This window comes from Massilia sp. GCM10023247, from assembly GCF_042653325.1.
GTDB lineage: Bacteria > Pseudomonadota > Gammaproteobacteria > Burkholderiales > Burkholderiaceae_D > Telluria.
Map to the genome: position 1 here is coordinate 54,701 of NZ_JBHSIB010000009.1, position 57,671 is coordinate 112,371.

Consider the following 57,671-nt stretch of genomic DNA (forward strand, 5'->3'; position numbering starts at 1 on the left):
CACCGCCCCGGAATAGGGCAACAGGATCCAGCCGAAGGCCAGGCTGACGACCGCCAGCAGGAAGAGAAAGAACTTTTGTTCGAGCGTGTACTGGTTCATGAAGACCATTAATTTTTAGTCAGATTTTTAGAGCGTCCAAGCAAGCCCTCGGGCGAGCTGTGCAACGCAGCCACGAGGGCCTTGGCGGGCGCTCCGAGTTGCGATTTTGGTAATTGCGCGCCCTAATCATAGTCGATCCGGTAGCTTTGGCCTACGTTGCGACGGCGCGCGAGTGCAACGCCCGAAGCCCAACCACGCGGGAGACCCACATGTTCAGCCTCGACGATTTTGCTCAGCTAAAATTTTTGGAAGGACGCTGGAAAGGCGTGACTGCCGACGGCAAGGAATTTTATGAAGAATATGTCCGCCCCGAACCGACGGTGTTTCACTCGCGCCGTTATCCCGACGACAGCTTCGAGCGGCATACCGAGGGCAGCACCATCCGCTTCGAGGAAGGGGAAGTGGTGTCGCAATGGGGAGAGTTCACGTGGCGCGCTGCCAGCATCGGCCCCGACAGCGCCCGCTTCGCGCCGGAGCGCGCGCCCAGCGAATTCAACTGGCACCGGATCGACGCCGATACGCTCGAGGCCACCCAGCACTGGAGCGCCGACGGCCAACCGCGGCACTACACGATGCGGCTGACCCGGGTACCGGCGCACAGCCCCTCGTAAGGGGCGCCGGCGCCGGGTCGGGGCGGCATTGCAACGCTTTGTATCGAGGTGTTTTCCAGCAGTAGTTACATGCGACAATTGCGTTTGCTCAATTTTTTAAGTGCAACGCCAGTCCATGACCTCGACCCATCGCACCGACCTCCTTTCGTCCCTCCTGCAGCGTCATCGTTCCCTCGTCCTGTGCCCGGTCCTGGCCGGCGCCTTGATCGTTCCCGCCGCCGCCGGCGCACAGCAGGCCGCAGCAGTAGCGCCAGCGCAACAGGCCGCACCAGCGCAAACCGCCGCGCAACCGGCCGCGCAGCCAGCGCCGGCGGCGCCGGATGCCGCTCCTGCACCCGGCGTGGCGACGGTCTCCGTCAGCGGCGCGCGTTCCTCGAACCGGATCGACCGCCAGGTCTACGACGTGAAAAGCGATCCTGCCTCGTCCAACGATTCGGTGGGCGACGCCCTGAACAAGGTGCCCTCGGTGGCCGTCGATGCGGACGGCAACGTGACCCTGCGCGGCAAGAATAATGTCCAGATCCTGATCGACGGCAAGCCATCGGCGATGATGCAGGGCGAGAACCGGGCCGCGGCGATCAATGCCTTGCCGGCCGGCGACCTGGAATCGGTCGAAGTGCTGAATAATCCGGGCGCGCAGTTCGGCAACGAAGGCGGCGGCGGCCCGATCATCAACCTGGTGATGCGGCGCGAGCGCCGCCCCGGCGGTTTCGGCGCGGTCAATGCCAACCTCGGCACCGAAGGCCGCGGCAACGCGAGCAGTTTCGGCAGCTATACGACTGGACGCATGAGCCTGCAGGGCGGCATCTACATGCGGCGCCAGAAAAACGACACCGAGCGTGAGGTCACGCGCGAACGGATCGATGCCAACGGCGGCGTGGCGCCGAGCAGCCAGGTGTCGTCGGGCGAAAACCTCAACGAGTTCGTCGGCATGAACGGCAGCTTCAGCTACAACCTCGGCGACAAGGACGTGCTGGCGCTGACCGCCATGCTCAACGGCGTGTCGAGCGAGGCCGACTCGGTCGAGCGCTACCGCGGCGCGAACGCGGCCGGCGCGGTCGACAACGAATACCTGCGCAACAACGAGCGCGAGGCACGCAACCGCAACTACAGCCTCGGCGCCCGCTTCGACCACAAGGGCAACTTGCCCGGCGAGAACCTGAAATTCGACCTGCGCGTCTCGGGCACGGCCTTCGAGGCCGACTCGCGCGACACGCGGCGCTATACGGTACGGCCAGTCAACGCCAGTGCCGACCAGACCCGCCAGCGCAACGACAACGACACCCGCGTCGTCGATTTCACCGGCGACTACGACCGCCCCGGCGAAAGCGGCATCCTGCGGGTGGGCTACAAGGTGGCGCGCAACAGCAATGCCTTCGACAACGCCTTCTTCGACATCGCCAACGGCACACTGCGTGAAACGGTCAATACCGGGCGCACCAACCGCTTCGAGATCGACGAAACGACGGTCGCGCTGTACGGCACCTACCAGTTGCGCCTGTCCGGCAAGTGGGGCGTGCAGGGCGGCCTGCGCGGCGAGTACACGGACGTCGACATGCACCAGGTCACCTCCAGCATCCGTGTCGGCAATGACTATTTCGACGCCATCCCGAGCGCCTTCCTCAGCTACGACTGGTCGGACGACACCGCCGTGCGCTTGAGCTACGCGCGCCGCATCCGCCGTCCGGGCGCGGGCGACCTGAATCCCTTCGTCATCTACCGCGACGAATTCAACGTCTCGTCGGGCAATCCGAACCTGCGGCCGACCAATTCCGATTCGCTCGAACTCGGCGTCGAAACCAAACTCGGCAAGGTCGACACCAACGTCCGCCTGTATGCGCGGCGCGATACGGACCTGATCTCCGAACGCCGTTACTTCATCGGCGACAACGTGCTGCTGACCACCCGCGACAACGAGGGCAGCAGCCGCTCGGGCGGGCTCGAATTCACCTTCAGCGGCCGCGCTACCGAGAAACTGACCGTCCATGCCAGCGGCAACCTCGGCTATACCGAGCAGACCGTGCTCGGCAGCGCGAACGAGGACAAGCGCGATGCGACCTCGCTCTCCGGACGCGCCCGCATCAGCTACCAGATGAACCCGAGCAACCAGTTCCAGCTGGCCCTCAACGCACAAGGCAAGGTGCTGTTCGGCGAAGGCTACCGCCAGCCGGTGCGCACCGCCGATTTCACTTACCGCCGCAACCTGACCCCGGCACTGAGCATGGTGCTGAACGTGAACGACCTCTTCGATTCGCAAAAGATGGAGTCGATCACCGAGACGGCGCGCCTGCGCGAGTACAGCATCCAGCGTTCCAACGGCCGCATGGTGTCGCTCGGCTTGTCCTATCGCTTCGGCAGCATGGCGGCCGGCCGTCCGGGCGGCCCCGGCATGATGATGCGCGGCGGGCCGGGCGGCCCGGGCCACTGAAGGCCGCAGGGTGGACCGGGCGGCGAACCGCTCCCGGGTCCACCATGCCTTACCTTACAGGCTCAGCGCTTGATCCCCGTGCAGGGCCAGCGGCACCGCCCTGGCCCAGCGGTTCGAAGACAGAGAGAACGTCAAGGCGCGCACCTGGTGGTACCAGCCGGCCGGCACGTACAGCATCTCACCCGGCGCAACGGTGCACTCGACCAGCGCCGCCTGGCGCGCCAGCGGAAAACGGTCGAAATCGGGGGCTTCGGGATCGAAGGGGGAGCCGAACAGGATCGCGTTCGCTTCGCTCGGATACAGGAAGACGTCGTGGTGCGGCGGCGCCAGGAAAATCCGCTTGGTCCCCCAGACCTGGGCAAAGATATTGTCGTCGTAGTCGCAATGCAGGGGCGTCACCGTCCCCGCCGGGCCGATCCAGAAACGCGGCGGCCCCATCTTGTCGAAGTAGGCCGGCCAGTGGCACAGGCGGTTCAATTCGCGCAATTCCAGGTTGCCGAGATAGGGCGGCAGGCCCGCGCTGGCGGCACTCAAGTCCAGGTACTCGCGCATCGTCATGTCCTGCATCGCCCGGTCCGGCGCGAATGCCGTGTTGATGTAGTCGCCCACCCGCGCCCGCACCGGCAGGTGGCCGAAACGTTCTCCCAGCACCTGCGGCGACAAGCCAGCCAGCGGCCATTTATCGACCAGCCCGGTGATCAGGAAGGGCAGTCCTTGTTCGGCGCGTGCCCGGAATGCGGCGGCGTCGAGCAGGCGCACGCGCGGCACCTCATTCATCCTCGGCAGGTCGCGTGCGGCGCGCCGGATCGCTTCCCGCATCTCCTCGATCGAACGCACCCCGCGCACGCGCGCATCCTTCTCTTCGCGGGCGCGCTTGCGGGCGGCTGCTTGTTCCGGCGAGCTGTGAATGGCGGGCCTGGGCGGCAGGCGCGGCGCCTTGCGCGCCGGCGCCGGATTGTCTTCGTTTGACATCGTTGCTCGCCACCGTCGCGGTGGCGCGTCCTTTTTATGCTGACACATCCGCCAGTGTAGCAGCGCAGGGCGCCCCGGCCCGGAGGCGCCGGGCGCTCAGCGCCGCAGCGCCAGCATGTCCAGCGCAAAGGGCGGCGCCTTGCCCTGGATCAGGTCGGTCAGCAGGCGCGCGGTGCCGGCGGCAAAGGTAAAGCCGAGCGGACCGTGGCCGACGTTCAGCCACAGGTTCGGCAGCGGCGTGGCGCCGATGATTGGCGCGCTGTTCGGGGTTGCCGGACGCAGGCCGGCCCAGGCTTCGATCTGCCCGTAGTCGGCCGCGTGCGGCATGGTTTCCTGCACCTGGCGCGTCAGGCTGTTCACGCGTTTCGGATTCAGGCTCAGGTCTTCGCCGACCATGTCGACCATCGCCGCCACGCGCAGCTTGTCGCCGATGCGCGCGTACAGCACTTTTCTCTCGAAGTCGGTGACGCTGATCTCGGGGGCGGTATCGCCGGCGCGGATCGGCGCCGTCAGGCTGTAGCCCTTTAAAGGGTATAGCGGCAGCGCGACGCCCACTTGGGCGGCCAGGTTGCGGCTCTGGATGCCGGCGGCCAGCACGAAGGCGTCGGCGCCGAGCAGGCCCGCGCTCGTTTCCAGTCCCGTGACCTTGCCGCCCGCGGCGACCATGCGCCGCACGTCGGCCTGGACAAAACCCTCAAAACGCGGATGGGCGCGCACGCGCTCGGCCAGCGCGACGCAGAAGGCGTGGCAATCGGCCACCGCCTCGCCGCGGTTATAAATGCCGCCGGCGAGCAGGTGGCGCGCGGCGGCCAGCGCGGGCTCGCGCGCGGCGCATTCGGCGCCGCTCCAGATTTCGCCGGCGGTGGCCTTGCCGGCCGCCTGCTCGAAGATTTTCGAGGAGCGGTAGACCACCAGCTTGCCGGCGTCGCGCCAGGCGAAATCGCCGGGTGCGACGATCGGACCCAGTTCGGCCATGCCGGCGCGCGACAGTTCGCCCAGTTGCAGCAATTTCGCCGTGGTGCGGCGATTCGCCGCGGAGGTGCATTGGCCGAGGAAACTGGCGAGCCAGGTCCACTGGCGCAGGTCGAGTTCGGGTTTGAAGCGCAGCGGGCCGTGTTCCTGGAACAGCCAGCTGATCGCCTTGAGCGGCACGCCGGCATCGGCCAGCGGCGAGACGTAGCGGTAGCTCAGCTGGCCGCCGTTGCCGTAGCTGGCGCCGCTGGCGACATCGGCCGCACGCTCGACCAGGGTGACATGGAAGCCGGCTTCGAGCAGCCACCAGGCCGAGGTCAGCCCGACGACACCGCCGCCGATCACGCTGATGTGCTGCCCCTGTCGTTGCACCTTGTGCTGCATCCCTTGCTGCATGTTTTATTCTTGTTTGCTGACTAAGGAAAACAGCTTAGGGCTGGCAGGCCCGCAGTGCCAATGAAAGTGACAGGCCACGCCATAACCGGCAGTCATGCGCATGTTCGCGGGTGTTACCGTCCCGGGCCACCGATGGCATGTTGAAACATGCTGCTCAAAATCGCTTCCTCGAAACGGGCAAGCGCCGAATACCGCCCCTTGTGGATGGAAGGGTCGCTCGAAGTCCCGCCGACCAGCACGATCATTCCATTCTGCCGTTTGCGGTCAAAGGCGAACACCGAGCGCAAGCCATAGGCGTCGCCCAGGTGGCCGACGGCATCGAAACCGCCTTCGACCAGGCGCAGGCCCGGCTGGTCGGGGAATTGGGCATTGCCCAGGCCCCAGCAGTTGAAGAAGCCGTCCAGGGTGTCGCCGTTGCCGCCCTTGCCGTCGGCGGTCCACTGGCGCGCGAACATGCGCTCGAGGGTGTCGCTTGCCAGGATGCGCCGGCCCGCGTGCACGCCGCCGTTCATCAGCATCAGCATGACCACGCCCATGTCGCGCGCCGAGATGCGCAGGCCGCCGGTCGGGCTGAACGGCGTGGCGTTGTCGCCGATCACGTAACGCTCGATGCCGGCCGGCGCCGCAGGCGGGCGCGTGCGCACGTCGTCGACCTGGGCGATCCACGGCCCGTTCGCATCCCAGAGCTCGGTGTCCGTCGTGCGCTTGCGATACAAGCTTGCCAGGTTGGCCAGGCTCGCCGGCGGCAATTCGGCGACGTGATAGCCGGCGCCGAGCCCGAGCGGCTGCAACAGCAGGCGGCCCATCAGGCGGTCGAAGCGCTCGCCCGTGACCCGCTCCATCAGGGTGCCGATCAGGCCCCAGCCGAGGTTGCAGTACGTAAAATAGTCGCCCGGGCCGGCCTGCGCGGCCCACATCTGGCCGCTGCCATACAGGCGGTTGCCGGGCACGAGGAAGTCGCGCAGGGCGGTGCCGCCCGGGAAGGAATAGCCGGCCTCGTCGCGCAGCGAGGAGGTATGCGTGAGCAGGTGGCGCAGGGTGATCGCGCGTTGCGGGAAGTGCGGGTTGCGCAGCTTGAAGCCGAGGTAGCCGGAGACGTCGGCGTCGAGCGCGAGCTTGCCGCTTTCGACCAGGCGCATCAGGCCGAGCGTGGTCATCAGCTTGGAAATCGAGGCGATCCGGTACAGGGTGTCGCGGTTCGCCGGCAGGTCGGGGGCGGCGCCGTTGCCGATCCAGCGCCGGCCGAACTGGCCCTCGTAGGCGACTTTGCCGGCACGGATCGCCAGCACCGACAGGCTGGCCAGTTCGCAGGCGGGATCGCCGGCAATGGCGGCCAGCGCCGCATCGAGTTGACGGTTGCCGGCCGGCCCGGCACCCGAGCCAGGGGCTGCCGCAAATAAAGGGTCGACCGCGCCCAGCAGGGCCAGTCCGAGCAGCGTGCGCCTGTTTTCGTTCATGCCAGTCCTTTGTGTTGTCCGCTTGATGAGCTTACGGAGGGGCCCGCCGGCTCGCCAATGAAATGCCGTGCGCGGCGCATAAGCATTTGTTATCGAGCCCGGATAATATCGGAACAATTTTGCGGCCGCCCGCGCCATGCTGCCTTACACTGGCGGCGCCAGCACATCCTTCAAGAACATGAGCCATCCGATTACCGACTTCAAGATCGACGAAAACGACAATTCGCCGCTGTACATGCAGCTGGCGCGCAAACTCACCCAGGACGTGCGCGAGGGCCGCTACCAGGCCGACCAGGCGCTGCCGTCCGAGCGCACGCTGTCCGAGCAGCTCGACGTGTCGCGCGTGACGGCGCGCAAGGCGATCGACCAGCTGGTCGAGCAGGGTCTGGTGGTGCGCCGGCGCGGCTCGGGCAACTACATCGCGCCGCGCATCGAGCAGCCCCTGTCGAACCTGTCGAGCTTTTCGGAACAGCTGCAGCAGCGCGGGTACACGCCGAATTCGCGCTGGCTGCGGCGCGAGATCGTGGCCGCCGATGCCGACGAGCAGCTGGCGCTGGGCCTGTCGCCCGGCGCGCGGGTGGCGCGCCTGGAGCGCCTGCGCCTGGCCGACGAGGTCGTGATGGCGTATGAGACCAGCGTGATTCCGGCCTCGGTGCTGCCGCAGCCGCAGGAGGTGGCGAACTCGCTGTACGCCCACCTCGACAGCAGCGGCCAGATGCCGGTGCGCGCCCTGCAGCACATCCGCGCGATGAACGCAGCGGCCGAACTGGCCGCGCGCCTGGGCGTGCCGGAAGGGCAGGCGGTACTATTCATTACCCGCGTCGGCTATCTCGAGTCCGGTGTGGCGGTCGAGCTGACCCACTCGTATTGCCGCAGCGATTATTATGATTTCGTGGCCGAACTGCGCAGAACCCCTACGTGAACGCCCGGCATGCATAACCTTTCGGCATAACGACAGACCTTCCTTTCATGGGAAAGCCTGCAGGATTGGTATTACACTGGTTCTATTGATAATTCCGACTGAAGCGCCGCGACCATGCTCAACACCGAAACTCCAGCCCAGGACCACGCCCTGCTCGACCAGTATCCGACCGCGGAACTGGTGAACGTGCTGGTGGACGACCAGCTCAACGCCGTCAACGCGGTGCGCGCCGCCGCGCCGCGCCTGGCCGCCGCCGTGGCGGCCGCCCTGCCGCGGATCGAGGCCGGTGGACGCCTGGTGTATGTCGGCGCCGGCACCTCGGGCCGTCTGGGCCTGCTCGACAGCGTGGAACTGTACCCGACCTTCTCCTGGCCGCACGGGCGCGCCGTGGCCCTGCTGGCCGGCGGCAGCGACGCCATGTTCGTCGCCGTCGAAGGCGCCGAGGACGACCTCGCGCAGGGCGCGGCCGACCTGCGCGCCATCGACGTGAGCCCGAACGACGTCGTGCTCCTGATCGCCGCTTCCGGCGGCACGCCTTATGTGCTGGGCGCCCTGCGCGCCGCGCGCGCAGCCGGCGCGCTGACGATTGGCTTTGCCAACAACCCGGATGCGCCGGTCGCCAACGAGGCCGAAATCGGCATCACCCTCGACACCGGCGCGGAAGTCATTTCCGGCAGCACCCGCCTGAAAGCGGGCACCTCGCAGAAGATTGCCTTGAACACGTTCTCGAGCGCCTTGATGGTGCGTTTGAACAAGGTTTATGGCAACCTGATGGTAGACTTGAAGGCGACCAACGCCAAGCTGGTACTGCGCGCCATCCGTTTGACCTCGTTCGCCACCGGCGCCGACGAGGCCGCGGCGAGAAGCGTGCTGGAACAGTGCGATTTCCACGTCAAGACCGCGATCGTGGCCTTGTCCAAACAAACCAGTGTCGAGCAGGCCCGGGCCCTGCTCGAACAGGCGCACGGCAGCGTGCGCCAGGCGCTCGCCGAGTAAGCCCCCCAGGCCAGATCGACCGGCGCGGCTTGTGCCGCCGCGCCGCTGGCCAACCCGATGCCGATCACGAAAAGCCTTATGCATACCAAGCAAGCAGTTGTGCAAACCAAGCAAGCGAACAGTCCGTGGCTGTGGGTGCCGTCGCTCTATTTTGCCCAGGCCATCCCCTACGTTGTCGCGATGAGCCTGTCGGTCATCATGTACAAGGACCTCGGGGTGTCGAACTCCGACATCGCCTTCTATACGAGCCTGCTGTACCTGCCCTGGGTGATCAAGCCGCTGTGGTCGCCCGTGGTCGACATGTTCGGCACCAAGCGCGGCTGGACGGTGGCGCTGCAGCTGGCCGTGGCCGCCTCGCTGGTCGCGGTGGGGACGGTGCTGCATTTGCCGGCCTTCTTCTCGGTCAGCCTGGCCGTCATGTGGCTGATGGCCTTCAGTTCGGCCACGCACGACATTTCGGCCGACGGCTTTTATATGCTCGGCCTGCGCCAGAAGGACCAGGCGGCCTTCGTCGGCGTGCGCAGCACGTTTTATCGACTGGCGACGCTGGCCGGGCAGGGGCCGCTGGTGGTGCTGGCCGGTTACCTGGCGGTCTCGCTGGGCGACGCGCACCAGGCCTGGTCGATCGTCTTCTTCGTGCTGGCCGGCGTGTTCGCCGCCGCCTTTGCCTGGCACCAGATGGTGCTGCCGCGACCGGAAAGCGACCGCGCCGTGGCGCCGGGTTCGAACCCGCTGCGCGAATTCTTCGGCACCTTCGGCGCCTTCTTCCGCAAGCGCGACATCTGGCTGATCCTCGGTTTTATCTTGACCTTCCGCCTGGGCGAGGCCCAGTTGCTGAAACTGGTGGCACCCTTCCTCAAGGACCCGGTCAGCGAAGGCGGCCTCGGCTTGACGACGGCGCAGTACGGCGTTGCCTACGGCACCATCGGCATCATCTTCCTGACCCTGGGCGGACTGGCCGGCGGCTTCCTGATTTCTCGTCTCGGCCTCAAGCGCTGCCTGTGGCTGATGGTGTTCGCGGTGCACTTGCCTGACCTGGTGTTCGTCTACCTGTCGCAAGCACAGCCGCAGAGCTTCTACCTGATCTGCGCGTCGCTCGCCGTGGAGCAGTTCGGCTACGGCTTCGGCTTCACGGCCTTGCTGCTGTACATGATCATGGTCTCCGACGGCGAGCACAAGACGGCGCATTACGCGATCTGCACCGGCCTGATGGCGCTCGGCATGATGGTGCCGGGCATGTGGAGCGGCGATTTGCAGGAATACCTGGGTTATAAAAACTTCTTCATCTGGGTCTGTATCGCGACGATCCCGGCCTTCATCATGGCCGCGCTGGTGAAGATCGATCCCGAATTCGGGAAGAAATAGCGGCTTTAACGTGGACGGCTCGTAAGTCAGGCCCCAGCCTGACTTACTCCACGCGTTCAACACACGCCTGCATGCCAGGCCACTGCATACATACACGACATTGGACACTCCCGCCGCCCTGCGCGACACCCCCGCCCGCCTCAATTCGCTCGACGCCTTCCGCGGCTTCACCATTGCCGCCATGGTGCTGGTCAACAATCCCGGCGACTGGTCGAACCTGTATTCGCAACTGGCCCACGCCAAGTGGCACGGCTGGACCTTTACGGACACCATCTTCCCCTTCTTCCTGTTTATCGGCGGCGTCTCGATGGCGCTGTCGCTGGGCCGCCTGGCCGCTGCCGGCGCCAATAAACCACGCCTGCTGACCAAGCTGGCCAAGCGCGCCATGCTGATCTTCCTGATCGGCTTCCTGCTGAACCTGATCCCGCATTTTAATTTCGGTACCGTGCGCATCCCCGGCGTGCTGCAGCGCATTGCCCTGTGCACCCTGCTGGCGGCGCCGATCGTCGTGTATTGCGGCTGGCGCCTGCAGGCGGCCATCATCTTCGGCTTGCTGGCGCTGTACAGCGCCCTGATGCTGTTCTATCCGGTGCCGGGGATCGGCGCCGGCGTGCTCGAGCCCGGCAAGGATTTCGGCGCGTATGTCGACCGCATGGTGCTGGACGGCCACATGTGGGTGCAATCGAAGACCTGGGACCCGGAAGGCCTGGTGTCGACGCTGCCCGCCCTGTGCAGCCAGCTGCTGGGCGTGCTGGCCGGGCGCTTCCTGCTGAGCAGCCTGAGCCGAATGGAACAGACCGTCTGGCTGCTGCTGGCCGGCCTGCTGTTCGTCTGGCTCGGCGTGATCTGCGACGCCGTCCTCATGCCGATCAACAAAAGCCTGTGGACGCCTTCCTATTGTCTCCTGATGACGGGCTGGGCATTGCTGGTATTCTCCGCCTTCTTCTGGCTGCTCGACGTGAACCCCTACCGGGACCTGCGCGAGGCGGCGGCGCGCTGGACGCGTCCGTTCCAGATCTACGGCATGAATGCGCTGTTCATCTTCGCATTCTCGGGCCTGGTGGCGAAGATGTTTGGTTCTATTAAGTTGGCGCAGCCCGATGGCGGCACGGTGTCGCTCGGCCGCACCTTATATGCGCCGATCCGCGACCTGCCGATCGGCGCCGTGAATACCTCGGTGCTGTATGCGCTGCTGTTTAATGCGTGCATGTTCGCGATTGCGTGGGGCATGTGGCGTAAAAAAATATTTGTAAAAGTTTAATCGTGATTAATGAAGAGGGAGCGGTAGTGCAACCTGATTTGAAAAAACGCGCATTCGCGTTGGCCGGCATGCTGGCAATGAGTGGCCTGCTGGCCAGCTGTGCAACCCCGAACAAGGGCGCCGCCACCGCGGCCGGCACCATCGTCGCCGGCGGCAGCCTGCCGCCGGCGGCCCCGCGCGAATTCCGCGCCGCCTGGGTCTCGACGGTCGCCAACATCGACTGGCCGACCAAGCAGAACCTGACGGCCGCCCAGCAGCAGGCCGAGGCGATCGCCATCCTCGACCGCGCCAAAGCCATGAACCTGAACGCGATCGTGCTGCAGGTGCGTCCGTCGGCCGACGCCATCTATCCCTCGAAGATCGAGCCGTGGACCGAATACCTGACCGGCGCCCAGGGCCAGCCGCCGCAGCCCTTCTACGACCCGCTGAAATTCTGGGTCACCGAAGCGCATGCGCGCGGCCTCGAGCTGCACGCCTGGTTCAACCCCTACCGCGCGCGCCACGACAACGCTCGTTCGCCGGCCGCGCCGAACCACATCACCCGTTCCAATCCGTCGGCCGTAAAACGCTATGGCAAGTTCATGTGGATGGACCCGGGCGAGGAATCGGCATCGAAGCAGACCCTCGACGTCGTGCTCGACGTGGTGCGCCGCTATGACATCGACGGCGTCCATATCGACGATTATTTCTATCCTTACCCGATCGAGGCCACCCCGGCCGTGGCCGGCAACGAGGCCGCGCTGGACGGCAAGCCGGCTGCGAAGGCCGAGCTCGACTTCCCGGACACGCCGGCCTGGGAGCGCTACCTCGCCCGTGGCGGCAAGCTCGACCGCGCTTCCTGGCGCCGCCAGAACGTCAACGAGCTGATCGAACGGATGTACACCGGCATCCACCGCGAAAAGAGCTGGGTGCGCTTCGGCATCAGCCCGTTCGGCCTGGGCCGTCCGGACCGCCGCCCGCCCGGCATTGCCGGCTTCTCGCAATACGACAAGCTGTACGCGGACGCCGAGCTGTGGCTGCAAAAGGGCTGGCTCGACTATTTCACGCCGCAGCTGTACTGGCCGCGCGCGCAGACGGCGCAGGCCTTCGATGTGCTGCTCGACTACTGGATCGGCCAGAACACGATGGGCCGCCATATGTGGCCGGGCCTGTTCACCAGCCGCATCGGCGCGCCGAGCAAGGACTACCAGCCGCAGGAAATCGTCGACCAGATCGAGGCCACCCGCGCCCGTCCGCAGGCCGCCGGCCACGTCCACTTCAGCATGGCGGCCCTGATGCAGAACCGCAAGGGCATCAGCGACCAGCTCAGGACAAGCACCTATGCGACGCCCGCCCTGGTGCCGGCCACGCCCTGGCTCGGCAACGTCAAGCCGGGCATCCCGCGCGTGAAAGCCCTGCGCACGGTTAAAGGTGTCGAGCTGAAACTGACCGCCGGCAAGGCGAACGCGCTGTACACGGTCTGGGCGCGCCACGGCCAGGAATGGCGCTTCAAGGTGGTGCCGGCCTCGCAGGTGACGTGGACGCTGGAAGACGACGCCCGCCTCGGCGCGGCCGATGCCGTGTTCGTCGGTGCGGTCGACCGCCTCGGCGTCGAGAGCGACCGCGTGCTGGTATGGGGCAAGGCGTAAATGTGTACGTAGGGTGGACGGCTATGCCGTCCACGCGTTCAATGGGCGGACGATCGTTCGCCCAGCCAGGACATAAGAAAAAGCCATGTTGAATCCACAAGCTGACGCCGGCATCGGCCTCGGCATCGACGCCGGCGGCACCCAGACCCGCTGGGCGCTGGCGGCGCGCGATGGCGCGCTGCTGGCCGAAGGCACGGTCGCCGGCCTGTCTGCCCTGCAGATGGGCAAGCCGGACGGCCGCGCCAGCGTCCACGCCACCTTTGCGGAGCTGGCGCGCGCCGTGCTGGCCGTCGCCCGGCCGGGCCGCGTGCGCGCCGGCCTCACCGGTTTCGGCGGAGAGGGCGGTCAACTCCAGCGCTGGCTGGCGGACCTGCTCGGCATCGCGCCGGAGGCGGTGGCGATGTGCAACGACATCGACATCGCCTACCGCGCCAGCTTCGCGCCAGGCGAAGGCTACCTGGTCTATGCTGGTACCGGATCGATCGGCGCGTTTATCGACGCCGACGGGCAATTCCACCGCGCCGGCGGGCGCGGCGTCGTGCTCGACGACGGCGGCGGCGGCTTCTGGATCGCCCGCGAAGCCCTGCGCCACATCTGGCGCAACGAAGACGAGCAGCCCGGCTGCTGGGAAGATTCGCCGATGGCGCGCGCCGTCTTCGAGCACGTCGGCGGATCGGACTGGGCTTATTCTCGCCAGTTCATCTACGGCCAGGAGCGCGGCGAGGTCGGCAAGCTGGCGCTGGCCGTGGCCGCGACGGGCGAACAAGACCCGGCGGCGGCCGCGATCCTGCAGGAAGCGGGCCGCGAACTGGCGCGACTGGCGCAGGCGCTGATCCGGCGCTTCGGGCCGCGTCCGGTGGTGCTGTCGGGCCGCGCCGCCGAGTTGCACCCGTCGATCGCCGCCGCCATGCGCGCCGCCCTGGCGCCCGGGACCCGGGTGACGCAGACCGCAACGCGCGCCCACCACGCCGCCGCGCGCCTGGCAGCGCGCGATTGTGCTTCGAACTGAATTTTTATGATTGATGGACGCTTGATGAAAAAAATTGCAGCTACCCTCCTGACCGCCCTGCTGGCCGGTTGCGCTACCGGACCGTTGGACAACATCGACAAGACGTATAACGCCGTCGGCCAGTCCAGCCGCGTGCGCTTCCTGGTGCTGCACTACACCGTGGCCGACAAGCCGACCTCGATCAAGATCCTGACCCAGCAGCAGGTCAGCTCCCATTACCTGGTGACCGACGATCCGCAACCCGTCATCTACGGCCTGGTCGACGAAAACCGCACCGCCTACCACGCCGGCAACTCGAGCTGGAAGGGGTATACCCAGCTCAACAACAGCTCGATCGGCATCGAGATCGTGAACGCGGGGTGGAAGGACACCCCGGCCGGGCGCGTCTACCCGTCCTTCCCGCAGTCGCAGATCAATGCCCTGATCCCGCTGATCAAGGGCATCGTCGAGCGCCACAAGATCGCGCCCGAAAACGTGCTCGGCCACAGCGACATCGCCCCGCTGCGCAAGCAGGACCCGGGCCCGGCCTTCCCCTGGTACCAGCTGGCGCAGGCCGGCCTGGTGGTGTGGCCGGACCCGAACCGCGTGGCCGCGGTGCGCCAGGTGTTCAATATCCAGGCGCCGGATGCCTTCTGGTTCCAGAAGAAACTGGCGAGCCATGGTTTTGCATTGGCGCAGACCGGCGTCTTCGACCAGCCGACCCGTACCGTCATTTCCGCCTTCCAGATGAAATACCGGCCATCGAACATTGCCGGCGAACCGGACGCGGAAACCGCGTCCCTGCTGGAAGTGCTGACCACGCCGGCCAACGCGCCGCTGCCGGCCGTGCCGGCGGCGCCGGTCCCGATCTACCGTCCGGTCCAGCCGGAATCGGCAGTGCCGGTCGACCCGAACCTCCAGCCGGCCGTGCCGCCGGTGCCGGCAACCCCGGCCGCGCCAGCGCTGCCGGCGACGCCATCCGTGCCACCCGTGCCCGCAACCCCGGCCGTGCCGCCGCTGCCGGCGATGCCAGCCGTGCCACCGGTGCCGGCGACGCCAGCCGTGCCACCGGTGCCGGCGACGCCGGACGTGCCGCCGCTGCCGGCAACCCCGGCAGCCCCGCAGGCACCCGCGGTACCCCAGGCCGCGCCGCCGGCGCCACCGGTACCGGTTGCAGCGAGCCCACAATGACAATCGCCGCCACTTCCTTTTCCCTGTATCCTTCGGCCCATCCGCGCCTTGCGCGGGTGTCTCGTTGAAGGATTGAAGCAATGCGCCTGCGCCACATCGAAGTTTTTCACGCAATCATGCAGGTCGGCACCATCAGCGGTGCCGCCCAGGTTCTCCACATCTCGCAGCCGGCGGTGACGAAAGTGCTGCAGCACGCCGAGCTGCAGCTGGGCATGCCGCTGTTCGAGCGCGTGCGCGGCAAGCTGTATCCGAAACCGGAAGCGCACCGCCTGTTCGCCGAGACCGAAAAGCTCAACCGCGATTTGCAGGGGATCCGCCGCCTCGCCGCCAGCCTGAAAGGGCGCGCGGTCGAGACCGTGCGCCTGGTGTCGACGCCGACCCTGGCGATCAGCGTGCTGCCGCAGGCGATGACGGCTTGGCGCCACGATTTTGCGCAGACGCGCTGTGAACTGGCCACCTACCACACCACCGAAATCGTCAACGCCCTGCGCCTGGGCGAGGCCGACCTTGCCCTGTCGCTGCAGGACCCGCGCCATCCGGGCATCGTCGCCGAGCCGATCGCCCAGGGCATGCTGACCGTGATGGCGCCCCATGGCACCTGGAGCGAGGCCGAGTGCGCGCAGCCGATCGGCCCCGAAGGCCTCACGGGCGAACTGATCGGCCTGGCCGACAACGACCCGCTGGGCGAGCTGGTGCTCGCTTCCTGCGAAGCGGAGGGCGTCACGCCCGTGTTCCACACCGTGGTGCAAACCTACCAGATCGCGCGCTCGCTGGTGGAGGCGGGCGCCGGCACGGCCCTGCTCGACCCGTTCACGGCCGCCTCGGCCACGGCCGGCAAGGTCCAGCGCCGCCAGTGGGAGCCGGCCATTCCGGTGCAGCTGTTCCTGCTGACGGCCAGCCACGCGCCGCTGTCGCACGGGGCCCGCGAACTGGCCAATTGCATCGGCGCGACCGCCCGCGCCCTTCTCGAAAAAGGATGTCAGTAAGTATGGACGTAAGCAGCCAGGCCACGCCCTTCCCGAGCGTGGCCAGCGAAGAGATTGCCGCCAGCCCGGAGTTTCGCCACCTGTCCTCGATCGCCGGCATCCAGGTCGACCTGCGTTATGCCGGCCCCAACAATTTTGTCGGGCGCGACCTGTATTCGCCCTTCGACTGCGCCTGGCTGCACCGCGATGCGGCGGCCGCGCTGGAAACGGCGGTGGCCTGGCTGGCCGCGCGCGCGCCCGGCCACACGATCCTCGTGCTCGACGCCCTGCGCCCGCAGCGCGTGCAGCAGCAGCTCTGGGATGCGCTGGACGGCACCGGCCTGCAGATGTATCTCGCCAATCCGGCGCGCGGCTCGATCCACTCCTACGGCATGGCGCTCGATCTCACCATCCTCGACCCGCAGGGTGCCGAGCTCGACATGGGCACCGGTTTCGACGACATGACCGATTTGTCGCACCCGGCGCTGGAAGAGGGTTTCCTGGCCGCCGGCCGGCTGCACGAGGGGCAGGTGGCGAACCGCCGCCTGCTGCGCGAGGCCATGTTCGGCGCCGGTTTTGTCGGCATCAATACCGAATGGTGGCATTTCGACTGCGGCGACCGCGAACGGGTGCGCGCCACCTTCCGGCGCGTGTTGTAACAAGCGCCGCAGTTCGCCGTTTGAGGCCTGCGCCGCGGCCGACCTTTTCCGCTGCGGCGCGCACACTTGAGTTTTCTCAGCCTTCGTGCATTCTCCGACCGGGACAATCTCTCAATACCGACGAGAGGTTGATGCCCGGGCTTGACGCTTCAGCCCGCTTCCTCTCCCGCAAGAACCATTCTTTCAACGGACAAGAGAGGTGCGTCATGAAAAGCTTTATGGTGGCCGCTGTCGTGGGCTCGGCGCTGGCCGGTTGCGGCACGGCGGCCGGCGACATGTTCGTCGCACAGGACCGGACGGTGGAATATGTCCGCGTGTTCGACATCAAGACCGATGCAGCGGCGCCCGCCGTGATGCGCGCCGCCAGCGATGGCATCAGCCACAACATCAGCAACGCCACGCTCACTACGCCGCCGATCGACGCGACGCAACTGCAAGACCAGCCCGGCCGCTTCAAGCTGACGGAAGCCCCAGGCACGGCGCGCGGCCCGAATTGCGAGGGCGCCAGCTGGACCGCGAACGCCAGGCCCGACGTGCGCGGCAGCCAGGACATGCAGCTGGTCGCCTGCCTGTACCCGTACAAGAGCGGTTACCACCTCGACATGTACGCCGCCTTCAGCAAGAAGGAGGGCGGCTGGCTCGCGTGGCCGCGGCGCGCCACCGGCATGGTCATGGGCACGCCCGAAAAATACGTCGAAAAGACCATGCTCGACATCGTGCGCACGATCCGCCAGACCACCAACGCCCAGGTGGCGCTGGTCGAAGCCAAACCCGACGTCGCCGGCGCACCCTGGCTCGACCCGGTCGGCACCGCACCCCGCGCCAGCGAAATGGCCAAGCCCTGACGGCTGACCGTGCCTATGAAATATTCTTTCATTTACGGCAGTTTTTGAAAGAAAAGTTCAAGACCGACTGGCCTGTCATCGTATCGATGCAGGCGCAGGCGACGCACTTGGCCAGGAGCCGGTGCGTCCTCGCGCCATCACTCAAGGAACCCTATGCCGCCGTATGATGTCAATTTGTTGTACAAAAGCCTGCTTGGCGCCATCGCCGCCAGGGGAACGATCGGCCAGCGCATGCATGCGGTCATCGACGAATGCGAGCGGCAGTTGCCGCACCCCGACTGGGCTTGCCTGCGCCTCGTCGATTTCGACGCGGACCTGGCGCCATTGACGCGCTGGCTGGGCGCTGCCAGGCGGGAAGGGGCGCTCCATGCGGGGCACCACGGACTCTGGTTCGGCCTCGTCAACCCGATCCGCGAGGACAAGGGGGCAAGCAGCGATATGTATGTCGCCAGCGGACCATCCTACGACGGCCATTCGCTGGACTGGCCCTGCGAAATCGACCTGCGCGACGGCGTCAGCTACCTGGACTCGTCCGTGCTGGACGAGCTGTACCGCATTGCCTACGCAGCGCCTGGGGGGCTCAAGAACGACGCCGAATACCCGCTGGCGCTGGCCTATGCGGCCATCGCCGCCACGACCGCGCTGGAGCAATGGCCCTTGCCGCGCGAACTGGCAAGCCTGCGCGGTGCCGCGGCAGGTTTCGACGACGGCGACGCCCTGCTCCTCGGTGTCTTCGACAACCTGCGCTTCTGCCCGCAACCCCGTAGGGTGGCGTCCTGACTCCACCGTTTTGCAGCCGTAGCACAGCCGCACTACCAGCCATCCAACAATCGCGCCGAAGAGCGCCTAAGCAAGGAAAAGCCGCCGGCGCCACCACACTTGCCTGGCTAACGCCTGCCGCCGAAGCAGCGGCTCGCTGCCCGCCGCCGCAATCAGCGTTGAACAGCGGCCTGGACCGCCGGCGACGGCGCCGGCGCCGCCACCGCTGCACCCACCCCTGGCGCCGGCACCGCCCCCAGGCGCGCCACCCAGTCAACCAGCGCGTCCACCACGGCACGCCCACGTCCTTCTCCGGCCAGGTCGTCATTGACCATGGCAACCACCACGTGCTGCACGCCGCTCGCATCCGGCACGTAACCGGCGACGGCGACGACATTGCGCAGCGTCCCCGTCTTGAGGCGGGCACGGCCCGCGGCCGGGCTGCCGTTCAGGCGGCGGCGCATGGTGCCGTCCATCGCGGCAATCGGCATGCTGGCCATGAATTCGGGCGCCCAGTTGCTGCGCAGCCCGGCGCGCAGCAGGCCGCCCATTTGCAGCGGACTGATGCGTTCGAGGCGCGACAGGCCGGAACCGTTTTCGATCACGAGCCCCGTGTCGTCGATGCCGCGCACGCGCATCCAGTTGCGCACCGCGGCGTCGGCGCGCATGGTGGTCGTCTGGCCGTCCAGCGCCGGCAGGGGTTTGCTGCCGAGCAGCGGATCGGCTTCGAGCGCGCCCAGGCTCAGGAACACGGTGCGCGCCAGCGCGTTGTCGGACGGTTTATTGGTGTCGCGCACGATTTCCGGCAGCGCGCGCGACTTGTGTTCGGCCAGCAGGCGCGCATCAAACGGCGTGCTGCCCTCGACCGTCTTGCCGCTCAGTTTGCCGCCGAGCTGCTTCCATTTCAGGCGGAACAAGCTGTCGATGTAGTCGTCGCGGTCGAGCACGTTGATGCTGTTGGTCTTGGCGCAGTTCTTCGGATAGGTGCCGTGCAGGACCACCTGCAGCTTGCCGTCCTTGCCGCGCACGGCTTCCGGCAGCTTCCAGCCGTCTTCCCACTTGGCGCAATCGGCGTCGATCAAAGTCATGTTCGAGCGGATCGTCACCCCGAGCAGGGCCGGCTGCATGTCGAGCGCGATCCGCTTGTCGGTCGAGCGCATGTCGATCTGCAGCATGTTCTTGTTGACCAGCAGCGCGTCCGGAATGACGTTGTAATACGCCTCCGGCGACTCGTCGAAGGGCGGCACGTTCACGTCCGTGCGCGCCGGATTGAACAGCGCGCGGTCGAGTACCAGGTTGCCCTCGATGCGGCGGATACCGGCATTGTGCAGGGCGCGCAGCATGCCCTCCAACACCTCGCCCGACAAATCGGCGTCGGCGCCGCCGCGCAGCACCAGGTCACCCTTGAGCACGCCGTTTTTCAGTTCGCCGTTCGTCAGCAGCTCGGTGCGTCCGCGGAACACCGGTCCGAGGTGCTCGAGGCCGACCAGGGTGGTCACCAGTTTCATCGTCGAGGCCGGCTGCAGTGGGCGCGAGGCCTCGTGGGCCAGGACGACCTGGTCGCCGCGCAGCACCAGCGCACCGACCGCGGTGGGCGGCAGGCCCTGTTCGGCCAGGACGCGCAGCACCGGTTCCGGCAACTCGGCACGGGCGGGCAGGCAGGCGCAAAGGGCGGCGACGAGGGCCAGGCGAAGCGGATGAGACGGGCGCAACATGGGGATCCTGTTCAATTTTGACTAAGCGAAGAAGAGGTAAGCGACAAAGATGGCGGCGATGACGCCGGCCAGGTCGGCGAGCAGGCCATAGCCGATCGCGTAACGGGTCTTGCGGATGCCGACCGAGCCGAAGTACAGGGCCACGATATAGAAGGTGGTATCGGCCGCGCCTTGCAGGATCGAGGCCAGGCGGCCGACGAAGGAATCGACGCCATAGGTCGTCATCGCATCGATCATCATGGCGCGCGAACCGCTGCCCGACAGCGGCTTCATCAGGGCAGTCGGCAGGGCGCCGACGAAGTCGGTCGGCAGGCCCAGCTGGGTGAAGACCCAGGCAAAGGCGCTGACGATCATGCCCAGGATGCCGGAATTGCGCACCACGCTGATGGCGACCAGCATGCCGACCAGGTAGGGGATGATCTTCAGCGAGGTCTCGATGCCGCCCTTGGCGCCCTCGATGAAGGCTTCGAACACATTCACCCGCTTATGCAGCGCGGCGACCATGAAGGCGGCGATGATCGAGAACAGGATCAGGTTGGCGACGACGATCGAGAACAGCTCGATCTCGGCCTTGTTAAGGTAATTCGTGATGTAGAACACGAGGGCGCCGATGACGGCCGTCAGGCCGCCGATCCAGCCGAACACGACCGGGTGGAACAGGTTGATGCGCTGGCGCAGGCTGACGGCAACGATGCCGGTCAGGGTCGAGCAGAAGGTCGCGATCAGGGTCGGAATAAACACATCGGCCGGATTGGCCGCACCCAGGATCGCGCGCTGGGCCATGATCGCCAGCGGGATCACGGTCAGGCCCGAGGTCTGGATCACCAGGAACATGATCTGGGCGTCGCTGGCCTCGTCCTTGCGCGGATTGAGTGTCTGCAGGCTTTCCATCGCCTTCAGGCCGAAGGGCGTGGCCGCATTGTCGAGGCCGAGGATGTTGGCTGAAAAATTCATCACCATGTGGCCGTTGGCCGGGTGATTGCGCGGCACCCCGGGGAAGATGCGCGAGAAGAAGGGCGCGATGATGCGGGCGAACAGGTTGATCGCGCCGGCCTTCTCGCCGACGTTCATGATGCCTAGCCACAAGGTCATCACGCCGGCCAGCGGCAGGGCGATGTCCATCACCGCCATCTTGGCCGACGTAAACGTCCCGTCGATCACGCGTTTAAAAATTTCCGCGTCGCCGAGAAACAGCCATTGCGCCAGCGCCGCGACGAAGCCGACGAGGAAAAAACCGGTCCAGATGTAATTCAATGCCATGAGTGATTCCGATCGGGCGTCGCTGCGGCCGCGGCCGCGAGCTCGCCGTTCTGTATGCTGTCCAAACGCCGGGCAGGGCCACGGCAGGTCATGCGCACGATTGTGCAGCGAAGAGTATAGGCGCAGAGCAAGCTGCAAGGATGAAAGAATGCATTCGCGCCATGTTGAAAAGTTATGAGGCCAGGATGTCGTTTCGTTTGCCCTGCCTCCGTGCCGCGCATATGATACGCAAGCTTATCGATGACCTGCCTCCATGACACTTCGCACCGCGCTCTCTTCCCTGTTGTTCGCCTCGAGCGCCCTGGCGCTGGCGCTGCCGTGCGCCGCCCAGGCCCCAGCCTCGCAGACGGCGACGGCGCCGGTGAAAACCCTGCGCATGTTCCTGTCCACCAGCGAAACCGGGCTCGACCCGGCTGCGGCGTCCGACATTGCGACCCTGTCGCTGCTGGAAAACCTGTTCGACCCCTTGCTGCGCTACGACTACCTGGCGCGTCCCGTGAAACTGCGGCCGAACACGGCGCTGGCCATGCCGGAAGTGAGCAGCGACGGCCGCACGTATACCTTCCGCATCCGCCCCGGCATCCATTTCACGCCGGACCCGGCTTTTAAAGGGAAAAAGCGCGAAATGACGGCGCAGGATGTCGTCTACAGCCTGAAACGGCTGTACGACCCGACCTTGAAGTCGCCCTGGGCGTACATGTTCGACGGCAAGATCGTCGGCGACGAGGCCCTGAAAACCAGGTTCAGCGTCGACACGCCCGTTGAAGGACTGGCCGCGCCGGACCGGTACACGGTGCGCATCCGCCTGAAGGAACCCGACAACAATTTCTTGTTCTATATGGCGACACCGGCGTCGAGCGTGGTGGCGCGCGAAGTCATCGAGGCCTATCCGGGCCAGGCCGGCAACCATCCGGTCGGCACCGGTCCCTTCATGATCGGCGAGTGGAAGCGAAGCGACCGCATCGTGCTGCTGGCCAATCCGTATTCGACGGCCGTGTTCGACGCGACGCCCGGCGCCGACCCGCAAGACCGGGCGATCGCCGCGGCCCTCGCAGGAAAACGCTTGCCGCGCGTGGACCGGGTCGAGGTCAAGATTGCCGAGGAATTCCAGGGCCGCATGCTCGGTTTCCTCAACGGCGAGTACGACTACCTCGAGCAGGTGCCGGAATCGATGACCGACATGGTGATCGAGAACGGCGAACTGAAGCCGGAACTGCGCGCGCGCGGCATGCAATTGTCGCGCTTCCCGGTGCTGCAGACCTATTACATGTGGATGAACATGAACGACCCGGTGCTCGGCGGTTATGGCAAGGACCGGATCGCCCTGCGCCGCGCGATTGCGCTGGCCTACAACAGTGCCGAAGACATCGCCCTGCTGAAACGCGGCTTTGCCATCAAGGCCGAGTCGCCGCTGCCGCCGAACGTGCTCGGCTACGACCCCGCTTACCGCAGCCCGGTGCCCTACGACCCGGCGCTGGCGAACGCTTTACTGGACCGCCACGGCTACGATAAGCGCGACAGCGAGGGATTCCGGCGCGCGCCCGACGGCAAGCCGCTCACGCTCACCATGCACAGCGAGGCCACCGTCGGCGGGCGCCTGCGCGACGAGCTGTGGAGAAAGTCGCTGAACGCGATCGGCCTGCGTGTCGTGTTCCGGTCGGACAAGAAGACCGAGATCATCAAGGCTTCGCGCCTGGGCAAGGTGACCATGTTCGAAAGTAACTGGATCGCCGATTTCCCCGACGGCGACAATTTTTACCAGCTGCTCTACGGCCCGAACGCGGGCCGCGCCAACTACGCGCGCTTTAATTTGCCGGCCTATAACGCCCGCTACGAAGCCGCGCGCCAGCTGACTGACGGCCCCGCGCGCCAGCAGTTGTATTTCGAAATGAACCAGCTGATCCACGCCTACAACCCCTGGGTGCCGCTGACCCATGCGGTCTCGGCCGATATCCGGCACCCGTGGCTTAAAAACTACAAGCGGCACCCCGTGGAATTCACGTCCTGGCGCTATTTGGACGTTGATGTTGCGCAAAGGTCACGTTCCGCCCGGTAGCGCGACTGGACAGGCCAATTTTCCTTCTATAAACATTCCAGGAAGTTATACTTCCCGCCGGTTTATTCATTGGATGACGCCCGGGGCCAGGCGTACTCTCAAAAAACCATGCCTTAATGTAATTACCTTAATGTAAGGACTTAAGGCAGGCCAAAGCGACGCATTTGCCGCACCATTCAAGATCGCCCGAAACCTTAGGAGAGACGCGTGAAGTTAAAGAAGCTAGCACACCTGATTGCCCTGATTGGGGTCGTCGCCCCGGCGGTTGCCCAGGACGCACAACCAAGCACCCCGATGGCACGCGTCGAAGTTACGGGTTCCAGCATCAAGCGCGTCGCCAAGGAAGGCGCACTGCCGGTCCAGGTCATCACCTTCGACACGCTCCAGAAGCAGGGCATCACCTCGGCCGAGCAGCTGATGAGCGTGATCTCGGCGAACGGCACCGGCGTCGACAACCCGACGTCGGGCAATAACGTGTTCGGCCCCGACGCCGACCGCGTCAGCGGCGGCGCCTCGTTCGCCTCGCTGCGCGGCCTCGGCCCGAACAGCACGCTGGTGCTGATCAACGGCCGCCGCGCGCCGACCCACGGCCGCAGCGGCAAGGCGGTCGACCTGAACTCGATCCCGATGGCGGCGATTGCCCGCATCGAAATCCTGAAGGACGGCGCTTCCGCCATCTACGGCACCGATGCGATCGGTGGCGTGATGAACATCATCCTGAAATCCGATTACGAGGGCGCCGAAGCCTCGGCCTACACCAACGTCACCGAAGCCGGCGGCGGCAACATCCACCGCGGCTCGCTGATCGTCGGCCACGGCAACCTGGACGAGGACGGTTTTAACATCATGGGCACGGTCTCGTTCACCAAGAACGAGAAGCTCGAATCGCGCCAGCGCGACTTCGCCAACGGTTTCCAGCCGGCGCGTGGCCTGTCGCCGGACACCACCGGCACGCCCTACGCCAACCAGCTGACCGGCGCCGGTACCGCGCTCGGTACCGGTTTCAAGCGCCCGGACGACCCGAACACCTATCTGCAGGCCAACCCGCTGAGCTTCCAGGGCAAGTGCGACAGCGTCGAAGGCATGTCGCAGTACCAGACCGCGCTGTGGAAGGATGTCACTTCGCCGCTGCGTTCGACCTATTCCTGCGCCTATGACTACGGTGCCGACTACGTGATGCAGTCGCCGTCCGAGCAGGCCAACCTGCTGCTGCGCGGCAGCTACAAGCTGGCGCCGAACCACACGATGTTCGTCGAGGCGATCGGTTCGCGCTCGGAAGTCATCTCGATCCTGACCCCGGCCCAGATCTCGACCTCGCTGGCCAACCGCAACGCCTACCCGGTCGGCGGCCCCTACTACCAGGACTTGTCGGCCTTCATCCCGACCTTCAACCGCAACCTGCCGATCATTTACAAGTGGCGCGCCAACCCGGTCGGTAACCGCACCCAGCAGAACGACACGGAAAGCGCGCGCGTGCTGGTCGGCTTCGAAGGCACCGTCAAGGACTGGGACTACAAGTTCGGCGTCTCGAAGGCGCAGAGCACGACCCACATGGACCTGCTCGACGGCTATGTCAACACCCGCGACTTCTACGACGTACTGGGCAGCGGCATCGTCAACCCGTGGTCGCTCGACGGCAGCCAGACCCAGGCGGCGATGGACGCGATCGAGCGCACCAAGTACCGCGGCGCCTTCCAGACCGGCAAGACCACGCTGACCCAGGTCGACGGTACCCTCTCCGGCGAAGTGTTCCAGCTGCCGGCCGGCGCGGTCGCGATGGCGGCCGGCTTCGACTTCCGCCGCGAGAGCTACCTGTACACCCAGGACGTGGCCGCCGAGCCGATCCTGCTGGCGCCGGGCAATGCCAACCTGCCGAAGGCCACGCGCGACGTCAAGGCGCTGTTTGCCGAGATGATCGTGCCGGTCACCAAGGACCTGGAACTGCAGCTGGCCGTGCGCCGCGACGATTACAGCGTGATCGGCTCCACCACCAATCCGAAAGTCGCCTTCCGCTACCAGCCGGCCAACTGGCTGCTGCTGCGCGGTTCGGCCAATAAAGGCTTCCTGGCGCCGAGCTTCGTGCAGCTCTACACCGGCTCGCTCGACGGCGAATTGTCCAGCGGCGTGATCGACTCGGTCGGCTGCGCGAAGCACCCTGGCGACGTCCGCTTCTGCGCACCGGAACGCTTCGAGTTCAAGTCGGGCGGCAACCAGAACCTGAAGCCGGAAACCTCGAAGCAGGGCACCCTCGGTATCGTCGTCGAGCCGTTCAAGGGCTTCTCGGCATCGCTCGACTGGTGGGCGATCAACATGAAGGACCGCATCCTGAACCGCAGCGCCAGCATCGTGCTGCAGAATCCGGAAGCGCTGGCCGGCAACATCATCCGCAATGCGGACGGCACCATCGAGTACGTCCAGGCCGGCTGGATCAACGCGGCCGGCGCCAAGACCCGCGGCATCGACGTCGGCCTGCGCGGCGACGGCAAGTTCAGCGATGGCTGGAAGTGGAACGCCAGCCTCGACGGCACCTGGACCGACAGCTTCAAGTTCGCCGAGATCCCGGGCCAGCCGTACAAGGAATATGTCGGCCAGTTCTTCACGCGCGACCTGTACCTGCGCTGGAAGCACAGCGCCACCTTCAGCATGAGCCGTGGCGACTGGAACGTCCTGGTGAGCAACAACTACGCCTCGGGCTACAAGGATCAATTGCCGAACGCGGGCAAGGGCACGCCGCCGGCCGGTTTCGATCCGGACGTCGCCAGCTATACCCGCTTCGGCATGGCGACCACGTATAAAGGCTTCAAGAATACGTCGATCACCTTCGGTATCCAGAACCTGTTCGACCGCGACCCGCCGTTCACCGCGCACAACGTGGATGACGTGGTCGGTGCCGGCTGGGATCCGCGCGTGGCCGACCCGCGCGGCCGTGCCTACACCCTCAGCCTCACGTACAAGTTCTTCTGATCTGCTCGTGTAACTGTCGCGTAATATGAGGCGGCCCGCGGCTGCCGAAGGCAACACCTTCGGCACCGCGGGCCGTTTTTTTATCGGACAATCGACGCCTGATGCCCCACCACCCCACGATCAGCCGCCGCAGCTTCGCTGCGCTGCTTGCCGCCGGCCTGCTGCTGCCGGCAACGGCGCCGGCCGCCCCGCGCCGGCCGGTTTCCAGAAAACGCACCCGCATGACATCCCTGCTCAAACCACCGCGCCTGGCGCCCGGCGATACCGTTGCCCTGATCGCCCCGGGCGGCTACACCACCGAAAAATCGATCGCCAAGGCGAGAAGCAACATCGAAAGGCTGGGCCTGCGTGTGCGCGAAGGGGCGTTTTTGCGCGAAGTGAACGGCAACTATGCCGGCACCGTGCACCAGCGCCTGCTCGACCTGCACGCGGCCTTCGCCGACCCCGAGATCAGGATGATCTGGCCGATCCGCGGCGGCTCCGGCTGCATCTCGCTGCTGGCGCATATTGACTACGCGCTGATCCGCGCCAACCCGAAGATTCTATTGGGCTATTCCGACATCACGGCCCTGCACCTGGCGCTCCACAAGCACGCCGGTCTGGTCAGCTTCCATGGCCCGGTGGCCTCGTCGACGATGACCGATTATTCGATCGAGCACATGCTGGCCGTGCTGCAGGACCCGCAGCCCGAGTACACGATCCCGATGGCCCTGGACAACAGCCGGCGTGCGCGCGAGGCGCCCCATTTCGGCATGCGCACCGTGCACGGCGGCGTCGCCACCGGTCCCCTGATGGGCGGCAACCTGAGCATGGTGGCGGCGCTGGCCGGCACGCCGTATGCCGCCGATTTCAAGGGCAGCATCCTGTTCCTGGAAGAAGTCAACGAAGCGCCTTACCGGATCGATCGCTGGATGACCCAGCTCGATTTATCGGTCGGCCTGGCCAAGGCGGCGGGCGTCATCATCGGCATCTGCGAGGGCTGCGGGCCGGAGCACGAAGACATCTCGCTCACGCTCGACCAGACCCTGGATATCCACTTGCAGCCGCTGTCGATCCCGGCGGTGACGGGTTACTCGATCGGTCACATCCGCAACCAGTTCACCATTCCGATGGGCTTGCGCGCCAGGCTCGACACCGAACGGCAGACGGTGACGCTGCTCGAGCCGGCGGTCAGCTAGCCGGCTGCTCAGTCCTTGATGCCGAAACTGAAGTGAATCGGGTACACCATCTCGCAGGGTTCGCCGCGGCACATTGCCGGCTTGTATTTCTGGATCATCAGGACCGCTGACACGCCGCGCACCAGTTCCGGAGTCAGCGCGCCATGGTCGGCTCGCACCTGCCAAGCGAGCGTGCCAGCAGTTTCCTGCCGCCGCGTGCGAAATGGGAAGAGCTGAGCGAGCAACAGAAAAACAGGCTGCGCGCCACCTATCCCGCGCTCGAACGGGGCGACGACCCGCCTTACCCCTTGAATGGCGGCTGGGAGCTCTACGATACCGTGCTGCGGCTGACCGAAAAGCTCGACGGCATCCATGGCAGCGCGCGCGTCATGGTCGTGGTCGGTGCGGACGGAAAACCAAAACAGGCGAACGTGTATGCTGCCAGCAACCCGGAACTGGCCCGCTACGTATCGACCACCATGATGGTGCAGAAATACAAGCCGGCCAGCTGCCGCGGCAAACCCTGCGAGATGGCCTATGTCGTCGACCTCGATTACGGCATCCGGTAAAGCCCGCCGCCGGCCTTCGCTGCCGCCTTACAGCCGGTGGTTCATGAACACATAGCCGTACTGCTCGCCATCGATGCGGAACAGGTCGGGGATCTCCCCCGCGAACGCAAAGCCGCTGCGCTCGTAGAGACGGCGCGCCGGCAGGTTGTTCGACATGACCTCCAGGTCGACCCAGTCGATGCCGGGTTGCGCGCGTGCCCAGCCGAGCGCGGTGTCGAGCAGGCGCGCGCCGAGGCCGTGGCGGCGATGGTCGCGGTGCACGCCCATGCCGAGCAGGCAGCGGTGGCGGGCCGCCCGTTCCGGGCGCGCGCGCAGGTCGACATGGCCGCAGATGTAGCCGTGCGCGTCGAGCGCCATCCAGGAGCGGCGCCAGCCCGGCTCCCCGACCGGCGCCAGCATGCCGGTGACAAAACTGGCGCGCCGCTCGACCGGGAAGAACGACTCGGCACGCGCCATCGGCTGGAACAGCGGCATGCCGTTGCGGCCGTTGTCGCGCAGGTGGTCGTCGAGGTAGACGAACAGGGCAGGCAGGTCTTCCCGCGCGACGGGGCGGATGACCTGGCTGGAGGCGTTCACAGCGCGCGCGCGATCAGGATTTTCTGGATGTCGCTGGTGCCCTCGTAGATCTGGCAGACGCGCACGTCGCGGTAGATGCGTTCGATCGGGAAATCGGCGACATAGCCGTAGCCGCCGAACACCTGCATCGCGTTCGATACCACCCGTTCGGCCATCTCCGAGGCGAACAGTTTCGCCATCGCCGCTTCCTTCAGGCAGGGTAATCCCGCGTCCTTCATCGAGGCCGCATGCAGGATCAACTGGCGCGCCGCCTCGATCTGCATCGCCATTTCCGACAGGCGGAACTGGACCGACTGGTGCTCGAAGATCGCTTTACCAAAACTGGTCCGTTCCTTGGCATAGGCCAGGGCGGCCTCGAAGGCGGCGCGCGCCATGCCGACCGATTGCGAGGCGATGCCGATGCGCCCGCCCTCCAGTCCCGACAGGGCGATTTTATAGCCCATGCCTTTTTCGCCGATCAGGTTGCGCGCCGGGATGCGGCAGTTGTCGAACACGATCTGCGCCGTGTCCGACGAATGCTGGCCCATCTTCTGTTCCAGGCCGGCGACGATATAGCCGGGGGTATCGGTCGGCACCCAGAAGGCGCTGATGCCCTTCTTGCCGGCCGCTTTATCGGTGACGGCCATGACGATGGCGACATCGCCGTACTTGCCGCTGGTGATGAACTGCTTGGTGCCGTTGATCACGTAGTCGTCACCATCGCGGGTGGCCGTGGTGCGCAGGGCGGCGGCGTCGCTGCCGGTATGCGGTTCCGTCAAGGCAAAGGCGCCCAGCATCTCGCCGCGCGCCAGCGGTACCAGCCATTGCTGCTTTTGTTCTTCGCTGGCGTACATCATCGCGATCGAGCAGACCGGGCAGTTGTTGACCGAGATGATGGTCGAGGTGCCGCCGTCGCCGGCCGCGATTTCCTCCAGCACCAGCGCCAGCGACACGTAATCGAGGCCGGCGCCGCCGTACTGCTCGGGCACGGCCACGCCAAAGGCGCCCAGGCCGGCCAGCTCCTTGAGCTCGTCTTTCGGAAAATAATGTTCCTTGTCCCAGCGGGCGGCGTTCGGCGCCAGGCGCTCCTGGGCATAGCTGCGCAGGGCGTCGCGGATCATCTGGTGTTCTTCGGTCAGGATCATGGTGTCTCGTTGTTGTGTGATTGGCTTACCAGGGGATGGGCGTGCCGTCGTGGTTCAGGAAACTGCCGTTCGCATCCGGCCCGGCCTGGGCCAGCGTGGTGCGCATGTCGCGCACGCTCTGCTCGACCGTGATGTCGGCGCCGGCGCCGCCCATGTCGGTCTGGACCCAGCCCGGGTGGAAGGCGATGCAGGTCGCGCCCTGCGGGCCGTAGGCGAGCGCGGTGTCGCGCAGCACCGAGTTCAGCGCCGCCTTGCTGGCGCGGTAGAGCGAGGCGTTCGGGTGGAGGCGCCCGCCGATCGAGCCCATGCGCGAGGACAGCACGCCGAGTTTTCCGCGCGTCGAGGTCAGCAGGGGCGCCACGATCGGCAGCAGGCGCATCGCAGCCAGCACATTCGTGTGCATCACGGTGTCGAATTCGTCCTCGGTCGGAAAGCCGTCGTGGCGCGGCCCGTACAGGCCGGCGACCAGCCAGGCGCCATCGAGCTTTTCGTCGTCGAGTTTCCAGCCGAGGCCGGCGATGGCTTCGAGCTTGTTGACGTCGAGCGCATGCGGCTCGGCGCCCATGTCGGCCAGTGCGTCGAGGTCTTGTTGCTGACGGGCGGTGGCGATCACGCGCCAGCCGTCGGCGCGGTATTGGCGCGCCAGTTCGTGGCCGATGCCGCGCGAGGCGCCGATGATGAGGGCGGTTGGCATGATCTTGGCTCCGTTAGGGTATGTGCAAGGCATGCGTAGGGTGGACGGGGTCGTTTCGGTCAATGGCTGAAATGACGTCCACGCGTCCAACGCGCGTATGCAATCGTATACGGCTATTCTTACGGTGGTTGAACGCGTGGACGGCGCAGCCGTCCACCCTACGGGTTAGCGCAACGCTTACACCATCTCGATCGCCATCGCGGTCGCTTCGCCGCCGCCGATGCACAGCGAGGCCACGCCGCGCTTGCCGCCGGTCTTCTTCAGGGCGCCCAGCAGGGTGACGACGATGCGCGCGCCCGAGGCGCCGATCGGGTGGCCCAGCGCGCAGGCGCCGCCGTGGATGTTGACCTTGTCGTGCGGGATGCCGAGGTCGCGCATGGCGGCCATCGGCACCGCGGCAAACGCCTCGTTGATCTCGAACAGGTCGACGTCACCCGCCGTCCAGCCGGTCTTCTTGAACAGCTTGTGCATCGCGCCGATCGGGGCGGTGGTGAACAGGTTCGGTTCCTGGGCGTGGGTGGCGTGGCCGATGACGCGGGCGATCGGGGTCAGGCCCAGCTCCTTGGCCTTCGATTCACGCATCATGACCAGTGCCGCGGCGCCGTCGTTGATCGACGAGGACGAGGCGGCCGTGACGGTGCCTTCCTTCTTGAACGCCGGCTTCAGCGACGGGATCTTGTCGATCTTCGCCTTCATCGGGCCTTCGTCCTTCTCGACCAGCAGTTCGCCGGTGCGGGTGGCCACGCTGACCGGGGCGATTTCCCAGTCGAAGGAGCCGTCGTTGTTGGCGGCCTGGGCGCGTTTCACCGAGGTGATCGCGAAATTGTCCTGGTCTTCGCGCGAGAACTGGTAAGTGGCCACACACTCTTCGGCAAAGGTGCCCATCGAGCGGCCCTCACCCGTCTTTTCGTTGCGCGAGTAGGCGTCTTCCAGGCCGTCGTACATCATGTGGTCGAACATCGGCGCGTGGCCGATGCGGTAGCCGCCGCGCGCTTTCGGGATCAGGTAGGGCGCATTCGTCATCGACTCCATGCCGCCGGCGACGACGATGTCGGCGCTGCCGGCGACCAGCTGGTCGTGGGCGAAGATGGCCGCCTGCATGGCCGAGCCGCACATTTTCGACAGGGTCACGGCGCCGGTCGACAACGGCAGGCCGGCCTTGATCAGCGCCTGGCGCGCCGGGGCCTGGCCCTGGCCGGCCATCAGGCAGTTACCGAAGTAGACATGCTCGACCGATTGCGCATCGACGCCGGCGCGCTCGACCGCGGCCTTGATCGCCACCGCACCGAGGTCGCTCGCCGTTTTCGAGGAAAAATCGCCCTGGAAGGCGCCCATCGGGGTACGGGCGGCGCCAACGATAACGACTGGATCATTCATGGGTAAGTCTCCAAAAGATGGCGCTGTGTTCAGGGATGCAGCGCCGGGGTATTGATCGGATGAAAACGGATGTGTTGCGGGTACGGAAAAATATCGGCCACTTCGCCGGCCAGGATACGGTCCTTGTGCGCCTGCCACCATGCGCGATCCAATAGTTCCGCATGGTGCTGCATGAAGTGGTGGCGGATCTTCTTATTTCCAAGAAGAAAACGCCCGAATTGTTCGGGAAACACGTCGTGCTTGCCGATCGGGTACCAGGGCTCGGCCGACAGTTCGTCTTCCTCGTTGCGTGCCTGCGGAATGTCGCGGAACTGGCAGTCGGTCAGGTATTCGATTTCGTCGTAATCGTAAAACACGACGCGGCCCTGGCGCGTCACGCCGAAGTTTTTATACAGCATATCGCCAGGAAAAATGTTGGCGGCGACCAGGTCGCGGATCGCATTGCCGTATTCGCGCACGCCATGCTCGAGCAGGGCCTCGTCGCCGGCTTGCTCGGCCTGGGCCAGGTAGAGATTCAGCGGCACCATGCGGCGCTCGATATACAGGTGCTTGACGATGATGCGCTCGCCCTCGATCTCGACCAGCGAAGGGGCGTGCTGGCGCAGTTCGGCCAGCAATTCCTCGCTGAACCGGTGCAAGGGAAAGGCGACGTCGGAATACTCGAGCGTATCGGCCATGCGGCCGACGCGGTCATGGTGCTTGACCAGCAGGTATTTTTGCTTGACCTGGGCGCGCGTGGTGTCTTTCGGCGCCGGATAGTAATCCTTGATCACCTTGAACACATAGGGAAAGGAGGGCAGTTCGAACACCAGCATGACCAGGCCGCGGATGCCGGGCGCGCTCCGGAACCGGTCCGAGCTGTGCTTCAGGTGCTGCAGGTAATCGCGGTAAAACAGCGTCTTGCCCTGCTTTTGCAGGCCGAGCACGGTATAAATTTCGCTCCTCGGCTTGCGTGGCATCAGGTTGCGCAGGAACTGGACATAGGCCGACGGCACTTCCATGTCGACCAAAAAATAGGCGCGCGTAAAAGAGAACAGGATCACGATCTGCTCGACGTCCAGCAGCACCGTGTCGAGCACCAGTTCGCGATGGCGCTTGTGCAGGACAGGAATGACGAACGGGTATTCGCGTGCGCCGTTGACGGCGCGGCCGACGATATAGGCACCCTTGTTACGGAAGAACAGGTTCGACAGGACGTGCAGTTGCTGGTTCGGTTCGACCTTGTCGAGGCCGAATTGTTCGACCATGCGCGCTTCGACCAGGGCCACGTCGCGCTCGAGGTCGGCGAACGGGACCTGCAGCTGGAAATTGGTGACGACGCGTTGCAAGGCAACGCGCAGGCCGTCGGCCGCCGGGTAGTAGACGCGGTAAGTCGGCAGCACTTCCTCGGTCTCGATGTACTCGGTCGAGATCACCGGGCGCACGAATATAAAATCGTTGTGGTAATAGCTGCGGTGCAGGATCTTGCAGCTGACCGAATTGAAAAAGGTCTCGGCCAGTTCCGGCTGCTTGTGGCCCGAGAGCAGGCCGATGTAATGCAGTTTGATTTCACGCCAGACGCTGTCGGCCAGGTCTTCCGGTGCGTATGCGTGTTCCAGCACGGCGACCGCCTCCTGGACCCGCTTGTCGTAGAAGTCGATGCGCGCGCGCGCGGCGGCCTGGGCGGTGGCCCAGTCGGCGCGCTCGAAATGGCGCCGCGCGGCCTGGCTCGCTTCGCGGAACAGCCGGTAGTGCTTGTCGAAGCCGTCGAGGATGCTGCGCGCGATGTCGAACGCTATCTGGGAAGACAGCAGTTTAGGGAACGTCACCTGGGTCATCGTTCGTCTCGCGCTGGTGTCGTGGGGTGGCCGGGCCACCCCACGAAAAATTACGCCGTCTCGCCAAACAGTTCGCGGCCGATCAGCATGCGGCGGATTTCGCTGGTGCCGGCGCCGATTTCGTACAGCTTGGCGTCGCGCCACAGGCGGCCGACCGGGTATTCGTTGATATAACCGTTGCCGCCCAGGGTCTGGATCGCTTCGCCCGCCATCCAGGTCGCCTTCTCGGCGCTGTACAGGATGGCGCCGGCGGCGTCCTTGCGCAGGGCGCGCACGGCGGCCGGGTTGGTGGCGCGGTCGCAGGCCTGGCCGACGGCATACACATAGGCGCGGCAGGCCATCATGGTCGAGTACATGTCGGCGATTTTGCCCTGCATCAGCTGGAATTCGCCGATCGCCTGGCCGAACTGTTTACGTTCATGGATATACGGGACCACCGCATCCATGCAGGCCGACATGATGCCCAGCGGGCCGCCGGAGAGCACGGTGCGCTCGAAGTCCAGGCCCGACATCAGGACATTGACGCCCTTGCCGACGCCGCCCAGCACGTTCTCGACCGGCACTTCGCAGTCCTGGAACACCAGTTCGCCCGTATGCGAGCCGCGCATGCCGAGCTTGTCGAGCTTTTGCGCGATCGAAAAGCCTTTATAGCCCTTTTCGATGAGGAAGGCGGTCATGCCGCGCGGGCCGGCCTCGAGGTCGGTCTTGGCGTAGACGACCAGGGTGTCGGCGTCCGGACCGTTGGTGATCCACATCTTGGTGCCGTTCAATACATAACGGTCGCCCTTCAGGTCGGCGCGCAGCTTCATGCTGACGACGTCGGAGCCCGCGTTCGGCTCGGACATGGCCAGCGCGCCGACATGTTCGCCCGAGATCAGCTTGGGCAGGTATTTCTGCTTTTGTTCTTCGGTGCCGTTGCGCTTGATCTGGTTGACGCACAGGTTCGAGTGGGCGCCGTAGGACAGGCCGACCGAAGCGGATGCGCGCGAGATTTCTTCCATGGCGACAATATGGGCCAGGTAGCCCATGTTGGCGCCGCCGTATTCCTCGCCGACGGTGATGCCGAGCAGGCCCAACTCTCCCATCTTCTTCCACAGGTCCATCGGGAACTGGTCGGTGCGGTCGATTTCCGCCGCGCGCGGCGCGATTTCGCTGGCGGCGAACTGTTGGACTGCTTCGCGCAGCGCGGCGATGTCTTCGCCATGGTCAAAGGTCAAGCCTGGAAGATGCAGCATGTCGTCGTCCTCTCGGTGGGCGGGGTTATTTAGCTCTCAGCATCATACTCGCGTGTGACGTTAACGTAAACGTCAAGTAGCAAGCGGTGGCCGGTGCCTGCACGGCCGGCTCAGGCGGCGTTATCGGCCTGTTGCGGCTGACCATCGGCCAGCAGCCGACGGCATTCTTCTTCATGAGCAGAAATTTCTTCCAGCGCCATGTCGATGTCGGCACGCTGCTGTTCCAGCGTTTCGCGCTGGTGCGCCAGCACGCCCAGGAAGCGGTTGATCTGGGCCGTGGTGTCCCTGGGCGACTCGTACATGTCGACGATACTCTTGATTTCCGACAGCGTCAGGCCCAGGCGCTTGCCGCGCAAGGTCAGTTTCAGGCGGGTGCGGTCGCGCGGCGTATATACCCGGCTGCGTCCGCCGACGCCTTCGCGGCTCGGGCTGAGCAGCCCCTGGTCTTCGTAGAAGCGGATGGCGCGGGCGGTGATGTCGAATTCGCGCGCCAGCTCGGCGATGGTGTAGGTCGTGGCCATGAATGCAGGGGGTAAAAGTGACAGATCGCGTGAATCGCTTAGAATCGCTGTTGGGGTGTTTCCGTTTACGTCAACGTCAACACATTGTAGCGCGCCCGCTTTGCCACGAATACGAAAGATTGCCTGCATATGAATCCGCTCGAGTCCGAATTGACCTATCCCTTCGGCGACGCCTTGCCTGCGCCGGGGACCGTGTGCGAGGTCGCGCCCGGACTGCACTGGCTGCGCATGCCCTTGCCGTTTGCGCTCGACCACATCAATCTGTGGCTGCTGGACGATGAAGGCGAAGGCCGCAGCGGTTATACCGTCGTCGACACCGGTGTCGCGACCGAGCCCACGCGCGCCGCCTGGGAAAGCATATTTAATGGCGCCATGGCTGGCAGGCCGCTGCTGCGCGTGCTCGCCACGCACTGCCACCCGGACCACGTCGGCCTGTCGGGTTGGCTGTGCGAACGTTTCAAGGCGCCGTTCTGGCTGACGGCCGGCGAGTTCGGCTTCGCGCGCATGATGGCTGCCGCGCTGCCGGGCGTCGACGGACCCTCGGCGATCCCGCATTTCGAGCGCCACGGCCTGCTTGACCCCGCCATGCTCGAGCAGATGCGCAGCCGCCGCAATTACTATCCCTCATTGGTGCCGAGCGTGCCCGATGCCTACACCCGGCTCCAGGACGGCCAGGCCGTGCGCATCGGCCAGGCGCGCTGGCGCGTGATCACCGGCTTCGGCCATTCGCCCGAACATGCCTCGCTGTATTCGGACGACTTGAAGATATTGATTTCGGGCGACATGGTGCTGCCGCGCATTTCCACCAACGTGTCCGTGTTTGCCGTCGAGCCGGAGGGCAACCCGCTGCAACAATACCTCGATTCGCTGGACAAGTTTGGCGACCTGCCCGAGGACACCCTGGTGCTGCCTTCGCACGGCCGCCCGTTCCGCGGCCTGCACACCCGGATCGGCCAGCTGCGCGCGCACCATGAGGCGCGCCTGGCCGAGGTGGTCGAGGCCTGCCGTACGCCACGCAGCGCGGTCGACATCGTGCCGATCATGTTCCGCCGCCCGCTCGACGCCCACCAGCTCAGTTTTGCCCTCGGCGAGGCACTCGCGCACCTGCACAAACTTTGGAAAGATGGTATGTTGGAGCGCGTAACTGGCGTCGACGGGATCATTCGTTTCCAGCTGATCTGACGGGCCAGAGCCGGATTTCTTGCGGGCTTCCCCAGCCTGCCCGGCCCCGACTCAAGGGTAAATCGACCGGATGCGCGTGTCCCGCACGCGCACTGTTACATATTTCCGCATGGATATAAGTACGATACAGTCGTACTTACCGGAAATTTTGTGGCATGATTCGCAAACGCCGCAAAAAATCTCTTCAATTTCCACATCTTTGTTACGTAGAAGGCTGCAAATGTCACAAACGGTCTTATCGGCCAAGCAACTGACATTTATGGTCGAGCGTGAAATAGTGCCATTATGAACTCCACCAACGAACGTGAGAGCTTTAGTGAGCGTCTCCAGCAAGCGCTCAAGAACGCCCATTACTCTCCGGATAGCCCAACCCGTCTGGCCCGCGAATTTAACATTCGTTTCGAAGGACGGCCGATCACCGTGCACGCGGCCCGCAAGTGGCTGGTCGGCGAAGCCATCCCGACCCAGGAGAAGCTGCGCATGATCGCGCAATGGCTGGGCGTGCCGGCCGACTGGCTGCGTTTCGGCGGTTCGGAAACGCCGGGCGAGCAGGGCGAGCAGGCCGCCAGCGCCCGTTTCGAGTCGGCCGATGTCAAACTGATCGCCGACCTCCAGCGCCTCGACGAGCACCACCGCCAACTGGCGCGCGAGTTCATCCGCATGTTGGTACGAATCAACCATCAAGCGCCCACAAAGTAAGCCAAATCCTTCGTCGTTTCTGCTTTTCTGCTTACAAACTTTCTTCACAATTAGGCAATACAAAACGCCAACACTGGCGCATAATTGTTCTGTCTTACAGCCGAGGATTGTGCCGCCAATGAAAAGCAACTACATGAACACCGCCCAGCTGAAGGAACTGATGACCGCGCCGCCGATGACGGCCGCTCAACACGCCGAGGTGATGCGCAAGCGCATTGCCCAGCGCAGGATGCTGGAGGAAGCAAGAGAGTTGAAGAAGGCAGAGAACGACCACCACATGCGGCGCTGATCAGCGCCGGGTCGGGAATACGCCAGGCGCTCAGTCAGTGGGCGCTGCGCGCATGCCCGGCCAGCGCGGCGCGGCGGCGTTGTCGATGCCGAGCAGGTCGAGCACGCGATCGACCGTGTGGTCGACCATTTCGTCGATGCTGGCGGGTCGGTGGTAAAAGCTGGGGAGCGGCGGGAACACGATTCCGCCCATTTCCGTGACCGCCGTCATATTGCGCAGGTGCGCCAGGTTCAGCGGCGTTTCGCGCACCATTAATATCAGGCGCCGGCGTTCCTTCAGGATCACGTCGGCCGCGCGCGCGACCAGGTTGTCGGCCAGGCCATGGGCCACGGCAGCCAGGGTCTTCATCGAGCAGGGCGCAATTACCATGCCGTCGGTCTGGAACGAGCCGCTGGCGATCGACGCCCCGATTTCCCGGTTTTTATGCACGACATGGGCCAGCGCCTCGACCTCGCGCCGCTGCATGCCCACCTCCTGGTGCAGCGTGAGGGAAGCGGCGTCCGAGATCACCAGGTGGCTCTCGACGCCGGGCACGGCGGCAAGGCGTTGCAGCAGGCGCACGCCATAGACCGCGCCGGTCGCGCCGGTGATGCCGACGACAATCCGGCGGGGTCGATGGGCAGTCATTACTTCTTGAACATCGCCTGCAGTTCGCCCGACTCGTACATCTCGTTCATGATGTCGGAGCCGCCGATGAACTCGCCGTTCACGTACAGTTGCGGAACGGTCGGCCAGTTCGAGAAGTCCTTGATGCCCTGGCGCACTTCCGGATCGTCCAGCACGTTCACGGTGGCGATGTTATCGACGCCGCAGGCTTTCAGGATCTGGATGGCGCGGCCCGAAAAGCCGCATTGCGGGAACTGCGCGGTGCCCTTCATGAACAGCACGACCGGGGTGTTGGTCACGGTGTCTTTGATCCAGGTTTGTACGTCGCTCATGGGATTTCGCCTTCGGTAAGGAATGATGTGGATAGATGGCGCCATTCTATAAGAAATCCACGTCAGCGGTGCGCCGGCCGGCTTGGGCGGCCCGCCGGGATTGCGGTATCATCGCCCGTTTTCTTTTCTGTCCTTCTTCAGGAATCTGCCATGCAACAAGCTCCCAAGGCCGGACCGTCGGCCGGCTTCAACCTCGTGCTGGCCGCCGTGCTCGGCGTGATCGGCGCCGTCAACCTGTTCGAAGGCGTGAGCGGCGGTGAACCCGGCTTCTTCCTGAAAGGGGCGGCGCTGGCGATCTATGCGGCGGTGCTGCTGCGCGACGCCCTGCACCTGAAAAAGACCGGCCAGCCGTCGATGACGAGAAAGCGCATGAACACCATCGGGCTGGCCTGCCTGGGCTTGTACTTCGTCGGCGTGATGGTCAAACGCGGACCGGAAATGGCGCAGTTTTTTGGCTGATGGACGGCTTGCCCGTCCACGCGTTCAGCGTACGGCCGCGATACCGGGAAGGGATCGATTAGCCAGCGCCACGTATCGCCGCGTGGACGGCAAAGCCGGCCACCCTACGTCGTTTCTTTCTATTTGCGCAGCTTCGCAAACGCCGCCGCCATCGCGCCGCCGGCCTCCGCCTTCGGCGCCGACCGTTCCTGGCGCTGATGCTGCCCCAGGCGCTTGGCATCGTTGCGATCGCCGCGCTGCTCAGGCTTCGATCCCGGCTGCGGCGCCGCATCCGACAGGCGCATGGTCAGCGCAATGCGCTTCCTCTTCGGATCGACTTCCAGCACCTTCACTTTCACGACCTGCCCGGCTTTCACCACCGTATGCGGATCCTTCACAAACGTGTTCGACAGCGCCGAGATGTGCACCAGCCCATCCTGGTGCACGCCGATATCCACGAATGCCCCGAACGCGGCCACGTTGGTGACCACCCCTTCGAGGATCATGTCCGGGCGCAGGTCGCTGATCTCTTCCACGCCTTCCTTGAAGGTCGCCGTCGTGAATTCCGGACGCGGGTCGCGCCCCGGCTTTTCCAGCTCTTTTAAAATGTCGGTCACGGTCGGCACGCCGAACTTGTCGTCCGCGTATTTCGCCGGGTTCAAGGTCTTGATCAGGGCGCTGTCGCCGACCACGGCTTTCATGTCGCGTTTCACGTCGGCCAGGATTTTTTGCACCAACGGATAGGATTCCGGGTGCACCGCCGACGCGTCCAGCGGATTCTCGCCGCCCATCACGCGCAGGAAGCCCGCCGCCTGCTCGAAGGTTTTATCGCCCAGGCGCGGCACCGCCTTCAAGGCCGTACGCGAGGTAAATGCGCCCTTCATGTCGCGGTAGCTGACGATGCTTTGCGCCACGCTGCTCGATAAACCCGAGACCCGCGCCAGCAGCGGCGCCGAGGCCGTGTTGACGTCGACGCCGACCGCGTTCACGCAATCCTCGACCACGGCGTCGAGCGAGCGCGCCAGCTGGGTCTGCGACACGTCGTGCTGGTACTGGCCGACGCCGATCGATTTCGGGTCGATTTTCACCAGTTCCGCCAGCGGGTCCTGCAGGCGGCGCGCAATCGAGACCGCGCCGCGGATCGACACGTCCAGGTCGGGCAGCTCGCGCGACGCGAATTCCGAGGCCGAATACACCGAGGCGCCGGCTTCCGAGACGACAATTTTCGTCAGCTTCAGTTCCGGGCGCTGCTTGATCAGGTCCTGCGCCAGCTTGTCGGTCTCGCGCGAGGCGGTGCCGTTGCCGATCGAGATCAGGGACACGTTGTGTTTTGCCGCCAGCTGGCCCAGCACGTGCAAGGAGCCGTCCCAGTCGTTCCTCGGCTGGTGCGGGTAGATGGTGGCGGTGTCGACCACTTTACCGGTGGCGTCGACCACGGCCACTTTCACGCCCGTGCGCAGGCCCGGGTCGAGGCCCATGGTGGCGCGCTGGCCGGCCGGTGCCGCCAGCAGCAGCGCTTTTAGATTGCGCGCAAAGACATTGATCGCATCGAGCTCTGCCTTCTCGCGCAGGGCGCCCATCAGCTCGGTTTCGATGTACATGAAACTTTTCACGCGCCAGGTCCAGCGCGCGGTGTCGAGCAGCCATTTGTCGGCCGGGCGCCCCAGCGATTTGATGCCGAAGCGGGCGGCGATGCGCGACTCGCAGGGATTGAGCGGCGCATCCCACTTCGGTTTTTCAGGCTCGGTGTCGAGGCGCAGCACGACGTCGAGGATGCCTTCGCGCCTGCCGCGCATCAGGGCCAGCGCCCGGTGCGACGGCACGGTCGCCAGCGGCTCCGAATAATCGAAATAATCGGCGAACTTTTCCCCTTCGTCCTGTTTACCGTCGACCACCTTCGATTCGACCACGCCGTGCTCCTGCACGTATTCGCGCAGCGACTGCAGCAGGGTCGCGTCTTCGGCAAAGCGCTCCATCAGGATCTGGCGCGCGCCGTCCAATGCCGCCTTGGTATCCGGCACGCCCGGGTTGTTGACGCCGTCGGCATTCGCAAACGCCTCGCGCAGGTAGTTGGATGCTTCTTGTTCCGGATTGCGGGTCGGGTCTTCCAGCAGCGCGTCGGCCAGCGGAGATAGCCCCGCTTCGACCGCGATCTGGGCCTTGGTGCGGCGTTTCTGTTTATACGGCAGATATAAATCTTCGAGACGCGTCTTGTCCTCGGCCAGCGCGATCGATTCGAGCAGCTCGGGCGTCATCTTGTTCTGCTCGGTGATCGAGGCAATGATCGCCGCGCGCCGGTCTTCCAGCTCGCGCAGGTAGCGCAGGCGCTCTTCCAGCAGGCGCAACTGGATGTCGTCGAGGCCGCCGGTCGCTTCCTTGCGGTAGCGCGCGATGAAGGGGACGGTGGCGCCTTCGTCCAGCAGGGCGATGGCGGCGGCGACTTGCGCCGGCTTGGCAGCGAGCTCGAGGGCGAGGCGTTGTTCGATAGAAGGCAGCATGGGGCAAAGGTCCGTGCTCGAAGCACGTGAATCAGGTGAGTCAGGCGGGCAATGATACCGAAGTGCAGGGATTGTGCCAGTCCCTGTGCCGGCTGCCGCCAACTGAAATGTGGGAAGAACGCGTCGAGATCTTTCATACTGTAAAGATTTCTCAGCTACGTGCGATCACGAACAAAACTGAAGTGCCCGTATGAGAGATAATGTCGTTTGTTGTTTTTTTTCATACAGGTTCAAGGACCCAATGCACACAGTTGATTACCCACGCGAACACGCAAGCGATGCCCCGGCACCGCGGGCGACGCCGGCACGCGCGCCCGCACTGCCCGCACCGGTGATGACCTGGCTGCAACGGGTGGAAGCAGCTGCCCATCCGCAACCAAAGCTGACCGTCGAAGTCGCCGATCCGAAGGCAACCCAGTACAAGTTTGTGTATGTGATGGCGCCGACCAGCGGCGGGCGCCACGTGGCCGTCTGCCTGTGCAAGGCGCGCCTGCGCCCGAACGGGGAGGTGGCCGCCGCCAGTCCGGTCAACGAGGTGTTTTCGCTGCTGTCGGCGCCGCCGGCCTACCTCGAGGGAGAAGACGAGGACCTGGTACGCTTCTTCATCGCCATGCGCAGCGGTGCTTCGCAGAGCACCAGCGCCACCGAGCCGAAGGGCAAAGTCGGCGCGATCCTGCTCGACCTGCTGCTGCGCCAAGGTAAGCTGCTGTGGGCCAACTCCTGGGCCGACATGGCCAACGGCCTGGTCTATCCGCTGCAGGCCGGTCCGACCCGCCAGGCGAACCTGGCCTGGCGCGACGAGGGACGGGCGGCCAAGCTGGGCTGGTCGGTGGAACCGGCGAACGGCGCCGCGAACCACCCCGGCGCCGACCTGATCGACTACATGCTGCCGACCGATCCGCCGTGGTACATCGACAACCTGTCCTGCGGTCCGCTGGAACTCAATCGTGGCGGCGTCGACATTTCGCTGGCCGAACTGCAAGCCTTGGTGGCGCAAGCCCCTGTGCTGACCGGCAACGATAAAAAGCGGGTGTCGCAACTGCTGCTCGCGCATGGCCTGCAGGAACTGATGCCGCTGCCGCAGCCGCTGACCCAGCGCCTGCGCGACGACGTCAAACCGCAACCCTTCCTGTTACTCGATGCGGTCGCCCTTGCTGATGGCGGCAGCCAGCGCTGGCACGATTTCGCCGTGCTCTCGTTCGACTACGACGGCCAGCGCGTCTCCTTCGATCCGTCGCAGCGTGTGGTGCGCCAGATCGGCGACGTCACCGAGATCATCGCGCGCGATGCCGCGGCGGAGGCGGCAGCGCTGGATAAACTTAGCGAACTCGGCTTCCGCAAGCCTGCCACCACGCCCTTGTCCGGCGTGGCCGGCGCGCTGCAGCTGGAAAGCCAGGCGGCCTGGCTGCGCTTTGCCGAAGGCGAACTCGACGTGCTGTCGGACGCCGGCTGGCACCTGCAAAAATCGAACAAGTACCGCTACGACGTGGTGCCGGTCGAAGACTGGTATGCCGAGATCGACGAACCGGAAGAAGCCGGTAAAGCCTGGTTCGAGCTGGAGCTGGGCATCGTGGTCAACCGCCAGCGCGTGCCGCTGCTGCCGGTGCTGGTGCAACTGATCCGCAACGCGCCGCTCGAATTCGACCCGGCGGTGCTGGCCGCGCACGGCGAAACCGACCAGATGCTGGCGACCTTGCCCGAGGGATTACGGGTGGCCCTGCCCTGGGCGCGCGTGAAACCGATTCTCGCGACGCTGGGCGAACTATATTTCAACGACAAGATCAAGAACCGGGTGCGCCTGTCGACGCTCGACGCCAGCCGCCTCGAGGAACTGGCGCGCGGGGTCGAGATGCGCTGGTTCGGCGGCGAGCAGCTGCGCGAAACCGGCCGCAAGCTGAGCCAGTTCGGTTCCGTCAAAAAGGTGGCGGCGCCAAGCGGCCTGCAGGCGACCCTGCGCGACTACCAGCTCGACGGCTTGTCGTGGATGCAGTTCCTGCGCGAGTACGATCTTGCCGGCATCCTGGCCGACGACATGGGCCTCGGTAAAACCGTGCAGACACTGGCGCACATCCTGACCGAAAAGGAAGCGGGCCGCCTGACCAGCCCGGCGCTGGTGATCGCGCCGACCAGCCTGATGACCAACTGGCAGGAAGAGGCCGCGCGCTTTGCGCCGAGTTTGAAAGTGTTGCTGTTGCAGGGCAAGGAGCGGATGGACCTGTTCGACCAGATCGAGCAGGCCGACATCGTGCTGACCACCTATGCGCTGCTGCCGCGCGACGAGGAAAAGCTGCGCGAGCACCATTATCACCTGGTGATCCTGGACGAATCGCATTACATCAAGAACACTCGCTCAAAAGCGGCGCAGACGGCCGGCTCGCTGAACGCCAGGCACCGCCTGTGCCTGACCGGCACCCCGCTGGAAAATCACCTGGGCGAGTTGTGGTCGCAATTCCACTTCCTGCTGCCGGGCCTGCTGGGCGAGGAAAAGGCGTTCAATACCCAGTTCCGCCATCCGATCGAACGCCAGGACGACCCGGTACGGCGCATGTTATTGAATCGCCGCATCCGTCCCTTCCTGCTGCGCCGCACGAAGGACAACGTGGCCAAGGAATTGCCGGAAAAGACGGAGATGGTGCGCCGCGTCGAACTGACCGGCCCGCAGCGCGACCTGTACGAAACCGTGCGCCTGGCGATGGACAAGAAGGTGCGCGAGGAAATCGACCGCAAGGGCGTGGCGCGCAGCCAGATCGTCATCCTCGAGGCGTTGCTGAAGTTGCGCCAGGTCTGCTGCGACCCGCGCCTGGTGAAGGCGATGCCGTCGAAGAAAAACACGGCCGCGATCTCCGCCAAGCTGACCGACCTGATGCAGATGGTCGACGATTTGTTGGAAGAGGGCCGCAAGATCCTCGTGTTCTCGCAGTTCACCAGCATGCTGGCGCTGATCGAAGAGGAACTGGCGGCGCGCGGCATCCGCTACGCGATCCTTACCGGAGAGACGCGCGACCGCTCGGCGCAAGTGGCCGCCTTCCAGCAGGGCGCGGTGCCGATCTTCCTGATCAGCCTGAAGGCGGGCGGCGTCGGCCTCAATCTCACCGCGGCCGACACCGTCATCCACTACGACCCGTGGTGGAACCCGGCAGCCGAAAACCAGGCGACCGACCGCGCCTGGCGCATCGGCCAGGACAAGCCGGTGTTCGTCTATAAACTGATCGCGAAAGGCACGCTGGAAGAGAAGATCCAGCAACTGCAGCAGAAGAAGTCGGAACTGGCGAACTCGATCCTGGCCGAAGGCGAGTCGCAAAAGATGGCGCTGACCCAGGAAGACCTGCAAGCCATCTTCGCTCCGCTCGAAGAGTAAGCGACAGCGGCAGGCGAGGGGGCCCGGCGGCGCAAGCTGCCGGGCCCCTTCGCGTTCATGCAACGATCCGGCATGATCGCCAACCCTGCTCCCGATCCATTTCCCCTGCCCAGCGCCGCCCGTTGCGCGTGCACGTCAAGGGCGCCGAATTCTGTTCAATATCTCGTAAGTAACAACCAAGCGCGCGCAAAAGACCGGGACGGTCTATGTCAACTGAATAGAATTCGGTGTCTATGCAGGCTTGTCTGACGATATTCGATGCATCTGCCTCTCCTGCTTCTTTAATTTCTTGTCATTACAGTAAGGCCGCCTATACAAACAGGCGTGTACGGCGATATACTCCTTGGCTGCGGCCACTCCCCAGTCGGCCACGTTTCCACATTTTCTGGAAGGGTCTGGATGAACCGCAGCGCGCACAACGGGTCCGGCAGCGCGAGCCTGGAACTGGCTGAGCAGTTCCGTGTCATCGCCGAGATCGGCGGCGACATCGCTTTCAGCATCGACTGCGCCAGCGGCGAGCTGCGCTACGTGAGTCCTTCCATTGAACAGCTACTTGGTTACAAGCCCGACGAGGTCAAGGCCAGCCTGCGGCCGGACGGCCCGCTGGCCGCGCTGTGTAATGGCCTGCCGGAACGCATACGGCGCCTGCGCGCCGGCGACCGCAGCCGCCTGCGGCTGGTGCGCGAAACCGAGTTGCACGGTGCACACGGCTATCCGGTCCCGGTCGAAATCATTTCCTCGCTGATGTGCGATGCCGGCGGCGCGCCCATGGCCCTGGTCGGCATCGTGCGCGACCTGTCGGCGCGGCGCTTGCGCGAAGCCGAGCAGAAGCGCTTCGCCAGCATGCTCAACCACGAGTTCCGCACACCCCTGTCGACCATCGACGGCGCCATCCAGCGCCTGGAAGCGACCGGCAGCCAGGTCGACGAGGCCAGGCGCGCACGGTATCGCAAGATTGCCGTGGCCACCGACCGCCTGATCGCCATGCTCGACGATTACCTGTCGCCCGAGCGCATGGCCGGGATCGGCAGCGAACGCCAGCCGACCTCGCTTGCGCCACGTCAACTACTGGAAGAGGGCGCCGCCCAGGTGCGCGCGGCCGGCCGCGTCGCCAGCATCCGCACGCACGACTTGCCGGATTCGCTGCGCTGCAATCCGGAAGGCCTGCGGCTGGCGTTGAAAGTTCTGGTCGATAACGCGATTGCCTATTCCGGCAGCAGCACCACGATCGCCTTCAGCGGGCGCCTGGCCGCCAGCGGCCTCGAATTGAGCGTGCGCGACCATGGCCCCGGCGTGCCGCCCGGCGAACAGGAGCGCGTGTTCGAGAAATTTTATCGTTGCAGCAATGCCGAAGGCCTGCCGGGCAGCGGCCTGGGCCTGTACATGGCGCGTTCGATCGTGGAAGTGCACGGCGGCGTGCTGAACCTCGTCAGCCCGGCGGGCGGCGGCGCCGAGTTCCGCATCTGGCTGCCGGTCGCGGGCGCCGCCAAACCCCTTGCACCAAAACAGTGCAACAGTGATAATCATCCGCGTTCACGGCCGCGCGCCGACGCCGGACTTCCTGCCACCACCGACAGGCAATTTGAAACAGAGAAGATGGCCAATCGATGACGCAGATTCTGATTGTTGAAGACAACGACGATTACGCAGGAGATATGGCCGAGTTCCTGCGCGAGCTCGATCATGAAGTGACGGTGGCCACGTCGGCCGCCGACATGTGGGCGGCCCTGACGCGCACGCCTGCCGCCGTGGTCGTGCTCGACCTCGGCCTGCCGGACGAGGACGGCTTTACCGTCATCCCGCGCATGCGCCAGCTGTACCCGGAAATCGGCTTGCTGGTGCTGACCGGACGCGTCGCGTTCGACAACCGCATCCTCGGCCTGCAACTGGGTGCCGACCACTATTTGACCAAGCCGATCAAGTTCCCGGAACTGGCCGCCCATATCGAGGCACTGGGCCGGCGCGTGAAACCCACCGAGCCGGCACCGCTGCCGGACAAGTGGATCCTGCGCGTGAGCGCACGCCAGCTCGAGCTGATGGGCAAAGTCATCGATTTGACCGAAAAAGAGTTTAATTTCCTGCACCTGTTGACCATCAACACCCGCCCGGTGCCGCGCGCCACCATCGTGGCCGGCATGGGAGGAGACGATCCGGACGCCAGCCGCCGGGTCGACATGCTGGTCTACCGCCTGCGCAAGAAAACACGCGCGGCGCTGGGGCAGGAGTTGCCGCTGCGCAGCGCGTATGGCGAGGGCTACAGCCTGTCGGCGGGCTTTACGCTGGCTTGATGGGTAGAGTGGACTCCCGAGTCCACGCGTAAACGCTGCCCAGCCCGAAACTTTCCCGCGCCCATGGAGCGTTCGCAGCGGTGGACTCGGGCGCCCACCCTACAAATCGGGACAGAGTCGACCTCAAAATCCGCAAGGCTGAAATTAATCGGGGACATGGTCGCAGGCTTGCGCTAAAATAGCTCATATTGCCGCTATTTTACGCACCCCATGGCCCGCCAACCCCGCCTGATCCTGCCCAAGCAGCCCCACCACATCGTCCAGCGCGGCAACGACCGCCAGCTGATCTTCCGCGAACCCGAAGACTACGAGCGCTTCCTCGGCTGGCTGAAGGAAGCGAGCCGATCCTACCGGGTCGCGATCCACGCCTACGCGCTGCTGCCGACCCAGCTGCATTTGCTGGCCACACCCGAGACCGAAGCGGGGCTGGCGGCGATGATGCAAAAGCTCGGCCGCTTCTACGTTCCCTGGTACAACAACAAATATGCGCGGGCCGGCGGGCTGTTCGAGGGCCGTTTCCGTACCGCCGTCGTTGCACCCGACCGCCATTTCCTGATGTGCAGCCGTTTCATCGAGCTGGCGCCGGTGCGCGAAGGCCAGGCCGTCGAGCCGGGCGCCTACCGCTGGTCGAGTTATCCCCATCATGCCGGCCTGCAGGCGGACGGCACCATCGTCGACCACGCGCTGTTCTGGGCGCTGGGCAATACGCCCTTCCAGCGCGAAGCCGCGTATATCGAGCTGGTGCAGCAGGGCATCGCCGCCGACGAGCTGGAGCAGATCGCCGCCTCGGTGCGCAGTGGCCAGCCGCTCGGCTCACAAGCTTTTAAAGTCGAGCTCGAACAGCAGACCCAGCGCCGCATCCTGCCCGCCAAGCGCGGCCGCCCATTCAAGACGCCGCCTGCCGCCGCGGACTGAACGCGTGTCATGTGGCGCCGCGCGCTGCATCGGATCTCTTGCCCTATCAAGGCCGCGCAGCGGCCTCGACGGCTTTGCGCCCGTCCGCAATATTCTGCCGTAAAGCCTTGCTTGATATGAATTTAGAACGAGCAAAACCCGGTTTTTTCGCGCCGATTAACTATGTCCCTAATTAAGCAGTGCGGATGGGTCGGCGACATTAATTCGACTCCGACCCTGATTGTTCTTCTTGCTGCCTCTGCTGCATTGCACTATTCTCGGCCTTCAACCCCCGAAAAAGCTGTGGAGAGCACCTCATGATTGCCCAAGGTTTATACGATCCCGCCAATGAACATGATGCCTGCGGCGTCGGTTTCATCGCCCACATCAAGGGCAACAAGAGCCATTCGATTATCGATCAGGGGCTGTTGATCCTGAAGAACCTGGACCACCGGGGCGCCGTCGGCGCCGACCCGCTGATGGGCGACGGTGCCGGCATCCTGATCCAGATTCCCGACCAGTATTTCCGCGACGAGATGGCCAAGCAGGGCGTGGAACTGCCGCCGCCCGGCGAATACGGCGTCGGCATGGTGTTCCTGCCGAAGGAACACGCCTCGCGCATCGCCTGCGAACAGGAAATCGAGCGCGCCGTGCGCATCGAGGGACAGGTCGTGCTCGGCTGGCGCAACGTGCCGGTCGACGAAGCGATGCCGATGTCGCCGACGGTGCGCGAGAAAGAACCGGTGATCCGCCAGATTTTCATCGGCCGCGGCCCGGACATCATGGTCACCGATGCGCTCGAGCGCAAACTGTACGTGATCCGCAAATCCTCGGGCCACGCGATCCAGGCGTTAAAACTCTTGCACGGCAAGGAATTCTTCGTGCCCTCGATGTCGGCACGCACCATCGTCTATAAAGGCTTGCTGCTGGCGGACCAGGTCGGCGTCTATTACAAGGACTTGCAGGACCCGCGGTGCGTCTCGGCGCTGGCGCTGGTGCACCAGCGCTTCTCGACCAACACCTTCCCCGAGTGGCCGCTGTCGCACCCGTACCGCCTGATTGCGCATAACGGCGAGATCAACACCGTCAAGGGCAATTTCAACTGGACCCGCGCGCGCGAAGGCATGATGAAGTCGGCCGTGCTGGGCGACGACCTGCATAAACTGTTCCCGCTGATCTACGAGGGCCAGTCCGACACCGCCTGCTTCGACAATGCGCTGGAATTGCTGGTAATGGCCGGCTATCCGATCGCCCAGGCAATGATGATGATGATTCCCGAGGCCTGGGAAAACCACACGGCGATGGACGAGAACCGCAAGGCGTTTTATGAATACCACGCCGCGATGATGGAGCCCTGGGACGGCCCGGCCGCCATGGCCTTCACGGACGGCCGCCACATCGGCGGCACCCTGGACCGCAATGGCCTGCGCCCGGCGCGCTATGTCGTCACCGAAGACGACCTGGTCATCATGGCCTCGGAATCGGGCGTGCTGCCGATCCCGGAATCGCGCATCGTCAAGAAGTGGAGGCTGCAGCCCGGCAAGATGTTCCTGATCGACCTGGAAGCGGGCCGCATCATCGACGATAAAGAGCTGAAAGACACCTATTCGAACGCCAAGCCCTATAAAGCCTGGATCAAGTCGGTGCGCATCAAGCTCAACGAAATCAAGCTGAGCGAGTCGCAGCTGGCGCAAAACCGCGCCAAGGATACGCCGGCCCAGGGTGAGAAAGCGGCGACCTCGCTGCTGGACCGCCAGCAAGCCTTCGGCTACACCCAGGAGGATCTGAAATTCCTGATGGCGCCGATGGCGGTGCTGGGCGAAGAGGCGACCGGTTCGATGGGCAACGATTCGCCGCTCGCGGTGATGTCGAACAAGCTCAAACCTTTGTACAATTATTTTAAACAATTGTTTGCCCAGGTGACGAACCCGCCGATCGACCCGATCCGCGAGAGCATGGTGATGTCGCTGGTGTCCTTCATCGGTCCCAGGCCGAACCTGCTCGACACGAACAACGTCAATCCGCCGATGCGTCTTGAGGTGTCGCAGCCGGTGCTCGGCTTCGACGACATGGCGCGCCTGCGTTCGATCAGCCTGCACACCGGCGGCAAATTTAAATCGTATGAACTGAACATCTGCTACCCGGTTTCCTGGGGCAAGGCCGGCATCGAAGCCTCGCTCGCCTCGCTCTGCGCGGAAGCGGTCGATGCAGTGAAATCCGGCCACAACATCCTGATCGTCTCGGACCGTAACGTCTCGAGCGAACAGGTCGCGATTCCCGCCCTGCTCGCCACCTCGACCATCCACCAGCACCTGGTGGGCCGCGGCCTGCGCGCCTCGACCGGCCTGGTGGTCGAAACCGGCTCGGCGCGCGAGACGCATCACTTCGCGCTGCTGGCCGGCTACGGCGCGGAAGCCGTGCACCCGTACCTGGCGCTGGAAACCCTGACCGACCTGGCCCAGCACCTGCCGCACGAGATGGCGCCCGACGTCGCCGCCTATAACTACACCAAGGCGATCGGCAAGGGCCTGATGAAGGTGATGTCGAAGATGGGCATCTCGACCTACATGTCCTACTGCGGCGCGCAGATCTTCGAAGCGGTCGGCCTGAACAAGTCACTGGTGGACAAATACTTCCGCGGCACCTCGTCGACCGTGGAAGGAATCGGCCTGTTCGAAGTCGCCGAAGAAGCGCTGCGCCTGCACAAGCTCGCCTTCGGTCCCGACCCGCTGCTGGCGAATGCCCTCGATACCGGCGGCGAATATGCCTTCCGCGTGCGCGGCGAAGACCATATGTGGACCCCGGACGCGATCGCGAAACTGCAGCACTCGACCCGCGCCAACAATTTCAATACCTATAAAGAGTACGCCCAGCTCATCAACGACCAGAGCCGCCGTCACCTGACCCTGCGCGGCCTGTTCGAGTTCAAGATCGATCCCAGCAAGGCGATTCCGCTGGGAGAGGTCGAGCCGGCCAAGGAAATCGTGAAACGTTTCGTGACCGGCGCCATGTCGCTCGGCTCGATCAGCACGGAAGCGCACGCGACGCTGGCCATTGCCATGAACCGCATCGGCGGCAAGAGCAATACGGGAGAAGGCGGCGAAGACCCGCGCCGCTACCTGAACGAGTTCAAGGGCATCAAGATTTCCAAGGGCGAGACGCTGGCGTCGGTGCTCGGTACCGATCGCGTTGCCGTCGACATCCCGCTGGAAGAAGGCGACTCGCTGCGCTCGAAGATCAAGCAGGTGGCCTCGGGGCGTTTCGGCGTCACCGCCGAATACCTGAACGCGGCCGACCAGATCCAGATCAAGATGGCGCAGGGCGCCAAGCCGGGCGAAGGCGGCCAGCTGCCGGGCCATAAAGTGTCGGAATACATTGCCTCGCTGCGCTTCTCGGTGCCGGGCGTGGGCCTGATCTCTCCGCCGCCGCACCACGACATCTATTCGATCGAAGACCTGGCGCAGCTGATCCACGACCTGAAAAACGCGAATCCGAGCGCCTCGATCTCCGTGAAACTGGTGTCGGAAGTGGGCATCGGTACCGTCGCGGCCGGCGTGTCGAAGGCGAAAGCCGACCACGTGGTCGTCGCCGGCCACGACGGCGGCACCGGCGCCTCGCCGCTGTCCTCCGTAAAACATGCGGGCACGCCGTGGGAACTGGGCCTGGCCGAAACCCAGCAGACCCTGGTGCTGAACGGTTTGCGCAGCCGCATCCGCGTGCAGGCCGACGGCCAGATGAAGACCGGACGCGACGTCGTGATCGCCGCCATGCTGGGCGCCGACGAGATCGGCTTTGCGACGGCGCCGCTGGTGGTCGAAGGCTGCATCATGATGCGCAAGTGCCACCTGAACACCTGCCCGGTGGGCGTGGCGACGCAAGACCCGGTGCTGCGCGCCAAGTTCCAGGGCAAGCCGGAACACGTCGTGAATTACTTCTTTTTTGTTGCCGAAGAGGCGCGCCAGCTGATGGCGCAGCTCGGCATCCGTACGTATGACGAGCTGATCGGCCGCGCCGACCTGCTCGACAAATCGAAGGCGATCACCCACTGGAAGGCGCAGGGCCTCGACTTCTCCAACATTTTTTACCAGCCGCACAGCGACGCTCGCCGCAACCTGTTCCACTCCGACGAGCAAGACCACGGCCTGGATCGCGCACTCGATCACAAGCTGATCACGCAAGCGAAGGCGGCGCTGGAAAAGGGCGAACGCGTGTCCTTCATTTCGCCGGTGAGAAACGTCAACCGCACGGTCGGCACCATGCTCTCGGGCGAGGTCGCCAAGCGCTACGGCCATGCCGGGCTGCCGGACGACACCATCCACATCCAGCTGCACGGCACGGCCGGGCAGTCGGCGGCGGCCTTCCTGGCGGCCGGCATCACGATCGACCTGGTCGGCGAAGGCAATGACTACGTGGGCAAGGGCCTGTCCGGCGGGCGCATCATCGTGCGCCCGAACACGGAATTCCGCGGCTGGGCGGTGGACAACATCATCGTCGGCAACACCGTGCTGTACGGCGCGATTTCCGGAGAGGCCTATTTCAATGGCGTGGCCGGCGAGCGCTTCGCCGTGCGTAACTCGGGCGCCGTCGCGGTGGTCGAGGGCTGTGGCGACCACGGCTGCGAATACATGACCGGCGGTACCGTCGTCGTGCTCGGCGAAACCGGGCGCAACTTCGCCGCCGGCATGTCGGGCGGCGTGGCCTATGTCTACGATCCGAAGGACGAATTCGCAGGGCGCTGCAACACGACCATGGTCAACCTCGAGCGCGTGCTGTCCACCAAGGAGCAGGGCGACGTCTCCGGCTGGCACAGCCAGGCGCGCGACGGCGAGCGCGAGTCGGACGAGGCCATCCTGCGCCGCCTGATCGAACGCCACTTCAAGCACACCGGCAGCACCCGTGCGCGCCAGCTGCTGGACGATTGGGCCAACAGCCGCGCCAAGTTCGTCAAGGTCTTCCCGACCGACTACAAGCGCGCGCTGGAAGAGATGCACAACAGCAGCATGGAAGAAGCGAACGACAAGATCGAACTGGCTGCCTGAAGCGCGAACAACAACGTAGGGTGGACGGCTTTGCCGTCCACGCGTTCAACCAGCGCCGGCATAGCTGCGCTGCGAGAAAACACCGGTGCCCGGCACCGGCAAAGCAAAGGATAAAACGTGGGCAAAATCACCGGCTTCATGGAATTCGAACGGCAGGAAGAAGATCACCTCGACCCTGCCGCACGCGTCAAGAACTACAAGGAATTCGTCCTCACCCTGAGCGACGGCCAGGCCAAGCTGCAGGGCGCACGCTGCATGGACTGCGGCATCCCCTTCTGTAACACGGGCTGCCCGGTCAACAACATGATTCCCGACTGGAACGACCTGGTCTATCACAACAATTACAAGGCGGCCAGCGACAACCTGCACTCGACCAACAACTTCCCGGAAGTGACGGGCCGCATCTGCCCGGCGCCCTGCGAAGCGGCCTGCACGCTGGGCATCAACGACGAGCCGGTCGGCATCAAGTCGATCGAACGCAAGATCGCCGACGCCGCCTGGGAACGCGGCTATGTCGTGCCCCAGCCGCCCCTGACGAAAACCGGGAAGAAGGTGGCCGTCGTCGGTTCCGGTCCGGCCGGCCTGGCCGCGGCCCAGCAGCTGGCACGCGCAGGCCATGATGTCACCGTGTTCGAAAAGAGCGACCGCATCGGCGGCCTGCTGCGCTACGGCATTCCCGATTTCAAGATGGAAAAGGGCCTGATCGACCGCCGCGTCGAGCAGATGCAGGCGGAGGGCGTGACTTTCCGCACAAGCGTCCTGATCGGCAAGGATTTCCCTGCCACCGTCAGCAACATGGCGCGCGACACGATCTTCCCGGAAGACCTGCACGCCGAGTTCGATGCGATCGTGATGGCCGGCGGCGCCGAGCAGCCGCGCGACCTGCCGGTCCCGGGCCGCGAGCTGAAGGGCGTGCATTTCGCAATGGACTTCCTGCCCCAGCAAAACCGGGCGAATGCCGGCGATAAATTCAAGGACCAGATCAAGGCGACGGGAAAACACGTGGTCGTGATCGGCGGCGGCGACACCGGTTCCGACTGCGTCGGCACCTCGAACCGGCATGGCGCCGCCAGCGTCACCCAGTTCGAACTGATGCCGATGCCGCCCGAGCACGAGAACAAACCTCTCGTCTGGCCCTACTGGCCGACCAAGCTGCGCACCTCGTCCTCGCACGAGGAGGGCTGCGAACGCGATTTCGCCGTGGCCACCAAGCGTTTCGAAGGCAAGAACGGCAAAGTCGAGAAGCTGGTCGCCTGCCGCGTCGAGTGGAAAGACGGCAAGATGACGGAAGTGCCGGGCAGCGAATTCGAGATGCAGGCGGACCTGGTGTTCCTGGCGATGGGCTTTGTTTCTCCGGTTCAGCAGGTGCTCGACGCCTTCGGGGTGCAGAAGGATGCGCGCGGCAATGCGCGGGCCGCAGTCGAAGGCGAGACCGCCTATCAAACCTCCGCTCCCAAGGTGTTCGTGGCCGGCGACATGCGCCGCGGCCAGTCGCTGGTGGTATGGGCGATCCGCGAGGGGAGGCAGTGCGCTCGCGCAGTCGACGAGTTCCTGATGGGTTCGTCGGTGCTGCCGCGCTAAGGCGGCTGTCCTGCCACGGGTGGGCGCGCGCCCACCCCGCATGCCCAACATGCTCTTGCGCAGTGCAGCAAAACACGCGATGTGCCGCCCTTGCCGGGTAAGGATCTCATCCGCCTTAAATGTATTGCACTACGGCAAAATTCGTTTAAAAACGCTGATGTATGTATGTTCAAGGAAACTTTCTTATATAAATCAGCAGCTTACGACAAAAAATATCTGACTCTTCGGTTATTAGTGTTGTAGCGGCACATCGGATTCGTGCCAAAAACAGAGCTAGGCCAAGCAGGAATTGTGGTTTCTGCACTACAATACGGGATTCTCTAAAACCGACTATCCCTTGTGCCTAACCTTGTAGAAATACGTGATCTCGAGTTCGCCTATGGCGATCGCAAGATCCTGTCGAACCTGCGCATGGATTTCCCGCGCGGCAAGCTTATTGCCGTCATGGGTGGCTCCGGCTGCGGCAAGACGACGGTGCTGCGCCTGATCGGCGGACAAATCCGTCCCCAGCGCGGCGAAGTGCGGGTCGGCGGCGAGGTCGTGCACAAGCTCAACACCAAAGGCCTGTACCGCCTGCGCCGCCGGATGGGCATGCTGTTCCAGTTCGGCGCGCTGTTCACCGACCTCAGCATCTTCGACAACGTCGCCTTCCCGCTGCGCGAACATACGAACCTGTCGGAAGAGCTGATCCGCGACCTGGTGCTGATGAAATTGAATGCCGTCGGCCTGCGCAATGCCTCGAAGCTGAAACCCGGAGAAATCTCCGGCGGCATGGCGCGCCGCGTGGCCGTGGCGCGCGCCATTGCGCTCGACCCCGAACTGATCATGTATGACGAGCCGTTCGCCGGCCTCGACCCGATCTCGATGGGCCTGACCGCCAGCCTGATCCGCAACCTGAACGACGCGCTCGGCTCCACGTCGATCCTCGTCTCGCACGACGTCAACGAAACCTTCGCCATCGCCGACTATGTTTATTTCATGTCGGCCGGCATGATCGTCGCCGAAGGCACGCCGGCCGAGCTGCGCGTCTCGACCGATCCCTACGTCAAACAGTTCGTCAATGCCGAACCGGACGGTCCGGTGCCTTTCCACTATCCGGGGACCTCGCTCGCCGACGACCTTGGCCTGGGAGGGCAGCGATGATCCTGCGTTTACTTGGAAGCGTCGGCGCCACCGTGCGCGAGGCGATCGAAAGCCTCGGCTTTGCCAGCCGCGCCTTTATCAACCTGCTGCGCTACGCGCCGGGTGCCTTCCGCCGTCCGTCCCTGATTTCCGAGCAGATCCATTTCATCGGTAATTACTCGCTGGTGATCACGATCGTCTCCGGCCTGTTCGTCGGCCTGGTGCTGGGCCTGCAGTTCTACGTCAACCTGATCCAGTTCGGCGCCGAAGATAAACTCGGGTCGCTGGTGGCCCTGTCGCTGATCCGCGAACTGGGCCCGGTGGTCACGGCGCTGCTGTTCGCGGGCCGCGCCGGCACCTCGCTGACGGCCGAAATCGGCTTGATGAAAGCGGGCGAACAACTCTCCGCCATGGAAATGATGGCGGTCAATCCGGTGCAGCGCGTGCTGGCGCCCCGTTTCTGGGGCGGCGTCATCGCCATGCCGGTACTGGCGGCCGTGTTCTCGGCGGTGGGCATCATGGGCAGCTACCTGGTGGCCGTCAAAATGCTCAGCCTCGACGAGGGCGCCTTCTGGTCGCAGATGCAGGCTGGCGTCGACGTGCACCGTGACGTGATCAGCAGCATCATCAAGAGTTTCGTGTTCGGCATCGCCGTGACGTTTACCGCCGTGTTCCAGGGCTACCACGTCAAGCCGACCCCGGCCGACGTTGCCCGTGCGACCACGCGCACCGTCGTCATCGCCTCGCTGCTGGTGCTGGGCCTCGACTTCGTCATGACTGCCTTGATGTTTACTCAGTAACTGAGGCAGTCACTGAGTCAATTACTGTTTGGTTTGGCCGCGCACAGACGGCCTGAATACTAGGAATTACTATGCACCGTAAAATCATCGATGTCTGGGTTGGATTGTTCGTCCTGCTGGGCGCTGCCGCCATCCTCTTCCTGGCGCTGCAGGCAGGAAACATGAGCTCGCTCTCGTTCGCCGAGACCTACGCCGTGACCGGGAAGTTCGACAACATTGGTGGATTGAAGCCACAGGCGCCGGTCAAGAGCGCTGGTGTCGTGGTCGGCCGGGTAGGCGACATTTCATTCGACGACAAGACTTATCAGGCGCTGGTGCGCCTTGATCTGGACCCAAGCTACAAGTTCCCGAAAGATTCGTCGCTCAAGATCCTCACCGCAGGACTGCTGGGCGAGCAATACATCGGCATCGAACCGGGCGGCGAGCTGGAAAACCTCGTCGACGGCGATCGAATCAATCGTACGCAATCGGCCACCGTGCTGGAAGACCTGATCAACCAGTTCATCTACAGCAAGGCGGCCGAAGGAAAGGAAGGCAGCGAATGAAGAGCAAGAAAATGCATGCTGTAGTACCCCGTACCGCGCGCCGTACCGGTCTGGCCCTGGCAGTCGCAGGCAGCGCCCTGCTGGCCGGCTGCGCCACCCCCAGCAATCCGCAAGACCCGCTCGAAAAGTTCAACCGCGCCAGCTTCGCCTTCAACGACGCGGTCGACCGCGTTGCCCTGAAGCCGGCGGCAACGGCTTACAAGAACGTGCTGCCCGGCTTCGCCCAGACTGGCGTTAACAATTTCTTCGGCAACCTGTCCGACGCCTGGAGCTCGGTCAACAACCTGCTGCAAGGCAAGGGCGAAGCCGGCATGACGGATTTCACGCGCTTTGCGCTGAATTCGACCTTCGGCATCGTCGGCCTGCTCGACATCGCTTCGGAAGCTGGGTTGCAAAAACACAACGAGGATTTCGGCCAAAC

Annotated in this window: 48 protein-coding genes (2 of these 48 running past the window's edge); 31 read left to right on the forward strand and 17 right to left on the reverse strand. The window is 64.8% G+C overall.

The genetic code is table 11. The annotated features are described in order from the left end of the window. Positions 1-99, reverse strand: the 5' portion of a protein-coding gene (locus ACFPAH_RS08165) for an AI-2E family transporter (protein ID WP_379743409.1). The gene continues 960 nt to the left of window position 1, outside the view; 99 of the gene's 1,059 nt are visible here — the first part of the coding sequence; it begins with the start codon at positions 97-99; its stop codon lies off the left edge, out of view. Positions 100-308: 209 nt separating this feature from the next. On the opposite strand from ACFPAH_RS08165, the gene ACFPAH_RS08170 reads away from it, so the two are divergent. After that, the gene (locus ACFPAH_RS08170; protein WP_379743412.1) at positions 309-710 is read left to right on the forward strand and encodes a hypothetical protein; all 402 of its coding nucleotides are present in this window, start codon (positions 309-311) and stop codon (positions 708-710) included. A 115-nt stretch (positions 711-825) separates the two neighbouring features. Continuing rightward, a complete protein-coding gene (locus tag ACFPAH_RS08175; RefSeq protein WP_379743415.1) occupies positions 826-3,138 on the forward strand; it encodes a TonB-dependent receptor domain-containing protein in 2,313 nt (770 codons plus the stop codon). A gap of 54 nt (positions 3,139-3,192) precedes the next feature. Here ACFPAH_RS08175 and ACFPAH_RS08180 read toward each other — a convergent pair whose 3' ends face one another. From ACFPAH_RS08180 to ACFPAH_RS08190, 3 genes are all read right to left on the reverse strand, one after another. After that, positions 3,193-4,110: a cupin-like domain-containing protein gene (locus ACFPAH_RS08180; RefSeq protein WP_379743418.1), complete on the reverse strand. Its 918-nt coding sequence runs from the start codon at positions 4,108-4,110 to the stop codon at positions 3,193-3,195. A gap of 96 nt (positions 4,111-4,206) precedes the next feature. After that, the gene (locus ACFPAH_RS08185) at positions 4,207-5,478 is read right to left on the reverse strand and encodes a D-amino acid dehydrogenase (RefSeq protein WP_379743421.1); all 1,272 of its coding nucleotides are present in this window, start codon (positions 5,476-5,478) and stop codon (positions 4,207-4,209) included. 113 nt (positions 5,479-5,591) lie between these two features. Beyond that, entirely contained in the window at positions 5,592-6,935 is a 1,344-nt protein-coding gene (locus tag ACFPAH_RS08190; RefSeq protein ID WP_379743424.1) for a serine hydrolase domain-containing protein, read from the reverse strand. Between the two features lie 178 nt (positions 6,936-7,113). Between ACFPAH_RS08190 and ACFPAH_RS08195 the strand changes: the two genes are divergently transcribed. The 11 genes from ACFPAH_RS08195 (at position 7,114) to ACFPAH_RS08245 (ending at position 18,535) form a co-directional block, all read left to right on the forward strand. Next, a complete protein-coding gene (locus ACFPAH_RS08195) occupies positions 7,114-7,857 on the forward strand; it encodes a GntR family transcriptional regulator (protein ID WP_379743961.1) in 744 nt (247 codons plus the stop codon). A 114-nt stretch (positions 7,858-7,971) separates the two neighbouring features. Further along, positions 7,972-8,853 (forward strand): N-acetylmuramic acid 6-phosphate etherase, encoded by an 882-nt coding sequence (gene murQ, locus ACFPAH_RS08200; RefSeq protein WP_379743428.1) that lies wholly within the window; start codon positions 7,972-7,974, stop codon positions 8,851-8,853. Positions 8,854-8,952: 99 nt separating this feature from the next. After that, positions 8,953-10,218: an MFS transporter gene (locus ACFPAH_RS08205; protein WP_379743963.1), complete on the forward strand. Its 1,266-nt coding sequence runs from the start codon at positions 8,953-8,955 to the stop codon at positions 10,216-10,218. A gap of 100 nt (positions 10,219-10,318) precedes the next feature. Next, positions 10,319-11,479 (forward strand): acyltransferase family protein, encoded by a 1,161-nt coding sequence (locus ACFPAH_RS08210; RefSeq protein ID WP_379743431.1) that lies wholly within the window; start codon positions 10,319-10,321, stop codon positions 11,477-11,479. Positions 11,480-11,505: 26 nt separating this feature from the next. Then, a complete protein-coding gene (locus ACFPAH_RS08215; protein ID WP_379743434.1) occupies positions 11,506-13,107 on the forward strand; it encodes a glycoside hydrolase family 10 protein in 1,602 nt (533 codons plus the stop codon). A gap of 85 nt (positions 13,108-13,192) precedes the next feature. Continuing rightward, complete coding sequence (locus ACFPAH_RS08220) at positions 13,193-14,116, forward strand: N-acetylglucosamine kinase (protein WP_379743437.1); 924 nt, start codon at positions 13,193-13,195, stop codon at positions 14,114-14,116. Between the two features lie 24 nt (positions 14,117-14,140). Beyond that, the gene (locus tag ACFPAH_RS08225; RefSeq protein ID WP_379743440.1) at positions 14,141-15,286 is read left to right on the forward strand and encodes an N-acetylmuramoyl-L-alanine amidase; all 1,146 of its coding nucleotides are present in this window, start codon (positions 14,141-14,143) and stop codon (positions 15,284-15,286) included. Between the two features lie 80 nt (positions 15,287-15,366). Further along, positions 15,367-16,272, forward strand: a complete 906-nt coding sequence (locus tag ACFPAH_RS08230) for a LysR family transcriptional regulator (RefSeq protein WP_379743443.1) — start codon at positions 15,367-15,369, stop codon at positions 16,270-16,272. 2 nt (positions 16,273-16,274) lie between these two features. Further along, positions 16,275-16,910, forward strand: a complete 636-nt coding sequence (locus ACFPAH_RS08235) for a M15 family metallopeptidase (protein ID WP_379743446.1) — start codon at positions 16,275-16,277, stop codon at positions 16,908-16,910. Between the two features lie 206 nt (positions 16,911-17,116). Next, on the forward strand, positions 17,117-17,755 hold the full coding sequence (locus ACFPAH_RS08240) for a hypothetical protein (RefSeq protein WP_379743449.1): 639 nt from the start codon (positions 17,117-17,119) through the stop codon (positions 17,753-17,755). A 153-nt stretch (positions 17,756-17,908) separates the two neighbouring features. After that, positions 17,909-18,535 carry a hypothetical protein gene (locus ACFPAH_RS08245; protein ID WP_379743452.1) on the forward strand — a complete coding sequence of 209 codons (627 nt, stop codon included), beginning with the start codon at positions 17,909-17,911 and terminating at the stop codon, positions 18,533-18,535. 152 nt (positions 18,536-18,687) lie between these two features. On the opposite strand, the gene dacB is transcribed toward ACFPAH_RS08245, so the two are convergent. Both dacB and ACFPAH_RS08255 read right to left on the reverse strand, forming a co-directional pair. Beyond that, positions 18,688-20,229 carry a D-alanyl-D-alanine carboxypeptidase/D-alanyl-D-alanine-endopeptidase gene (gene dacB, locus ACFPAH_RS08250; RefSeq protein ID WP_379743455.1) on the reverse strand — a complete coding sequence of 514 codons (1,542 nt, stop codon included), beginning with the start codon at positions 20,227-20,229 and terminating at the stop codon, positions 18,688-18,690. A gap of 21 nt (positions 20,230-20,250) precedes the next feature. Continuing rightward, positions 20,251-21,489, reverse strand: a complete 1,239-nt coding sequence (locus tag ACFPAH_RS08255; protein ID WP_379743458.1) for a nucleoside recognition domain-containing protein — start codon at positions 21,487-21,489, stop codon at positions 20,251-20,253. Between the two features lie 253 nt (positions 21,490-21,742). Between ACFPAH_RS08255 and ACFPAH_RS08260 the strand changes: the two genes are divergently transcribed. The 3 genes from ACFPAH_RS08260 to ACFPAH_RS08270 all read left to right on the forward strand — a co-directional run bounded on the left by ACFPAH_RS08260 (position 21,743) and on the right by ACFPAH_RS08270 (position 27,687). Next, positions 21,743-23,545: an ABC transporter substrate-binding protein gene (locus ACFPAH_RS08260; RefSeq protein ID WP_379743461.1), complete on the forward strand. Its 1,803-nt coding sequence runs from the start codon at positions 21,743-21,745 to the stop codon at positions 23,543-23,545. Positions 23,546-23,752: 207 nt separating this feature from the next. After that, positions 23,753-26,509, forward strand: a complete 2,757-nt coding sequence (locus tag ACFPAH_RS08265; RefSeq protein WP_379743464.1) for a TonB-dependent receptor — start codon at positions 23,753-23,755, stop codon at positions 26,507-26,509. 101 nt (positions 26,510-26,610) lie between these two features. Then, positions 26,611-27,687 (forward strand): S66 peptidase family protein, encoded by a 1,077-nt coding sequence (locus tag ACFPAH_RS08270; protein ID WP_379743467.1) that lies wholly within the window; start codon positions 26,611-26,613, stop codon positions 27,685-27,687. An 8-nt stretch (positions 27,688-27,695) separates the two neighbouring features. Here the strand turns inward: ACFPAH_RS08270 and ACFPAH_RS08275 are convergent, their stop codons facing one another. Continuing rightward, on the reverse strand, positions 27,696-27,845 hold the full coding sequence (locus ACFPAH_RS08275) for a hypothetical protein (RefSeq protein ID WP_379743470.1): 150 nt from the start codon (positions 27,843-27,845) through the stop codon (positions 27,696-27,698). Here ACFPAH_RS08275 and ACFPAH_RS08280 point away from each other — a divergent pair. Beyond that, entirely contained in the window at positions 27,831-28,235 is a 405-nt protein-coding gene (locus ACFPAH_RS08280) for an energy transducer TonB (protein ID WP_379743472.1), read from the forward strand. The two genes, ACFPAH_RS08275 and ACFPAH_RS08280, sit on opposite strands and share 15 nt — an antisense overlap. A 27-nt stretch (positions 28,236-28,262) precedes the next feature. Here ACFPAH_RS08280 and ACFPAH_RS08285 read toward each other — a convergent pair whose 3' ends face one another. The 7 genes from ACFPAH_RS08285 to ACFPAH_RS08315 all read right to left on the reverse strand — a co-directional run bounded on the left by ACFPAH_RS08285 (position 28,263) and on the right by ACFPAH_RS08315 (position 35,579). Continuing rightward, positions 28,263-28,811, reverse strand: coding sequence for a GNAT family N-acetyltransferase (locus ACFPAH_RS08285; protein ID WP_379743475.1), 549 nt, complete (start codon positions 28,809-28,811; stop codon positions 28,263-28,265). Next, positions 28,808-29,935, reverse strand: coding sequence for an acyl-CoA dehydrogenase family protein (locus ACFPAH_RS08290; RefSeq protein WP_379743478.1), 1,128 nt, complete (start codon positions 29,933-29,935; stop codon positions 28,808-28,810). The genes ACFPAH_RS08285 and ACFPAH_RS08290 overlap by 4 nt, the downstream gene beginning before the upstream one ends. 25 nt (positions 29,936-29,960) lie before the next feature. Next, positions 29,961-30,629, reverse strand: coding sequence for an SDR family oxidoreductase (locus tag ACFPAH_RS08295; protein ID WP_379743481.1), 669 nt, complete (start codon positions 30,627-30,629; stop codon positions 29,961-29,963). 177 nt (positions 30,630-30,806) lie between these two features. Next, positions 30,807-32,006: an acetyl-CoA C-acyltransferase gene (locus ACFPAH_RS08300; RefSeq protein WP_379743484.1), complete on the reverse strand. Its 1,200-nt coding sequence runs from the start codon at positions 32,004-32,006 to the stop codon at positions 30,807-30,809. 29 nt (positions 32,007-32,035) lie between these two features. Continuing rightward, positions 32,036-33,823 (reverse strand): bifunctional isocitrate dehydrogenase kinase/phosphatase, encoded by a 1,788-nt coding sequence (gene aceK / locus ACFPAH_RS08305; RefSeq protein WP_379743487.1) that lies wholly within the window; start codon positions 33,821-33,823, stop codon positions 32,036-32,038. A gap of 50 nt (positions 33,824-33,873) precedes the next feature. Continuing rightward, positions 33,874-35,058 carry an isovaleryl-CoA dehydrogenase gene (locus tag ACFPAH_RS08310; protein ID WP_379743490.1) on the reverse strand — a complete coding sequence of 395 codons (1,185 nt, stop codon included), beginning with the start codon at positions 35,056-35,058 and terminating at the stop codon, positions 33,874-33,876. A gap of 110 nt (positions 35,059-35,168) precedes the next feature. Further along, positions 35,169-35,579: a MerR family transcriptional regulator gene (locus tag ACFPAH_RS08315; RefSeq protein ID WP_379743492.1), complete on the reverse strand. Its 411-nt coding sequence runs from the start codon at positions 35,577-35,579 to the stop codon at positions 35,169-35,171. 129 nt (positions 35,580-35,708) lie between these two features. Between ACFPAH_RS08315 and ACFPAH_RS08320 the strand changes: the two genes are divergently transcribed. From ACFPAH_RS08320 to ACFPAH_RS08330, 3 genes are all read left to right on the forward strand, one after another. Beyond that, the gene (locus ACFPAH_RS08320) at positions 35,709-36,761 is read left to right on the forward strand and encodes an MBL fold metallo-hydrolase (RefSeq protein ID WP_379743495.1); all 1,053 of its coding nucleotides are present in this window, start codon (positions 35,709-35,711) and stop codon (positions 36,759-36,761) included. A gap of 285 nt (positions 36,762-37,046) precedes the next feature. Then, positions 37,047-37,460, forward strand: coding sequence for a hypothetical protein (locus tag ACFPAH_RS08325; protein ID WP_379743498.1), 414 nt, complete (start codon positions 37,047-37,049; stop codon positions 37,458-37,460). A 118-nt stretch (positions 37,461-37,578) separates the two neighbouring features. Next, positions 37,579-37,749 carry a hypothetical protein gene (locus ACFPAH_RS08330; protein ID WP_379743501.1) on the forward strand — a complete coding sequence of 57 codons (171 nt, stop codon included), beginning with the start codon at positions 37,579-37,581 and terminating at the stop codon, positions 37,747-37,749. A gap of 30 nt (positions 37,750-37,779) precedes the next feature. Here the strand turns inward: ACFPAH_RS08330 and ACFPAH_RS08335 are convergent, their stop codons facing one another. Together ACFPAH_RS08335 and grxD are read right to left on the reverse strand one after the other, a co-directional pair. Next, positions 37,780-38,376, reverse strand: a complete 597-nt coding sequence (locus tag ACFPAH_RS08335) for a UbiX family flavin prenyltransferase (RefSeq protein ID WP_379743504.1) — start codon at positions 38,374-38,376, stop codon at positions 37,780-37,782. Beyond that, positions 38,376-38,687, reverse strand: coding sequence for a Grx4 family monothiol glutaredoxin (gene grxD, locus ACFPAH_RS08340; RefSeq protein ID WP_379743507.1), 312 nt, complete (start codon positions 38,685-38,687; stop codon positions 38,376-38,378). Before grxD ends, ACFPAH_RS08335 begins: the two co-directional genes overlap by 1 nt. 150 nt (positions 38,688-38,837) lie before the next feature. On the opposite strand from grxD, the gene ACFPAH_RS08345 reads away from it, so the two are divergent. Beyond that, positions 38,838-39,146 (forward strand): hypothetical protein, encoded by a 309-nt coding sequence (locus ACFPAH_RS08345; protein ID WP_379743510.1) that lies wholly within the window; start codon positions 38,838-38,840, stop codon positions 39,144-39,146. A 119-nt stretch (positions 39,147-39,265) separates the two neighbouring features. Here the strand turns inward: ACFPAH_RS08345 and ACFPAH_RS08350 are convergent, their stop codons facing one another. After that, the gene (locus ACFPAH_RS08350; protein WP_379743513.1) at positions 39,266-41,623 is read right to left on the reverse strand and encodes a Tex family protein; all 2,358 of its coding nucleotides are present in this window, start codon (positions 41,621-41,623) and stop codon (positions 39,266-39,268) included. Positions 41,624-41,864: 241 nt separating this feature from the next. Between ACFPAH_RS08350 and ACFPAH_RS08355 the strand changes: the two genes are divergently transcribed. The 10 genes from ACFPAH_RS08355 to ACFPAH_RS08400 all read left to right on the forward strand — a co-directional run. After that, positions 41,865-44,981, forward strand: coding sequence for a DEAD/DEAH box helicase (locus tag ACFPAH_RS08355; RefSeq protein ID WP_379743516.1), 3,117 nt, complete (start codon positions 41,865-41,867; stop codon positions 44,979-44,981). Between the two features lie 399 nt (positions 44,982-45,380). After that, entirely contained in the window at positions 45,381-46,592 is a 1,212-nt protein-coding gene (locus ACFPAH_RS08360) for a PAS domain-containing sensor histidine kinase (protein WP_379743519.1), read from the forward strand. Continuing rightward, positions 46,589-47,269 carry a response regulator transcription factor gene (locus ACFPAH_RS08365; RefSeq protein ID WP_379743522.1) on the forward strand — a complete coding sequence of 227 codons (681 nt, stop codon included), beginning with the start codon at positions 46,589-46,591 and terminating at the stop codon, positions 47,267-47,269. The genes ACFPAH_RS08360 and ACFPAH_RS08365 overlap by 4 nt, the downstream gene beginning before the upstream one ends. Positions 47,270-47,479: 210 nt before the next feature. Further along, positions 47,480-48,184 (forward strand): transposase, encoded by a 705-nt coding sequence (locus tag ACFPAH_RS08370; protein ID WP_379743525.1) that lies wholly within the window; start codon positions 47,480-47,482, stop codon positions 48,182-48,184. 296 nt (positions 48,185-48,480) lie between these two features. Continuing rightward, a complete protein-coding gene (locus ACFPAH_RS08375; protein WP_379743528.1) occupies positions 48,481-53,202 on the forward strand; it encodes a glutamate synthase-related protein in 4,722 nt (1,573 codons plus the stop codon). Positions 53,203-53,319: 117 nt separating this feature from the next. Further along, positions 53,320-54,783: a glutamate synthase subunit beta gene (locus tag ACFPAH_RS08380; protein WP_379743532.1), complete on the forward strand. Its 1,464-nt coding sequence runs from the start codon at positions 53,320-53,322 to the stop codon at positions 54,781-54,783. 339 nt (positions 54,784-55,122) lie between these two features. Continuing rightward, a complete protein-coding gene (locus ACFPAH_RS08385; protein WP_379743535.1) occupies positions 55,123-55,926 on the forward strand; it encodes an ABC transporter ATP-binding protein in 804 nt (267 codons plus the stop codon). Next, positions 55,923-56,705, forward strand: coding sequence for a lipid asymmetry maintenance ABC transporter permease subunit MlaE (gene mlaE / locus ACFPAH_RS08390; protein WP_379743537.1), 783 nt, complete (start codon positions 55,923-55,925; stop codon positions 56,703-56,705). The genes ACFPAH_RS08385 and mlaE overlap by 4 nt, the downstream gene beginning before the upstream one ends. Before the next feature lie 71 nt (positions 56,706-56,776). After that, positions 56,777-57,250, forward strand: a complete 474-nt coding sequence (gene mlaD, locus ACFPAH_RS08395; protein ID WP_379743540.1) for an outer membrane lipid asymmetry maintenance protein MlaD — start codon at positions 56,777-56,779, stop codon at positions 57,248-57,250. Beyond that, a protein-coding gene (locus ACFPAH_RS08400; RefSeq protein WP_379743543.1) for a VacJ family lipoprotein crosses the window boundary here: on the forward strand, positions 57,247-57,671 show its 5' portion. It continues 415 nt past the right edge of the window; the window shows 425 of its 840 coding nt (coding positions 1-425); it begins with the start codon at positions 57,247-57,249; its stop codon lies off the right edge, out of view. The genes mlaD and ACFPAH_RS08400 overlap by 4 nt, the downstream gene beginning before the upstream one ends.

Coding starts and splice junctions, on each gene's coding strand:
- ACFPAH_RS08325 (WP_379743498.1), top strand. CDS start 37,047: ATGAACTCCACCAACGAACGTGAGAGCTTTAGTGAGCGTCTCCAGCAA.
- ACFPAH_RS08170 (WP_379743412.1), top strand. CDS start 309: ATGTTCAGCCTCGACGATTTTGCTCAGCTAAAATTTTTGGAAGGACGC.
- mlaE (WP_379743537.1), top strand. CDS start 55,923: ATGATCCTGCGTTTACTTGGAAGCGTCGGCGCCACCGTGCGCGAGGCG.
- ACFPAH_RS08220 (WP_379743437.1), top strand. CDS start 13,193: ATGTTGAATCCACAAGCTGACGCCGGCATCGGCCTCGGCATCGACGCC.
- ACFPAH_RS08185 (WP_379743421.1), bottom strand. CDS start 5,478: ATGCAGCAAGGGATGCAGCACAAGGTGCAACGACAGGGGCAGCACATC.
- ACFPAH_RS08360 (WP_379743519.1), top strand. CDS start 45,381: ATGAACCGCAGCGCGCACAACGGGTCCGGCAGCGCGAGCCTGGAACTG.
- ACFPAH_RS08300 (WP_379743484.1), bottom strand. CDS start 32,006: ATGAATGATCCAGTCGTTATCGTTGGCGCCGCCCGTACCCCGATGGGC.
- ACFPAH_RS08290 (WP_379743478.1), bottom strand. CDS start 29,935: ATGATCCTGACCGAAGAACACCAGATGATCCGCGACGCCCTGCGCAGC.
- ACFPAH_RS08335 (WP_379743504.1), bottom strand. CDS start 38,376: ATGACTGCCCATCGACCCCGCCGGATTGTCGTCGGCATCACCGGCGCG.
- dacB (WP_379743455.1), bottom strand. CDS start 20,229: ATGTTGCGCCCGTCTCATCCGCTTCGCCTGGCCCTCGTCGCCGCCCTT.
- ACFPAH_RS08225 (WP_379743440.1), top strand. CDS start 14,141: ATGAAAAAAATTGCAGCTACCCTCCTGACCGCCCTGCTGGCCGGTTGC.
- mlaD (WP_379743540.1), top strand. CDS start 56,777: ATGCACCGTAAAATCATCGATGTCTGGGTTGGATTGTTCGTCCTGCTG.
- ACFPAH_RS08280 (WP_379743472.1), top strand. CDS start 27,831: ATGGTCGGCTCGCACCTGCCAAGCGAGCGTGCCAGCAGTTTCCTGCCG.
- ACFPAH_RS08355 (WP_379743516.1), top strand. CDS start 41,865: ATGCACACAGTTGATTACCCACGCGAACACGCAAGCGATGCCCCGGCA.
- ACFPAH_RS08295 (WP_379743481.1), bottom strand. CDS start 30,629: ATGCCAACCGCCCTCATCATCGGCGCCTCGCGCGGCATCGGCCACGAA.
- ACFPAH_RS08310 (WP_379743490.1), bottom strand. CDS start 35,058: ATGCTGCATCTTCCAGGCTTGACCTTTGACCATGGCGAAGACATCGCC.
- ACFPAH_RS08230 (WP_379743443.1), top strand. CDS start 15,367: ATGCGCCTGCGCCACATCGAAGTTTTTCACGCAATCATGCAGGTCGGC.
- ACFPAH_RS08195 (WP_379743961.1), top strand. CDS start 7,114: ATGAGCCATCCGATTACCGACTTCAAGATCGACGAAAACGACAATTCG.
- ACFPAH_RS08260 (WP_379743461.1), top strand. CDS start 21,743: ATGACACTTCGCACCGCGCTCTCTTCCCTGTTGTTCGCCTCGAGCGCC.
- aceK (WP_379743487.1), bottom strand. CDS start 33,823: ATGACCCAGGTGACGTTCCCTAAACTGCTGTCTTCCCAGATAGCGTTC.
- ACFPAH_RS08245 (WP_379743452.1), top strand. CDS start 17,909: ATGCCGCCGTATGATGTCAATTTGTTGTACAAAAGCCTGCTTGGCGCC.
- ACFPAH_RS08345 (WP_379743510.1), top strand. CDS start 38,838: ATGCAACAAGCTCCCAAGGCCGGACCGTCGGCCGGCTTCAACCTCGTG.
- ACFPAH_RS08350 (WP_379743513.1), bottom strand. CDS start 41,623: ATGCTGCCTTCTATCGAACAACGCCTCGCCCTCGAGCTCGCTGCCAAG.
- ACFPAH_RS08375 (WP_379743528.1), top strand. CDS start 48,481: ATGATTGCCCAAGGTTTATACGATCCCGCCAATGAACATGATGCCTGC.
- grxD (WP_379743507.1), bottom strand. CDS start 38,687: ATGAGCGACGTACAAACCTGGATCAAAGACACCGTGACCAACACCCCG.
- ACFPAH_RS08240 (WP_379743449.1), top strand. CDS start 17,117: ATGAAAAGCTTTATGGTGGCCGCTGTCGTGGGCTCGGCGCTGGCCGGT.
- ACFPAH_RS08190 (WP_379743424.1), bottom strand. CDS start 6,935: ATGAACGAAAACAGGCGCACGCTGCTCGGACTGGCCCTGCTGGGCGCG.
- ACFPAH_RS08270 (WP_379743467.1), top strand. CDS start 26,611: ATGCCCCACCACCCCACGATCAGCCGCCGCAGCTTCGCTGCGCTGCTT.
- ACFPAH_RS08320 (WP_379743495.1), top strand. CDS start 35,709: ATGAATCCGCTCGAGTCCGAATTGACCTATCCCTTCGGCGACGCCTTG.
- ACFPAH_RS08315 (WP_379743492.1), bottom strand. CDS start 35,579: ATGGCCACGACCTACACCATCGCCGAGCTGGCGCGCGAATTCGACATC.
- ACFPAH_RS08365 (WP_379743522.1), top strand. CDS start 46,589: ATGACGCAGATTCTGATTGTTGAAGACAACGACGATTACGCAGGAGAT.
- ACFPAH_RS08255 (WP_379743458.1), bottom strand. CDS start 21,489: ATGGCATTGAATTACATCTGGACCGGTTTTTTCCTCGTCGGCTTCGTC.
- ACFPAH_RS08180 (WP_379743418.1), bottom strand. CDS start 4,110: ATGTCAAACGAAGACAATCCGGCGCCGGCGCGCAAGGCGCCGCGCCTG.
- murQ (WP_379743428.1), top strand. CDS start 7,972: ATGCTCAACACCGAAACTCCAGCCCAGGACCACGCCCTGCTCGACCAG.
- ACFPAH_RS08370 (WP_379743525.1), top strand. CDS start 47,480: ATGGCCCGCCAACCCCGCCTGATCCTGCCCAAGCAGCCCCACCACATC.
- ACFPAH_RS08175 (WP_379743415.1), top strand. CDS start 826: ATGACCTCGACCCATCGCACCGACCTCCTTTCGTCCCTCCTGCAGCGT.
- ACFPAH_RS08330 (WP_379743501.1), top strand. CDS start 37,579: ATGAAAAGCAACTACATGAACACCGCCCAGCTGAAGGAACTGATGACC.
- ACFPAH_RS08235 (WP_379743446.1), top strand. CDS start 16,275: ATGGACGTAAGCAGCCAGGCCACGCCCTTCCCGAGCGTGGCCAGCGAA.